The following is a 57,082-nucleotide window of genomic DNA, read 5'->3' as shown; positions in this document are numbered from 1 at the left end:
CGCGCCCGCCCACGCCGCCGCCCGCCCGCCGTCCGGTACGGCCGCCGCGCACCCCAGGGCCGCCGGCGCGGGCACCCGGGCCGTCCGGGGCCTGGTGCTGGTGGGCGAGCCCGAGGTGGGCAAGTACGCCGTGGCGGCGCGCCGTCGGCTGGAGCTGCTGGCCGAGGCCAGTACCCGGATCGGCACCACGCTGGACGTGGGCCGCACGGCCCGGGAGCTGGCCGAGACGGCGGTCCCGAGACTGGCGGACTTCGTCACCGTCGATCTGCCGGAGTCCGTGCTGCGCGGCGAGGAGTCCGGCGACCCGACCGGGGAACTGGTCCGCACCGTGGTCCACGGCATCCGCGACGACTGCCCCTTCTACCCGGCCGGCGAGCGGGTGGAGCTCCGCCCGACCACGCCGCACATGCGCGCCCTGGCCACCGGGCAGGCGGTGCTGGAGCCCGATCTGAAGGCCGCCTTCGGCTGGATCGCCCAGGACGCGGAGCACACGGCCCTGCTCCTCGCCCACAACGTCCACTCCCTGATCACCGTCCCCCTGCTCGCCCGCGGCGTCGTCCTCGGCGTCGCGAGCTTCTACCGCTCCCGCAACCCCGCCCCCTACGGCGACGACGACCGCTCCCTGGCCCGGGAGCTCGCCGCCCGCGCCGCCCTGTGCATCGACAACGCCCGCCGCTACACCCGTGAGCACACCCTCGCCCTGGCGCTCCAGCGGAGCCTGCTCCCCCACGGGCTGCCCGAACAGAGCGCCGTCGAGGTCGCCCACCGCTACCTGCCCGCCGACACCGGAGTGGGCGGCGACTGGTTCGACGTCATCCCCCTGTCCGGGACCCGCGTCGCCCTCCTCGTCGGCGACGTCGTCGGCCACGGCCTGCACGCCGCGGCGACCATGGGCCGGCTGCGCACCGCCGCCCGCAACTTCGCCGAGCTGGAACTGGCCCCCGACGAGCTGCTGACCCACCTGGACAACCTCATGGTGCGGCTGGACCGCGAGGAGGGCGGGGACGATCCCGCCCTGGGCCGTACCCCCATCGTCGGCGCCACCTGCCTGTACGCGGTCTACGACCCGACCACGCGGTTGTGCGCGATGGCCCGGGCCGGCCACCCGCCGCCCGCCCTGGTGCGGCCCGACGGCACCGTGACCTTCCCCGACCTGCCCGCCGGCCCTCCGCTGGGCGTGGGCGGTCTGCCGTTCGAGTCCGCCGAGATCCGCCTCCCCGAGGACAGCCGGCTGGTGCTCTACACGGACGGGCTCCTCGGGGACCGCCACCGCGACGTCGACGTGGCCCTCGGCGCGCTGCACCGCACCCTGGCCGGCCACCCCGGGCGCTCCCCCGAGGACACCTGCCGGGCCGTCCTCGACGCCCTGGCGCCGGAGCACCCCGCCGACGACATCGCGCTCCTGGTCGCCGGCACCCGCGCGACGCCCGCCGACCGGATCGCCGCCTGGGAGCTGCCCGCCGACCCGGCCCGTGTCTGCGACGTGCGCGCCGCCGCCATGGGCCAGCTGAGCCGGTGGGGCCTGGAGGAGGCCGCCTTCGCGGCCGAGCTCCTGCTCAGCGAGCTGGTCACCAACGGCATCCGGTACGGCGGCGGCGGGCCCGTCCGGGTACGCCTCATCCACGACCGCACCCTGATCTGCGAGGTGTACGACACGAGCGGCACCGCCCCGCGGATGCGCCGGGCGGCCGGCACCGACGAGGGCGGCCGGGGCCTGTTCCTCGTCGCGCAGCTCGCCCAGGCCTGGGGCACCCGCTACACGCCGGACGGAAAGGTCATATGGGCCGAATGCGCCCTGGACGCGGCGTGAGCCGATCCCGGCGGGTGATCCTCTAGAGTCGGGGAATGAGCCCACCTCCGCGCTTCGGTGGAGAACCTCTCGTCCGCGTGCGCGGTCTGCGCAAGCGCTTCGGCGGCACCCTCGCGCTGGACTCGGTCGACCTCGACCTGCACTCCGGCAGCGTCCTGGCCCTGCTCGGTCCCAACGGCGCCGGGAAGTCCACCCTGATCAAGGTGCTCGCCGGGGTCCACCGCGCCGACGCGGGCGAGGTGACCGTGGCCGGCCAGCCGCTCGGCTCCCACGGGTCCGCCCGGCGCATGTCCTTCATCCACCAGGACCCGGGCCTGGTCGAGTGGATGACGGTGGCCGAGAACGTCGCCCTGGGCACCGGCTATCCGCGCCGCGGCGGCCTCATCTCCTGGCGGCGGACCCGGGAGCGGTGCGAGCGGGCCCTGGGGACCGTCGCCGCGCACCTCGACCCCGACGCCCGGATCGCGGACCTCGCCCCGGCCGAGCGGTCGCTGGTCGCCCTGGCCCGCGCGCTGGCCGCGCGGGCCGAGGTCATCGTCCTGGACGAGCCGACCGCGACCCTGCCCGCCGCCGACTGCGCCCGGCTGTTCGGCGTACTGCGCGCCCTGCGCGACCGGGGCCACGGCATCCTCTACGTCACCCACCGGCTCGACGAGGTGTACCGGGTCGCCGACACCTTCGCCGTCCTGCGCGACGGCCGCCTGGTCGAGCACGGCCCGCTCGCCGGCTACGGCCCGGCCCGTCTGGTGCGTGCGGTCGTCGGCCACGAGCCGGCCGCCCGCCGCCCCGCCGTTCCCGCCCCCTCCGGCGGCGCTCCCCTCCTGCTCGTCGACGGCGTGCGGACCGCGCACGCCGGTCCGGTCGGCCTGGAACTGCGTGCCGGCGAGATCCTCGGCACGGTGGGCCTGACCGGTGCCGGGCACCGGGAGCTGGGCCGCGCGCTGGCCGGCCTCCGGCCGGCCCTCGGGGGGCGGATGCTCCTCGGCGGCCGCCCGTACCGGCCGCGCACGGTCGCCGACGCCCTCGGCGCCGGTGTCGGTTTCGTGGCGGGCGACCGTCAGGAAGAGGGCTGCGCCCCGGAACTGACGGTCCGCGAGAACTTCCTGGCGAATCCCCGTGCCGCCGGAGTGCCCGCGTGGCGCTGGACCGCGCCCCGCCGCGAGCGCGCCGAGGCGGCCGCGCTGATCGACCGGTTCTCCGTGGTCCCCCGCGACAGCGAGGTGCCGATCGCCACCCTGTCCGGCGGCAACCAGCAGAAGGTCATGGTCGGCCGGTGGCTGCGGGGCGGGCTGCGGCTGCTGGTCCTGGAGGAGCCGACCGCCGGTGTGGACGTTGGCGCGAAGGCCGTGATCCACCGGCTGCTCGGCGAGGCCGCGGCGGCCGGTCTGGGGGTGCTGGTCGTCTCCGGCGACTTCGAGGAGGTCGCGGACCTGTGCCACCGCGCGCTGGTCTTCGTCCGCGGAGCCGTGGGCGCCGAACTCCGCGGCGCGGACCTGACCGTGGCGGAGCTGACCCGGACCGCGTCGGCGATGCCGGCCGTCACCGGAAGCGCGGCGGGCCCGTGACCCGCTCCTCTCCGCCGCGGTCGCCGCTGGGACGTGCGGGCGGGCAGCACATCGGCGGTTACGGCCTGCCCGTCCTGGCGGCCCTGCTCTTCCTGGTGTTCTCCCTCCTCCTGCCGCAGACCTTCCCCACCCGGGACAACGTCTCCGCGATCCTGTCCAGCCAGGCGATCCCCGCCGTCCTCGCGCTGGGGGCGACGGTCCCGATCGTGACCGGCAGGTTCGACCTGTCCATCGGCTACGGCCTGGGCCTCGCGCACGTCATGGTGATGCGGCTCGTCGTCACCGAGGGGTGGCCCTGGCCGCCGGCCTGCCTGGTGGTGGTCGCCGGGGGCGCGGCGGCCGGTGCGCTGGCCGGTGTGATCGTCGAGTTCGGGCGGATCGACTCCTTCATCGCCACGCTCGGCACCGGCAGCATGATGTACGCGGTCACCGGCTGGATCACCGACGGCGCCCGGATCGTGCCCGGCCCGCAGGGCCTGCCCGCCTCCTTCACCGCCCTGTACGACTCCCGGTTCCTCGGGCTGCCGCTGCCCGCCTTCTACGTCCTGGCCGTGGCGGGCGCCCTGTGGGTGGTGCTGGAGCGGCTGCCGGCCGGTCGCTGCCTGTACGTCATCGGTTCCAACCCGCGTGCCGCCGCTGCCCTGGGCATCCCCACCCGGTCCTACTGCGTGGCGGCCTTCGCCGCCTCCGGCCTGGTCACCGGCTTCGCCGGGGTCCTGCTCGCCGCCCAGCAGCAGACCGGCAACCCGAGCGTGGGGCTGGACCACCTCCTGCCGGCCTTCGTCGGCGCCCTGCTCGGCTCCACCACGATCAGGCCCGGCCGCGCCAACGCCCTGGGCACGGTCGTGGCCGTCGCCGTCCTCGCCGTCGGGCTCGCCGGGATCGGCCAGCTCGGCGCCCAGTTCTGGGCCACTCCGCTGTTCAACGGCGCCACTCTGCTCGTCGCCGTCGGCCTGGCCGGATACGCGGCCCGCCGCCGGGTGCGCGCCGGGGCGGCCGCCTCGGGCCGGGCGGACGGACGGCGTCCGCCCGCGCCGGGCGGGCACGGCCCCTCGTAGTCCCCCGTACGCGCACCCACGCCAGGAGCACCGTGCACCCGAAGCGTCCGAAGCACCGGAATCCGAGAACGCCCGTCACCGCGGTCTTGTGCGCGGCCGTCGCCGTCCTCCTGGCCGGCTGCGGGAGCGGCCCCCCGTCCGGCGGCCGGCCGTCGGCGGCCGGCTGTCCCGAGGCGCTCGCGCGGGCCGGGGCGGCCGTCCGGCGGGCCGAGGCCCCCGCCGCCGCCTGGGCCGGCCCCACCACCGGTCCGGCGGCGGTTCCCGGAAAGAGCCTCGTCTACGTGGCGCAGACCATGACCAACCCGGGCGTCGCGGGAGTCGCGAAGGGCGTGCGGGAGGCGGCGGAGGCCATCGGCTGGCAGGTCCGGGTGATCGACGGGGACGGCACCCCGGCCGGCATCCGGGCGGCGCTCGGCCAGGCGGTCACCCTGAGGCCCTCGGGCATCGTCATCGGCGGCTTCGACCCCCGTCCGGAGGCGCGGCAGCTGGCGCGGGCGAGGGGCGCGGGCATCCCGGTCGTCGGCTGGCACGCGGTGGACTCCCCCGGGCCCGGCCGGGACCCGGCGCTGTTCACGAACGTCACCACACGGGTGGGGGACGTGGCGAGGATCAGCGCGGACTGGATCATCGCCCGGTCGGGGGGTGACGCCGGGGTCGTCCTGTTCACCGACGACTCGATCCCCTTCGCCCGGAACAAGGCGGCCCTGATCAGGCGGGAGCTGGCCACCTGTCCCGGGGTGCGGCTCCTGGCGTACGAGAACATCCCGATCCCGGACGCGGGCAGCCGCACTCCGCAGGCGGTCTCCTCCCTGCTGGCCCGCTTCGGGAAGGACTGGACCCACTCGGTGGCCGTCAACGACCTGTACTTCGCCGACGCCGCCCCGGCCCTGCGTGCGGCGGGACGGCCCGGCTCGGGTCCGCCCCTGAACATCGGCGCGGGTGACGGCGACCCCTCCGCCTTCCACCGGATCACCAGCGGGCAGTACCAGGCCGCCACCGTGCCCGAGCCGCTGTCCCAGCAGGGCTGGCAGATCGTCGACGAGTTCAACCGCGCCTTCGCCGGGCGGCCCGCCAGCGGGTACGTCGCCCCCATGCACATCGCCACGGGCGGCAACAGCCGGGGCGCCGCCTCCTGGGACCCGCCCGGCTACCGCGAGGCCTACCGCAGGATCTGGCAGGGCTGAGCACCGCCGTGAATGAATCTTCAATCACCTTGCTCCGCCGCCGAGTTGGCCGTCACCCGAGGTGACCCGCGCCGGACGCGCGTGGCATGATCAACCTTCACATTACCCGCCAGTAACGGCAATTCCCCTCGAAGGTCACACCCACGTGCGTACGCTCACCAGACGCCTCCTGCTGCCCGGACTGACCGCCCTCGCGCTCACCACCGCCGGCTGCTCCACCCCGGCCGGCACCGGCACGGCCGCGCCGGGCGGCCCCGCCGCGCTCCCCTCCGCCGACGGCACCCGGCAGCTGGACGTGGACTCCGCCCCCCAAGGCGCGGCCACCCCGCCGGCCCTCGCCCGCACCCGTGGCGGTCAGGGCCCCGAGAAGGCCCCGCTGAAGCTCGCCTCCTACGACGGGGCGAGCGGACGCGCCGTCATATCCCCTGCGGCCCACGCCGGATCGGGCGCCTCCCCGAACCGCTCGGCCGGGCCCTCCGCCGCCCCCGCCCAACCCGTCGCGGTCGGCGACGTCATCGCCAGCGCGCCGGCCCCCGGCGCCCCCGACGGCCTGCTCGCGAAGGTCACCGAGGTGGTCGGGAAGAGCGACCGGGGCACCGAGGTGAAGACCGCGCCGACGACGCTCGCCGCCGCCCTCGGCGACGACAGGGCCGAGGGCGAGGTGCCCGTCGATCCCGCCTCGGTGGTCGTCGAGCCCCTGCTGAAGGGCGTCACCCTCTCCTGGGCCAAGGGCGGCGGCGTCCGGTACGGACCCGAGGGCGCCGGGCTGCCGCTGGGCACCCTGCGGCTCGACGTGGACGCCGGCGTGGACACCGCCGCGGGCTCCCCCGCACCGGCGGGTGCCTCCGTGTCCGGCTTCGTACGGCTGGCCCCTCGGGTGGAGTTCGCGTACGACGGCAGCAAGGGCGACGGCCGGGGGCCGGACACGGCCTTCCTCGGCATCAGCGGCGACTGGTCCTCCCGGTGGGCGCTCAAGGGCCGCGCCGCCGCGAGCACCGGCGAGCCCCGGCGGATCCCGTTCGCCAGGCTCCGCAGCGCCCCCGTCGTCCAGGTGGGACCGGTCCCCGTCGTCGTCAACCTCGAACTGACCTGCTACGTCCAGGTGGAGGCCGACGGCCGGGTCACCCTCGACGTCCAGCAGGACGTCAAGGGCGGCTTCCGGGCCGGCGGCAGCTACGCGGCGGGCAAGGGCTGGTCCCCGGTCAGCACCGCGGACGTGCGCGGCACCCCGGTCAGGGCGGCCGTCACCACCGCCGGGCGGGTCAGGAGCACCCTCGGCGCCGAGGCCTCCGTGGGCCTGTACGGGGCCGTCGGCGTCACCGCCGACTTCGCCCCCTACCTGCGCGGCGAGGCCGACGCCGGCGTGAGCGCGTCCACGGACGGCGGGACCCCCGCGCACGGCTCCTGGGCGCTGTACGGCGGCTTCGGCCTGAGCGGTCAGCTCCAGCTCCAGCTGTCCGTGTTCGGTACGCCGGTCGTCGAGCGGCGCGTCCCACTGGGCGCCCTGCACCGCGAATGGCCCCTGGTGGGCGGCCGCGCCGGACGGTGACGCCCGCCGGGCCCGGGCCCGGGGTCAGGGCCGGGGTCAGGCGGCGGGACCCCCGGCGGGCGCCGGGGGCGGCGGCGGCAGCGCCGGCTCGTGCAGCCAGGCCCGGAACAGGCCGTCCAGCGGCGCGGCGGCGTATCCGGCCGCGTGCGCGGTGAACGTGCCGGTGGTCACCGCGCCGTGCCGGTGGCGGGCGGTCCAGTCGCGGAGCATCCGGAAGAACGCCCCGTCGCCGAGGGCGCCCCGGACGGCGTGCACGGCCAGGCCGCCCCGCTGGTAGAGGCGGTCGTCGAACATCAGCTTGCGGCCCGGGTCGGCCAGTACCAGGTCCTGGGGCCGCGCCGCCAGCAGCCGGTGCGCGGCGGCGGCGTGCTCGTGCGCCGGGCGGCCCCCGGAACGCTCCGACCAGAGCCATTCGGCGTACTTGGCGAAGCCCTCGTTGAGCCAGATGTGGCGCCAGTCGGCGAGGCCCACGCTGTTGCCGAACCACTGGTGGGCCAGCTCGTGGGCGACGAGGCGTTCCGAACCGCGGGCGCCGTCCACGTGGTTCGTGCCGAACAGGGACAGGCCCTGGGCCTCCACGGGTACGTCCAGTTCCTCGTCGGCGACGACAACCGTGTACTCGCCGAAGGGGTAGGGGCCGAAGAGCTCCTCGAAGAGCCGCATCATGGCGGGCTGCCGGGCGAAGTCGCGGGAGAAGCGCGGCAGGACGCCGGCCGGCACGTGGGCGCTCTGCGGAACGCCGCCGCCGTCCGGGCCGCCCAGCGGCACCGTCCGGTACATGCCGACGGACAGGCCGACCAGGTAGCTGGCGGTGGGTGCGACCTGCTCGTACACCCAGGTGGTGGTGCCGGCGCGGACGGTCCGGGTGAGCAGCCGGCCGACGGCGGCCACCGTGTAGGCGGACGGGGTGGTGAGGGAGATGTGGTAGGAGGCCTTGTCCGCGGGCCGGTCGTTGCACGGGTACCAGGAGGGCGCCCCGACGGGCTGGCTGGCCACCAGCGCCCCGTCGGTCAGTTCCTCCCAGCCGAGGCCGCCCCAGGGACTGCGCACGGGCCGGGGGTTGCCCGCCCAGTGCACCTCGACCGTGAAGGCGGCGCCCGGCGGCAGCGGTGCGGCCGGCCTGACGCGGAGCCGGCCGGCCCGGTGGGTGTGGCGCGGGACGCGCCCGTCCACCAGGACCCGCCCGATCCTGAACGCGGCGAGGTTCAGGTGGAACTCGGCCAGCGGGGCCGGTCCGGCGATGGCGCTGAGCCGGGCGGTGCCGGCCAGCCGGTTGGGGCCGGGCCGGTAGTCCAGGGCGAGTTCGTACCGGTGCACCCGGTACCGGGGGTCCCCGTTGTCCGGGAAGTACGGGTCAGCCGCCGCTGTCTGGCCACTCATCGCCGCTCGCGCTCCCTGCGCCGTGCCCGGGTCCGTTCAGGACCGCCACGCCTCGATCGGATTGCCCAGCCAGCGGGTGTCGGCCGGTACGGACTCCCCGGCCATCACGAGGGAGGCGGGACCCAGGGTGGTGCGTGCCCCGACCGTGCTCCCGGGCAGGACGATTCCGCCCGGGCCCAGGGTGGCGCCCTCGCGGAGGACCACAGTATCCGTCCGCATGATCCGGTCGTGGAAGAGGTGCGTCTGCAACACGCAGCCCCGGTTGACGCTGACCGCGTCGCCGAGGGTCACCAGGTCGGCCTCGGGCAGCCAGTGGCTCTCGCACCACACGCCGCGCCCGATCCGCGCCCCGAGCCCGCGCAGCCACAGGACCAGCAGCGGGGTGCCGGGGACGGCGCCGGCGAGCCAGGGCACCGCCAGGACCTCCACGAAGGTGTCGGCCAGTTCGCCCCGCCAGACGAAGCCGCTCCACAGCGGGTGTTCCCCCGCCCGGTGCCGGCCGACCAGCAGCCACTTGGCGGCCACGCTGACGGCGCACGCGGCGGCGCCCGCCACGAGCAGGACCGCTCCGGACAGCAGGGCGGCGCCCGGGACCCCCAGCGCGGCCGTCGTGCTCAGGGCGCACAGCGCCGCCAGGGTGAGGACGGCCAGCGCGGCCGAGCAGAGGACGGGCACGAACCGGGCCGCCTCCACCAGGCCGCGCGCCCACAGCAGCCGGGCGGGCGGATCGTAGGTGCGGCCGCGGTCGGCGGCCGCGGCGGACCTCGGCAGTCTGACCGGCGGCAGCCCCAGGTACGAACTGCCCTTCTTGGCCTTCTTCGGGGTGGCGGACAGGACGCCGACGAGTCCGCCGTCGGGCACGGTACGGCCGGGCGCGGTCATCCCGGAGTTGCCGAGGAAGGCCCGGCGGCCGATCTCGGAACGCCCGATCCGGATCCAGCCGCCGCCGCGTTCGCAGGGGGCGGTCAGGGTGTCGTCGGCGAGGAACGCGCCGTCGCCGACGGTGGTCAGGCTCGGCAGCGCGAGCACGGTGGACACCTCGGCGCCCCGTCCGACGCGCATGCCGAGCAGCCTCAGCCACACCGGGGTCACGAGGCCGGCGTACAGCGGGAACAGCGCCGCCCGGGCCAGGTCCATCAGCTGGAGGACCGCCCAGGCCTGCCAGCCGACGCGGCTGTGGACGGGGTGGCTGCCGGTGCGCAGCCCGAGGCTGAGCAGGCGTACGGCGGCCAGCAGGAGCAGCGCGTACGCCAGCGCGAAGACGAGCGCCCCGGGCACCGCCGCGAGCAGCGCTCCGCGCAGGGCCCGGCCGGGGCCGGCGCCGGCGGGCAGGAACCGGGCGGCCAGGAGCAGCGCGGGCAGGGCGGCGACGAGCGGCAGGGCCGTCAGGCAGAAGCCGGTCGCCCCGTACACGGCGCGCCAGTGGAACGGGCGCGGCGGGCGCTCCCCGGGCCAGTTGTGCTTCGCCCTGCCGAGCCTGACGGCGGGGGCCCCGCCCCAGCGCTGGCCGGCCGGGACCCGTCCGGCCACGGCGGAACCCGGTGCCACTTCGGCCCGCTTGCCGACGCGGGCTCCCGGGAAGAGGGTGCTGCGGGTGCCGACGACGGCGCCCGCGCCGATCCGCACGGGTCCGATCTCCAGCCGGTCCCCGTCCAGCCAGTGGCCGCACAGGTCCACCTCGGCCTCCACGGCGCAGCCGCGGCCGAGCCGGAGCATGCCGGTGACCGGGGGCAGGGAGTGCAGGTCCACCTCGGGGCCGACGCGGGCGCCGAGCGCCCGGGCGTAGCGCTGGAGCCAGGGGCCGGTGAGGGAGGTGGCGCCGGAGCACTCGGCGAGCCGCTCGGCCGTCCACAGCCGTAGGTGCACGCTGCCGCCGCGCGGGTGGCGGCCCGCCCGGACCCCGCGCAGCAGCAGGCGGGCGCCTCCGGCGGCGAGGGCGAGGCGGCCCGGCGGGCTGAGGAGCAGGACCGCTCCCGCGGTGACGTACCACCAGGAGGCGGTCGGCGCCCACGGGTACGGTCCGAGCCGGTGCAGCAGGTTGCCCAGGGCCAGCAGGGCCACCGTCCAGCGCAGGCCGACGAGGGTGAACAGAGGGAGCAGCAGGAGGCACTGGGCGGCCCTCGAGCGCAGCGGGACCGGGGCGACGGTGCGGGCGGCGGCGGCGTCGCGCACGGACCGTTCCAGCCGCCGGGCCAGTTTCCGCAGCGTCGGGTACTGGTAGACGTCGAGGACGGCCACCGCGGGGTAGCGGGTGCGCAGCCGGGTGGTGAGCCGCGCGGCGGCGAGGCTGTTGCCGCCGGAGGCGAAGAAGTCGTCGTCGGCGCCGGTCACGGGCACGCCCAGGATGTCGCCCCACTGGTCGGCGAGCCAGGCCTCGGTGCCGTGCAGCCGCTCGGCGGGGGCGGTGGTCCCCGCGTCCGGCAGGGGCCAGGGCAGGGCGTCCCGGTCGACCTTGCCGGAGGTGCGGGTGGGCAGCGCGTCGACCGGCGCGAGCAGCGGCACGAGGGCGGCGGGCAGTTCGGCGCGCAGCCGTTCGACCGCCTCGGCGCGGTCCCAGCCCTCCTGGACGACGAGGTAGCCCACGAGCAGCTGGTTGCCGCCGCGCGCGGTGCGTACGGCGGCGGCCGCGCCGGCGACCTCGGGGAGGGCCTGGAGCGCGGCGTCGACCTCTCCCAGTTCGATGCGGCGGCCGCCGAGTTTGACCTGCTCGTCGGCGCGGCCCAGGAAGACCAGGCCCTCCGGTTCGGCGCGTACGAGGTCGCCGCTGCGGTAGGCGCGGGGCCAGCCGAGGGAGGCGAGGGGGGCGTACTTCTCGGCGTCCTTGGCGGGGTCGAGGTAGCGGGCGAGACCGACGCCGCCGATGACGAGCTCGCCGCTGCCGCCCATGGGGACGGGCTCGCCGGACCCGTCGACCACGGCCAGTTCCCAGCCGGCGAGCGGGAGGCCGATCCGCACGGGCTCCTCGCCGGTCAGCGGGCAGGCGCAGGCGACGACGGTGGCCTCGGTGGGGCCGTAGGTGTTCCAGACCTCGCGGCCCTCGGTGACGAGGCGCGCGGCGAGTTCGGGCGGGCAGGCCTCGCCGCCGAAGATCAGGAGCCGGACCTCGTCGAGGGCCGAGGGCTCCCAGAGCGCGGCGAGGGTCGGCACGGTGGAGACCACGGTGATCTCCTGTTCCACCAGCCACGGCCCGAGGTCGGCGCCGCTGCGGACCCGGTGGCGGGGCACGGGGACGAGGCAGGCGCCGTGGCGCCAGGCGAGCCACATCTCCTCGCAGGAGGCGTCGAAGGCGACGGAGAGTCCGGCCATGACCCGGTCGCCGGGGCCGATCGGCTCGTCGGCGAGGAACAGGGCGGCCTCGGCGTCCACGAAGGCGGCGGCGCTGCGGTGGCTGACGGCCACGCCCTTGGGCCTGCCGGTGGAGCCGGAGGTGAAGATGATCCACGCGTCGTGCTCGGGTCCGGGCCGGGCGGCGGCCGCGGGGGTGGCGGAGGGGGACGGCGGCCGGCCGGTGAGGTCGATGCGCCGGCCGGCGCCCAGGACCGCCCGTACGCCGGCTTCGCCGAAGACCAGGCGGGCCCGCTCGTCGGGGTCCTCGGCGTCGACGGGTACGTAGGCGGCGCCTGCTGCGAGAACGGCGAGGACGGCCACGTACAGCTCGTTGGTCCCGGACGGGACGCGCACCCCGACCCGGTCGCCGAGCCCCACTCCGGCGGCCGCGAGGGCGCGCCGGCGGCGTTCGACCAGGGCGGCCAGGGCCCGGTAGGTCAGCCGGGAGGTGCCGTCGTCCAGGGCGGGTTCGTCGGGGTGGGCCCGTACGGAGGCCTCGAAGACGTCGAGGAGGGTACGGGGCGGGGCGGCGGGCCCGGCGGAGAACCGGGCGGCCTTCCCCGCTTCGCCGGACGGCCCCCCGTCGGGCGCGGGCCCGTCGGGCGCGGGCCCATCGGGTGCGGGCCCGTCCGGCGCGGGCCCGGCGGGCGCGGGCCCGTCCGGTGTCAGGGTGAGTTCGCCGCGTTCGGGTGTGGCTGCCATGGGCCCTCACGTCTCGCTGCCGGACGCGTCCGGGGCGCCGGCGGAGCCCGGGTCTGCCCGGGTTGTTCCGGTCCGGCGGAGAACGGCCCACCAGCCTAGTGCGCGGCCGGGCGTTTTCCCGGGGAAGCCCGGGGCGTGGCGGGAAGCGGTACCGTGCGTCACCCGCCGGGCCGGCCCTCAGGCGGGCCGGACCGTCCGGGGGCCCGCGCACTCGGCTCCGTACGCCCTCACCCGTTCGCGCAGCGCGCGGTCGGCGGTGACCACCACGCAGGGGCGGCCGGCGTGGGCGGCGGCGAGTTCCACGATGCGGTCGTCACCGCTGCCGGGCGCGGAGTCGACCCGGACGCCGGGCACGGACGCGATCCCGCGGGCCTCGCCCTCGACGACGAGGATGACCTCCTCGCCGGAGTCGCGCCGGGCGAGCCGGTCGCGCAGCCGTTCGGCGGCGCCCTTGCGGTCGCGCCACCATCCGTCGGGGACGGAGCCGACGACGTTCGCCGCGTCGACGATGAGGACGGAGGTGAGGGCTTCGGTCACGTTCCGTCATTCTGCCACGGTCGTCTCCTGGGCCGCGACGACGAAGACGTCGGACAGCGGGAAGGTGTCGGCGCTGGCGCTGATCAGCAGGTCGTAGGTGTCGGGGGGCAGTGCGCCGAGGTCGACGCGCCGGCGCTCGCGCGGGACGGTGACGGTGAGGTCGACGGCCGTGCGCCCGGTGGTCCGGCTGGTCACCGTGAGCCGGGCCGGGACGTCGGGGAGCTGGCTCTCGCCCTGGGCGCTGTGGGCGCCGATCTCGCAGACCACCGGTTCCCCGGCGAGGTAGAGGTCGTCCCCGAGGTGGCTGAACCAGGTGGTCGCGGTGGCGCGCAGGTCCTCGGTGCGGATGTCGTGCAGGGACCGGAGGATGACCTCGAGCTGGCCGAGCATGGCACCGTGGTTCTGCAGGCCGCCGTGCTTCTGCGGGACGAAGGTGCGGGCGTCCTCGGTGCCGGAGAGCGCGGCGGAGACGAAGGGCACGGTTCCGTCGCCGCCTTCGTCGCGGTCCTCGCGGGCCATCAGGGTCTCGACCCTGTCGCCGGTGATCCTGGCCGACTGCCGGGTGGGCTGGTCCGCGCCCACGACGGGGTGGTAGACGACCTGCCCGGCCTCCCAGGCCGGGTCCTGCCGGTTGGCGGCGGCCGCCGCCTCCATCTCCTCGTAGAACCCGGTGGCCCGGCTGCTCCACCGCGGCTGCCAGCCGGGCATCCCGGCCCTGGCGGGGGTGGTGGCGGCCCCGTCCCGCCCGTGGACGCACCGGTAGACGGGCACCAGTTGGTGCAGGCCGGTGAAGGAGCGCAGGAGGCGGGTGAGGTCGTGGTCGAAGGGGCCGATCCGTCGGGGGAAGCCGTTGCAGAGGAACTCGACCGCGTTGAGCGAGCCGTAGTAGGGGGTGCCGAAGGTCACGACGGCCCGCGTGTCCTTCCAGCCGCCGAGCGCTTCGACGTAGTAGCGGGAGACGAGACCGCCCGTGGAGTGCCCGATGAGGACGAGCTGTGCGGCGGAGTTGCCGCTGCTCTCGCGCCAGTCGCGCAGCCGGCCGGCGACGCGCCCGGCGAGCTGCCGGGCGGCGGCCCGGTGGTCGCGCCGCCAGTCGTACGGGAAGGGGAAGTAGTTCCGGCCCCGCTTCAGGTCGCAGCGGTCCAGCAGGAACTCCTCGAGGGCGGTGTAGCCGTCGATCTTCCACAGGCCCGGCAGCATGTGCAGGCCGGGTACCAGCCGGTCGGCGACGACGCCGTCGCCGAGGTCGTCCGCGCGCCAGTCGTCCTGGCCGTCGCGCAGTTCCAGCTCGTCCACCGAGCGGCCCAGGGCCGCCAGGGCGGCCGGCACCGCCGAGGACGAGGGCGCCCACAGGTCCTTCCCGCCGCACGTCAGTACGCTGCCGGCGATGCCGGGGAGCAGGACGACCACGTCGGGCATCGGGATCCTGGCCATGCGCCGGCCTCCTATCGGGCGGTGTCCCCGCCGTCCCCCTGCCCGTCCCAGGGGTCCCCGGGTGTGAGGAAGGGTTCGGACGCGTCCCCGTAGTGCTGGTAGGCGGCCCACGAACTCCACCGCTGCCGGTCGGCGCCCTGGTCCCGCTCCTCCCGGACGCGCTGCTCGTAGAGCTTCTTGCGCGCCGCCCGGACCGCCGCGCCCACCGTCTGCCCGGGTTCGCCGGGACCGCGGGCGAACAGGTGGGAGTAGAACTGTTCGGCGAAGGTGACCGCCTGGTCGTCGGGGATCCGCCAGGCCGCGCCGATGTAGTGGCCGACCCCGATGCGCAGGAACTCGTCGGCGAGGCTCGGTACGAGGGCCGCCTGCGGGTTCCCCCACGGGCTCCGGGCGGCCGTGTCGGGCGCTCCGGCGGGGGCGCCGGCCGGGCCGGCGGCCCCGAGGCGGGCCGTGTAGCAGGCGTTGGCCACGACGATCTGCGGGGGCCGTTCGAGCAGGGCCAGTTCCCGTTCGGTCAGCAGGCCGTCGGCGAAGACCCAGCCGGAGCGCCCTCCGGTGCCGGAGACGTCGAAAGCGCTGTGGCCGCAGTAGTGGACGATGTCGTTGCGCCCGCACAGCAGGACCCGCAGGACGTCGAGCCGCCGGGCGGGTTCCACGCCCGGCTGACGGGTGGAGTTCGCCGCGCCGACGAAGAGGCTGACCTGGACGCCCAGGGCCGAGAGCCGGGCGGCGACCGCGAGGGCCTCGCTGCGGGCGCCCGGCAGCTGCAGGCCCGTCTCCGGGTCGCCCGGGTCGCCGATCACCAGGGCGCGCAGGGGTCCGTCAGCCGTTCCTTCGGTGAGCACCCGCGAGTAGGTCGTGCGCAGTTGGCGGGAGAGCTGGGTGCGGATGGCCAGGGGGTCGCGGCGCTCGACGCCGGCCTGCTGGACTTCCGTCAGGAACTCCCAGGGGACGGAGGCCGTGTCGCGGTCCAGTTCCAGCAGTACGGTGGCGTCGTCGGTGAGCAGCCGCTGGAAGTCGGTGGGCACGACGAAGCGGGAGAGCAGGCCGGGCAGTCCGCGCGCGTCCTCGACGGTGGGTTCCGTCAGCCGGCCCACGAGTTCGCGCAGCAGGTCGGTGTCCACCGGGACGAGGCGTTCGGGTACGGTGGCGCGCCCGGTCAGGGCCGCCCAGCGCAGGCCTCCGGTGCCCGACTGGACGGACATCCGTACGGGTACGGAGGCGTCCTGGAGCGCGGAGGGGCCGCGGACCGTGAGCGAGAGGTCGGTGCGGGCCACGTCGGCGAGGCGGGCCAGCTGCTCGCGGACCTTGCCGCGGATGCCGGGTTCGAATCCGGCCAGTACGGCACTCAGGGCCTGTTCGGCGACGGGGGGATCCGGGCCGCCGGGCCCCGCGACGGCGGTGTCCGCCGGGCGGGCGAGCCCGGACAGCGCGGTCAGGGCGTACACGGCGGCGGAGGGGACGAACAGCCGGCCGCCCCTCTCCTCGCGGAGTTCCGGCCGGATCCGCAGCTGCGGCTGGTGCGCGGCGGCGCCGGTCAGTGCGAGCAGCAGTTGCTCGGCGCGCAGCCGGTCGACCTCCACGACGAGGACCTCGGTGAGCCGGGGCGGCGGTGCCGGCGGGCCCATGGAGGCCAGGGCGGCGGCGAAGCCCCGGACGAGGGCGCGGCCCGCCTGGCCGACGCTGAGGTTTCCCGTGCCCGCGCCGATGAGGACGGTCGCCATCGTCGTGACGTGGCCGATGCCGGCTGCCTCCCCCAGCAGCGAGGCGTAGAGCTGGACGGCGCGGGGTTCGGTGAGGGTCCCCATCGGGCCCATGCCGACGACCGCGGCCGACCGTACCGTGCCCGTCCCGCACGGGAAGTAGGTGACCTGCCCGAGCTGGGCGTCGATCCAGCCGAGCCGGGTGTGCTCGGTGATCAGCGGGCGGGGGCCGCCGGATATGGCCCGGTCCAGTGCGAGTTCCGCCGCGTCGGGAACCACGGAACGGTAGTGCCCGGTCACGTGCAGGTCGGCGGGGACCTCGACGAGGTCGCCCCACACCACGGTGACGGCGACGGCTGGACCGTCGGGGCGGGGCGGCGGGACCGGAGCCGGTTCGGGATAGCGGTCGGGCCGCGGGTTGGAGGGCGTCGGTGCGTCTTCCAGCAGGTCGGCGATGCGAGCGGCGGGGGTGCTCACCACGCTCCTCCTTCGGGTCGCCCGAGCTTGCGTAGCGGGTGCGCCGCACCAGTCCCCCCCATCGGATTATCCCACCGTTTTCCCGGCGGCCCCGCTCGGGCGGTGCCGCGGGACCCCTCGCTCGAACGTGCGGACGCGCGGTGCGGCGGGGCGCGCCACCCGCGGACGTCCGGCGCCTCGGGCGGTGCCCCCGAGGCGCCCGTTCCGCCGGTCACCACCAGCCGCGCCGCCGACGCCACCTCGGTCGCGCCGACCGTGACGCCGACCGTGACGCGCTCCGGGTCACCGTCGGTGACCGCGGACCCGGCCACCGACGCACTGCGGCGCGGCAGATCACGATCATCGCGGCCGGTGACGGGGCCGCTCCGGACTGCGCCGCCGACCCGGGCCGGATCCCGGGGGCCGGCGAGCGGCCCGCGGTGTGGATCGGCAACATCCGCGGCCGGACGCGGTGCCGACCCCGGACGAGGTGGCGCTGTGCCTGAGCGGGTTCGCGCCGGGCGAGCCCGTCGAGGTGACCGTCACGGCCGGCGGCAAGCAGTACGCGACCACGGCGCGGCCCACCTCGGCCGGGCTGGCCTCCGACGCGCTCGGACCGTCCGACTCGCTCTTCGCCCACCGCGAGCTGACGGTGCACGAGCTCGGCAACGGCGTGCCGCAGAGCGAGAAGTGGCGGTTCGTGCCGCCGGGCACCGCGCGCGAGGACCTCGCGAGGGCGGCCACCGCGTCCTCCTGTACGGCTTCCGGCCCGGCTCGGGGACGGCCGTGTTCACCGTCCCCGCCTCCGTGGTGGAGGAGACCCGGGGCGCTCCCCGGGGGGGCGTACTGCGTCACCGTGCCGATGGAGGAGCAGGACGACTGCCCGGCGCCCTGAGGGGTTCAGCGGTAGCGGGCGGAGGCGGCGGCGAAGGGCGTGGCGTGCGCCGGGACCGTGGCCAGGAGGGCGACCCAGGAACCGTCGGTGAACTCGATGTCCATGCGGCCGAACCGCGCGGCGCCCGCCGGGTTGGCGCGTACGGCGGCCACGGCCGAGCGGGGCGCTTCCCAGTACTGCTTCATCACGGGCGTCGTGTGCCACAGCGGCGACACGTCACCGAGGGCGAACCACCGCCGGTCGGTCAGGGCCAGTACGCAGGTGTGCGGCCCGCGTACGCCGGCCCGGCCGATGACGAAGTCTCCGGCGGCGCTCTGCCAGCCGCCCTCCATGCCCTTGGCCTCCGCCGCGTCGGGGGTCCGGCCGGCGGCGTCCGCCGCGCCGGCCGGCCTCGGCCGCCGGTGTTCCAGCGCCCGGGGCTTGGCCAGGTGGCGCAGCGGGCGGGACAGTCTCGCCTCGATCCGCTGCTGGAGGCCGGCCGGCTCCGGTGGGGGGAGCATCGACTCGGGAGGGGTGGGGACCCCCGGGCCGAGGTCGTGGGAGCAGACGGCTATGAGGTGCTCCCCCGGCTGGAGGAACTCCCGGGCGTGCTGGCGCATCTCCTCGTTCAACGGGTGCGCTCCTGTCCTTCTTCGGGTGGTCATGTCCGGTGATGGGCATTCTCTCCCATCATCCGGCTTTCATGATCACCGGGGCGGGTGTGCGGCCCGCCCTGCCGACCGGGCCCGCCGCCGTGGCGATCCAGGCGAGCGCCTGCACGGCGCCGGCGGCCGCGAACAGGGCCGCGGGTGCGAATCCGGCCGCCACCCAGCCGCCCAGCAGCGCCGCCGGCAGGATCGCCGCGAAGGAGACGGCGCGGTTCACGGCGACCACCCGGCCCATGAACGCGGCGTCGACGACCTTCTGCCGGTACGTGAACCAGCCGACCACGATCAGTGAGGTCGCCGCACCCGCCACGGCCCAGGCCGGGGCCAGGAGCCGGACGTCCGCGGTGACGGCGGGGGCCAGCAGGGCCACGGCGAGCGCCCCCATCCCGGCGGACAGCAGCCGGCCCTCGCTGAAGCGCTTGAGCAGCCGGGGCACGAAGGCGGCGCCCGCCACCGCGCCCGCGCCCTGGGCGGCGACGACCAGCCCGAGGACGAAGCTCGACTGCCCGGTGGCGTCCGTGACCACGTACACGAGGTTCGCCTCGACGGCGTGCACGGCGAAGTTGGTCAGGGTCAGCAGGATGGTGCCCTGCCGGAGCACGGGTTCGGCGAACAGGAGCCGGAATCCCGTGAGCAGGTCGGGGCCCATGCCGCGCACCGCCTCGCGCAGCGGGGTCCTCGCGGCGTGCGCCGGGGCGGCGGCGGTGAGGAAGACGAGGAGGGCCGACAGGGCGAACGAGACGGCGTTGACGCCGCTGGCCGCCGCCGGGCCGAGGAACGCGACGACGCTGATGCCCGCGATCGGCCCGAGCATGTTCAGCAGGCTCTCCGACCCCTGGACCCACGCGTTCATCACCGCGCGCCGCTCCTGCGGGACCCGTTCCATCAGGAAGCCCTGGAAGGCGGGGAAGTACAGCGGGCGCATGCAGGCCAGCACGAACGCGGCGACGTACACGGCGGACACGGGCGGGCTGTCCAGCAGGCACAGCAGGCCGATGACGCCGACCACCACCGCCGAGCACAGGTCGCAGCCGGTCATCAGGCGGCGCCGGTCCGCCCGGTCGGCGACCACCCCGCTGAACAGCCCGACCAGCACGTACGGGACGAACTCCAGCGCGTAGGTGAACGCGGCCAGGAAGGCCGAACCGGTCAGCTGGAGCACCAGCAGCGGCAGCGCGAAGCGGAACACCCAGTCCCCGCAGGTGGAGACGATGAACGCGGCGCGCAGCAGGCTCTCGTCCCGGCGGTCAGCCACGGCCGCCGTCCAGCGGCAGCAGCGGTTCGCCGACGACGGTCTCCAGCAGGGCGACCAGCCGGTCGAGCAGGCCGGTGACGAAGGCCCCGGGCAGCCGGTCGGCCTGGTAGTACGCGGCCAAGGTCAGCTCGTCGCCGCCCGCTTCCCCGACGAGCATCAGCTCGCTGCGCGGGCGGAAGCCCTCGTCCGACAGGGGGAAGGGGGTGGTGGTGGCGGGTGACAGGTCGAGGCCTCCGCCGTGGAGCTGGGAGTAGAGCATGTTGAGGACGACGCCGATGGGGGCGTCGGGGTCGGCGTACTCCCGCGGGTTGAAGGCCTTCACCAGTTCGGCGAAGGGGACGGCGGCGTTCTCCTGGGCGTCGAGGCTGTCCGAGCGCACGCGGCGGAGGGCGGCCCGGAAGGTGCCGGCGCCGGATAGGTCGCTGCGCACGACGAGGAGTTCGGCGAGCGGGGCCACCAGGTTCTCCCGGCCCTCCGTCTCCCGGTTGTAGACGTTGACCGCCACGGCCTGGTCGTCCTTGCCGGTGTGCTCGCGCAGGGCGACGTTGAGGGCGCACAGCACCAGCATGAAGAGGGTGACGCGCTCTCGGGCCGCGAAGCCCCGGACCGAGGCGACGAGTTCCGGGGACAGCCGGCGGACCTGGTAGCCGCCTTCCGGCGCGGCGCCGGGCTCCCGCTTGGGAACGTCCAGGCGGGGTATCGCGCCGGTGCCGGCCAGGCGCTCGCGCCAGAAGGACATCATGCGCTCGCCGTCGGGGCCCGCCAGCAGGCCGCTCTGTTCGCGTACGTGGTCCCGGTAGGCGTACGCGACCTCCGGCAGCCGCGCCTCGCGGCCGGCCGCCAGCTCCCCGTAGAGGGCGGAGAGTTCGTCGGTGAGCACGCCGCGTGCCCAGCCGTCGACGACGAGGTGGTCGAAGACGAGGACGACGAAGTGGTCCTCGTCCGCGACGCGCACCACGCTCACCCTCAGCCGCTCGTCGCGTCCGGCCGGGAGCGGACGGTCCGCCTCGGTCCGCACCAGGGCGACGGCCGCGGCCTCGTCGCCGTGGGCGTCGTGCACCTCGGCGCGCAGGGTGACGGCGGGCAGCACGGTCTGCCGCCGGGGGCCGTCGAACCGGGTGCGCAACGCCTCGTGGCGCTGGGCCAGCCGGGCCAGGGCCCGGTCGAGCAGCGGCAGCTCCAGCGGCCCGCGGACCCGGTAGGCCTGGGAGATCGTGCGGACCGAGGGGACGCCGAGGGCGCGGGCCCGCTCGTCCATCAGCAGCCGGCCCTCCTGGTAGCTCAGGGTCGGCAGGGACAGTGGTGCGGACATGTGCGTGTGCTCCTAGGCGGTGGGGAGGCCGGTGGCGGCGCGCTCGGCGACCAGGTCGGCGAACTCGCCGAACTCGGGGTACTCGAGGACCTCGCGCATGGTGACCCGGACGCCGAGGGCCGCCTCCAGCCGGGCCACCATCTGGGTGGCGAGCAGGGAATGGCCGCCGAGGAGGAAGAAGTCGGACTCCTCGTCGATGGCGGTGCCGAGGACCTCGGACCAGATCCGCTCCACGGTCTCCCGTACGGGGGTGTTCATCGGGACTCGCTCTCTCCGGCGCGCAGCCGGTTCCTGTCGATCTTTCCGTTGGCGGTCAACGGAAGCCTGTCGATGACGATGTAGCGGGCGGGCACCAGGTAGGCCGGCAGGGCGGCGCGCAGTCCCGCGCGGACGGCCTTGGCCAGTTTCCGGTCGTCGCCCTCGATGTACGCGGCGAGCCGCTTGCCGCCGAGGGGGTCGCTCTCCACGAGGACGCAGGCGCCGCGTACGCCGGGCTGGGCGAGGACGGCCTGTTCGACCTCGCCCGGTTCGATGCGGTGGCCGTTGATCTTGACTTGGCCGTCCTCGCGGCCGAGGAACTCCAGGGTTCCGTCCGGCCGGAAGCGGGCGAGGTCGCCGGTGCGGTAGCAGCGGATGCCGCGCAGCCGTCCGGAGGCGGGCACGGGGAAGCGCTCGGCGGTCTGCTCCGGCAGGTTCAGGTATCCGGCCGCCAGGCCGTCCCCGGCGGCCCACAGCTCGCCCGGCACACCCGGGGGGACGGGGTGGCCGGCGCGGTCGACCACGTACACCCGGGTACCGCGGACGGGGGTGCCGATGGGGACGGTGACCGCTCCCGGTGCGGGGGGTTCGCGCAGCGGGTGGCAGCAGGTGAAGGTGGTGTTCTCGGTGGGGCCGTAGCCGTTGACCACGGTCAGGGCCCGGTGGCGGGACAGTACGGTGGCGACGTGGTGCGGGGAGACGACGTCGCCGCCGGTGAACAGCCGCCGTACGCCCGCGAAGGCGTCGGGGCGGTGCTCGGCCAGCTGGTGGAACAGTCCGGCGGTCAGCCAGAGCGCGCTGACCTCCCGTGCGGTGATCAGGTCGGCCAGCTCGGCCAGGGACAGCGGGCCGGGCGGGGCGACCTCCAGGCGGGCGCCCCGGGCCAGGGTGCACCACACCTCCAGCAGCGCCGCGTCGAAGGTGGCGGGTGCCAGGTGCAGGACCGCGTCACCGGGGCCGAAGTCGATCCGTTCGTCACGGGTGAGGCGGGCGATGCCCCGGTGGGTGAGGCGGACGCCCTTGGGCCGCCCGGTCGACCCGGAGGTGTACATCACCGTGGCCACCTCGGGGACCGGTGCGTCCGGCGTCTCGGCGCGGGGGGCGATGCCCAGCACGCTGAGGGTGGCCCCCGGCGGGGCGGACGCTCCGGGCGCGGGGGGCCCGGCCGTCAGGGTGAGGGCCACCGCCGGGCCCTCCAGCATCAGGCGCAGCCGGGGCTCGGGGTAGTGCGGGTCGAGCGGCACGGCGACGGCCCCGGCCATCGCCACCGCGACGGTCGCCGCCACGGATTCCGCGCTCCGCTCGAACAGCAGCCCCACGGCGTCCCCGGGGCGGATGCCGCGGTCCCGCAGCGCGCGGGCGATGCCGTTGGCGTACTCCAGGAGTTCGCGGTAGGTCAGCAAGCCGCCGTCGCAGGACACCGCGACGGCGTCCGGCCGGCGGGCCGCCCAGGCGGCGAACATCCGGTGCGCCGGTTCTCCGACGGTCCCGCCGTCCTCGCCGGACCAGGCCGAGAGCTGCTTCCAGTGGGTCTCGTCCGTCAGGTCGAGCTCGCCGAGGGGGCGGCCGGGTTCGGCCAGCGCCGCGGCGACAAAGGGGCCCGCCGCGTCGGCGACCGCGGCGGCGATGTCGTCCGGCACCTCCGTGAGGGGGAACTCGGCGGTGCCGTCGGGCCGTCGCCGGGCGGACGGTCCGCCGGCCGCCGGGCCCGCGGCCGGCCCGGCGGCGAGGGTCGCGCTGTCGGTCCGGCACAGCCGTGCCACCAGCGCCGCGCACGCCGTGCCGAGGACGCGTTCGGCCGTGGTGCCCGCCGCCCGCGCGAGCGTTTCGGCCGCCGCGACGGCTTCCGCTTCCAGCCGGATCACCCGGGCGGTGTGCCCGGTCACGTTCGACGGCATGTCCAGCCCCTTCCCCTACGATCTTGAAAAGTGCGTACAGCCGACCGAGGGAGCAGGACATGACCACCCTGATCGTCTTCGACATCGACGGAACGCTGCTGCGCAGCGTCGCCCCCCACCAGGCCGCCTTCCACGCGGCGCTGGAGGACTGCGGGCTCACCGACATCGACCCGGCGTGGGGCGGCTACGCGCACCACACCGACTCGTGGATCTTCCGCGAGGTCTTCCGCCGCAACACCGGCCGCCTCCCCGGCGAGGCCGAGGTGCGGCGGTTCGCCGGCCTGCTCAACGAGCACTTCCTGGCCGTCACCGCCGGCGAGGGCGTCGAGGAGATACCGGGCGCCGCCGCCTTCCTGCGGGCGCTGGAGGCCGACGGCGCGTACGCGGTGGCCTTCGCCACGGGCGGCCTGCGGGAGGTGACCGCGGCCAAGCTGGCTCCGCTGGGCGGCGGGGCCGGCGGGCCGGTGTCCACCGCGAGCGAGCACACCTTCCGCGAGCACGTGGTGCGCGAGGCCGTCCACCAGGCCGTCGAGCGCAACGGCGGCGGCTTCGAGCGGGTGGTGTGCGTCGGCGACGGTCCCTGGGACGTACGGGCCGCCGTGGCGACGGGCAGCGAGTTCATCGGCATCGGCGCGGCCACGACGCCGTTCGGCGACTGGTTCCCGCGCACCCACCTGTTCGCCTCCTTCGACCAGGTCGACCCGGCCGGCGACTTCACCCTGGTTCCGCCGGCCGGACGGGTCGCCCCCGAGCCGCACCCGGACCGGGCGTTCACCGCCCGCCCGGTGGCCTGCCCCTGCTGGAACTGACCGCACGCTCACGTCCCGGCCTGCTCGGCGACCACCCGGACCAGCCGGTCGAAGCGGCCGGCGCCGGTGAGGGCGGTGGCGGGAAGCCGGATGCCGAACTCCGCCTCCACCGCGAGGACGATCTGCAGCTGGCCCAGCGAGTCCCAGCCCGGGGTGAGCCCGACCCCGCCGCCGCGTACGTCGGCGTCCGGGCCCAGGACCCCGCGTACGGCGGCCTCCACCCGGTCCGCGAGGTCCCCGGGGGCGGCCGCGGGTGCGGCGGTGGCCTCCGTGCGCGGGCCCGGGGCGCCGTCCCGTGACGGTGCGGCGGCGCCCTCGGGGGTGCCGTCGAGGGCGAAGCGGGTGATACCGCCCGTGGTGAGCCACACCCGCCGCGCGGGGGCGTCCGCATCGGCGGCTTCGGCGGCGACGACCTCGGCCACCTCCTCGGGCAGCAGGCCGAGCCCTTCGGGGCGTACGCCGGCCGAGTAGCGGCCCTGGACGTAGCCCGGCTCCACGACGACGGCGCGGATGCCGTGGGCGCCGTGGTGGCGGTCGATGCCGTGCAGCACGCTCTCGGCGGCGGCCTTGCCGGCGACGTAGTCCGACCAGCCGCGCGGGTGGTAGCGGACGGCCTCCGAGCCGATCAGGACCACGCTTCCGCGCTGGCGCAGCAGCATCCCGTCGAGGACCGCGTCGGCCAGGTCGCGCAGTGCCGCGTAGCCCACCTCCAGGTGCGCGGTGTGGCCGGCGGCCAGCGGTGCGGCGGCGGCGTGCACCAGTGCGGCCGGCCGCAGCGCGGCGATCTCCGCGGCGGCGGCCCCGCGGGCGGCGGGGTCGGCGAGGTCGGCCGTCACCGAGTGCACGGTGACCCCGGCCTCCTCGCACTGCCGTACGAGGTCCTCGGCGCCGCCGCGGTGCACGAGCGCCAGGTCCCAGCCCTGACGGGCCAGTTCGCGGGCGACGGCCGAGCCGATGTCCCCGGCGGCGCCGGTGACGACGGCGGTGCGGGCCGCGTCGGCCGGGAGCAGCAGTCCGCCGGTGGTCGCGTCGGGCCGCGGGCGGGGGGCGCGGGCGGTGCTGCGCACCTCGCCCTCGAGCACGACCTCGCGGTCCTGGTACGCCAGCACCCGGCAGGTCAGCACGCCGGCGCCGCTGACCGCGGTCACGCGCAGCGAGTAGTGGACGGGCCGGCCGAAGGAGACGGGGCGCACGGGGCGGAACTCCGTGCCGAGGATGACGGCCCCGGGTCCGGGCAGCACCATGCCGATCAGCGCGGACACCGGGCCGAGGGTCATCACGAGGGGGACGATCGGTGTGCCGAACTCGGTCTCGGCGGCGTGTCCGGGGTCGTGGTGCAGGGGGTTGTGGTCTCCGGTGACGGCGGCGAAGGCCGTGAACTCGGAGGCGGTGAAGGTGTGGCTGCTGTGGGCGATGTCGCCCGGCTTGACGTCATGCACGGTGGTTCTCCGCCTCGGTGTGGTCGACGATCCGCAGCCACGCGGGGGCGTGGTGCTCGCCGGTCAGGTCCAGCCGCCAGGTCCCCTCGGCCGCTCCGGGTCCGAAGCCGGCGTCCGCGAACACGGAGCGGCAGGGCGCGTTGCGCTCGGTGGGGATGACGAGCCCGTGCAGGCGGGTGCGTCCGCCGGCGGACAGGGACGCCGCCAGCCAGCGCAGCGCGCCCTCCTCGACGCCACGTCCCAGGACGCGGCAGGACAGCAGGTAGGTGTCCACGGTGCTCTCGGAACCCTGGTGGGTGAGCACCAGCAGGCCCAGGTCCTCGCGGGCGCTGAACCGGTCGGCCACGGCGAGGACGAACACGTCCGAGTCGGCGGCCGCGGCGAGGCGGCGCAGTTCGGCGCGGGTGTACCGGCGGGTCGTCGTGTTGAACTGGTTCGTCTTCGCGCACAGTTGTTCGGCGCGCGCCGTGTTGCCCTCGGTCAGGGGGCTGATGTGCAGTTCGGTGCCGAGCGAGGCGTAGAAGTCCTCGATCCGCTCGAAGCCGCGCCGTTGGCGTTCCACCTTCTCGCGGGCGCGGTACTGCTCGGTGCGGCGCCGGTCGGCGTCGGTCACGTTGAACACGGTGGTGTAGGGGCTGTCGAGCAGGGCGTCGGCGTATCCGGCGGGGTCCTCGGGCAGTTCCGGCACGATCACCTGGGGCAGGAACTCCCGGACACGGGCGCGCTCCACGGGGTTGTCGTCGAGGAACAGCACGTGCCCGAGGCCCACGTTGAGGCGTTCGGCGATGTCGGCGATGGCCTCGGCCTTGGGCCGCCAGCTGATCTCCGTCGCGACGAAGTCGTCCTCGCGCAGCACCATCCCGGAGTGCTCCCGGATCGCGCGCAGGGCGAGGTCCTCGTCGTTCTTGCTGCTGATGGCGAGCGCGACTCCCTGCTCGCGCAGGGACTTGAGGGCGCGCTGGAGCCTGCTGTGCGCGTTGCCCGGGTGGTCGGTGCCGATCTGGATGCCGTCGACGCCGTCCTCGCCGACGACGCCGTGCCACAGGGTGTTGTCCAGGTCGGTGACGATGACCCGCGCGGTGCGGCCGGTCACCGACAGGGTGAGTCCCCAGAACCTGCGGGCCAGCGCGCGGCTCAGGGCGGCGCCGTAGGGGACCCGGCCCACCAGCCACAGCCGCTGGTCGACGAGGGGGCCGCCGCCGGCGCGGGCGATGATCTCGGGCAGTTCGACGACGTGGACGTGTTCGTAGCCGTCGAGGGCGTCCCGCAGCAGCCGGTCCGCCTCGCGCAGCAGGGGGCCGGTGGACAGCGGGGAGGGCTGGAGCGGGGCGAAGGACAGGACGAAGACGGGCCGGTCGGTGGTCTCGGCGTAGGCGCGGACCAGTCCGGTGTAGTGCTCCATCGCCTCGGCGAGGCGTTCACCGTCGGCGGGGCCGAGGGCGTCGGAGGCGAGGACGTCCTCGAGCCGGTCGGTGAAGAAGCTCACGTGCGGGTCGAATCCGCGCAGGCCGGAGGCGGGGTCGTGGATCTCGCGGGCGAGCGTGCCGTACGCGGGTGTGTGGACGGTGTGCGGCGCGGAACCGAGGACCCGCCGTCCCTCGGCGCTGACCTCGGCGGCCAGGATCTCCAGGTTGCGGGTGCCCAGCAGGGCCAGCCGTACGGGCGCGGCGGCCAGCTGGCGGGCCCGGTGCTCGATCACGCGGGGTTCGCGGACCAGCACGTACGGGTCCGCGGTGATCAGTTCGTGGCACGTGCGGGCCAGTTCCCGGGTGGACACCGCCTCCACGGCGGCCCCCCACAGGCCGGTGCGGGCGAGCGCGCCGTCCTCGCGCAGCCGGTCGAAGACGGGGGTGAAGTCCAGGGTGGAGTTCAGGGCGGTGTCGCGGACGATCATCTCGAGGTCCACGGAGACGGGCCCGGCGCCGAAGTCGGCGGTGCCGCTCACGGTCATGGGGTGGCGGTACGGGACCTTTCCCAGCTCCTCGTAGCGGTGGACCTGGGTGCAGGAGTTCCATGCGGCGCCGAGGGTGACGATGCGCGCGTCATGGCGTTCGAACAGCTCGAAGACGGTGCCCGCGCCGAAGGCGGTGTCGGGCGGGCAGGAGGCCAGTTCGTCGGCGAGGGGGCCGGCCACGGCGAAGGAGTACACGGGGTGGGGGGTGCGGCGGACCTCGGGCAGGCCGAGGAACCATTCGACGAGGACGCCGGTGCTGGGGGCGGAGGTGCGGTGGTGGTACTCCTTCGTCCGGCAGAACTCGAAGGTGACGGCGGGCAGGGCGACCGTGACGCCCTCGGCGACCAGTGCGCGCAGCGCGGCGAGCAGGTCGCCGCGCAGCCCCTCGGCTGGGGTGCGGAAGGCGAACAGGCTGGAGTGCAGCACCATCAGGCGGTCGTGGGGGCGCAGGACGGACTTCAGCGCGGCGTGGATCTCGTCCCGGCGGGACGCGGCGGGCATCAGGAGGCTCCCGTGGCCAGGGGGGTGGGCCGTTCGGCCATGACGGCGGCGAGCGCGTCGGCCAGCCGGGCGTTCTCCTGGGGGGCGCGGCAGGCCACCCTGAGGTAGCGGTCGCCGTCCGGCATGGACTTGCCGCCGCAGTCCTTGATGAGGATGCCGTGGCCGGAGAAGGTGCGCCGGACGACGTCGAGCGCGGAGGTGCCCTCCGGCAGGCGCAGCATCACGTAGTTCGCGTCCGGGGGGTAGACCGTGACGCCGGGCAGGGCCGCGAGCAGGCCGGCGAGTTCGTCGCGGTCGCGCCGGACCTGGGCGCAGCTGGCGGCGAAGGCGTCCCGGTAGCGGGGCAGCAGCCGCAGGAAGGATTCGGCGAAGCCGTTGACGTTCCAGATGGGCAGGGCGGCGCGGACGTCGGCGACGAAGGCGAGGTCGGCCGAGAGCAGGTAGCCCAGGCGCAGTCCGCCGATGCCGTAGACCTTGCTCATGCTCTTGACGACGGTCAGGCCGGGCAGTTCGGCGAGGTCGGGCTCCAGGCTGTGGCCCGGTGCGCAGAAGTCCACGAAGGACTCGTCCACGACCAGCCGGATCCCGGCGGCGGCCAGCAGGCGGGCCAGGGAGACGAGGTCGGCGCGCGGGACGGCCATCGAGGTGGGGTTGTTGGGCGAGGTGATGATCACGGCGGCCACGCCGGCCCGCCGGGCCTCCTCGGCGACCCGTGCGGGGTCCATGGTGAAGGCCGGGGCGGGCAGCTGGATGCGGTGGATGTCCGCCTCGTCGAAGACGGCCTCGTACTCGTTGAAGCCCGGGACGACGAGCCCGACGCGGCCCAGCAGACCGCCGAGGATCTTGATGAGTTCGGAGGCGCCGTTGGCGACGACCAGCCGGTCGGCCGGCTGGCGGATCGCGGCTCCGAGGAGCTGCTGGAGCGGCAGGTGGCCGACGGGGTAGTGGACGAGGGCGTCGCGGAAGTCGTGGGCGAGCTCGTCCACCAGGGACGCCGGCGGGAAGTACAGGTTGTACAGGAGGCGGTGGTCGACGAGGTCGTAGCGCCAGTAGCCGCCGTGCAGGTTCTCCAGGATGGCCAGCCGGTCGTCGGCGTCGGCGAAGAGGTACTCGGCGGCGGCGTGGTCGGTCAGGTCGTCCACCTCGTACCAGCGCAGGTGTCCGCAGTCGACGCCGTGGACGGGGAAGCGGCCGCCGGTGACGGTGTCGGCGATGACCAGCTCGTAGTAGGCGCCGTGGCCGCCGTCGGCGATCAGGGCGGTGAGCGCGGGTACGAACTCCTCGCGCAGGTAGCGCTCGCGCAGCAGGTGGACGTTGGCGGTCTTGAAGGTCTCGCCGAGGTCGACCTCGGGACCCTGCTGGGCGGGCAGCAGCATCTCCGAGACGGTGCCGTCGGCGCCGAGGGTGACGACGGTTCCATTCATCGGAGGGCGGTGCGGAGCCACGGCGGTGATCACCTCGCCGTCCGCGGCGGCGAGGGCGAGGGGCAGTTCGGGGTCGAAGACCACGTCGCCCTCGACGAGGTAGACGTCCTGGTCCAGCTGTTCGCGGGCCAGCCACAGGGAGTAGGCGTTGTTGGTGGTGCGGTAGGCGTCGGAGTGGACGTACGTGACGCTCATGCCGGCGTGGGTCTCCCCGACCGCGGCGCGCACGTCGTCGGCGAGGTGGCCGACGACGAGGACGGCCTCGCGGACGCCCGCGGCGGCGAGGCTGTCGAGGGTGCGGAGCAGGATGGGCGTGCCGGCCACCGGGAGCAGCGGCTTGGCATGGTCGAGCCCGAGACGGCGGCCCAGTCCCGCGGCGAGGACGACTGCCCTGGTCGGCCTTTTCATATGTGGTTCTCCCCCGTGGTGGTGGTGTGCAGCAGGTCGTCGAGGACGATCTCGCCGATGTCGTGCTGGTAGAGCCAGACCCCGTCGGCTCTGCGGGTGTAGCTCGGTTCGCCGCCGATGTCGGCGGAGGGGGCCAGTCCGGCTCCCAGCCCGTACGCGACGAGGCGGGGGTGGGCCGTGCCGTGGACGTCCACGAGGTGGCCCCGGTCCGTGACGACGGTGCCGGTGGGGCCGGTGGCAGGGGTGAGCGCGGTGCCGTCGGCGTGGTGGAGGGGCGGCAGGTCGGCCTCGAAGCCGTTGGCCATGACGATGACGTCGGCCTCGGCGAGCGCCTTGTGGGCCGCTTCGGCGTCCCGCGGGTCGCCGGCGCGGAGCAGGCCCACGGGGGCGGGGGGCGCGCCGGGCAGCCCGAGCGCGGCCCTGGCCAGCTCGTGGGCACGGCCGCGCAGGCCCCCGTAGCGGTTGACGCGGCCGTTGACCGGACAGACGTCCAGCTCGGGGTCGAAGGCGTACCCGTCGGCGCGGGCCTCGTCCGCGCTGTCGTACCACAGCCGCAGCGCGGTGCGGTGGATCACCGTGATCCCGTCGGTCTCCCCCGCCAGCAGCAGGTCGACGGCCGACCAGGCGCTGTGCGAACCGCCCACGACGACGGCCCTGCCGCGTGCGGGGGGCGGGGTGTGGCGGGCGTCGATGAGCGACGAGGAGTGCACGACCTTGTCGCGGTGGGGGGCCAGTTCCAGGCCGGGGGCCACCTCGGCGTCGGCGTACCCGGTGAGCGGACGGCCGCCGGTGGCGAGCACGGCGCGCCCGGCGGTGATCCGGCGGCCGGAGCCGGTGGTGACGGCGACGCCGTCGGCGGTGAGCCGGACGGCCTCGGCGCGGTCCCGCAGGACTTCGCAGCGCGGGTGCGCCTCCAGCAGGCCGGCCACGACGGCGCCGAGGCGGCTCAGGAAGGGGGCGACCACCGACAGCGGCGGGTGGCCGTCGGCGTGGGCCCTCAGCAGCCGGGTCTCGGGCAGCGCGTGGAGGGCGGCGAACGGTCCGGTGTCGCCGAGGCCGTCGAGGCACTCCAGGAAGGGGCCGCCGAGGGAGTTGGCGCCGATGCGGTAGTGGGCGAGGCCGCCGGGTCCGACGGGCCCGGGTTCGACGAGGGCGATGCCCCGGCCGAGCAGCTCGTCGAGGCGGCCGGAGCGGGCGGCGGTGATGACCGGGCCGAGTGCTGCGGGTCCTCCACCGCAGAACACAAAGCCGAAGGAGTGGTCGGCAGACGGCAAGAGAGTTTCCCCCAAGAGCATGGTTCTCCGTCCCGGCATAACCGCCTGCGTGGTGTGCGCGAGTTGGGCCGGGAATGGCTGAACTGATCGCCGAATAAACCAAACACGGGGTGAACGATAAGTCAACACGACTTGATCACGGAGGCCGCCAATGGCCATGTCCGTTCACTGCGCCGTCCGTTGACGGACTGTGCTTCAATGTGCCCACTCGACGAAAGGGAGCGCGCGATGACCAAGGTCAGCATCTGTATCCCGGTGTACAACCGGCCTGCGGAGGTAGAGCGCGCCGTACGCAGCGCCCTCGAACAGACTTATAGCGATATTGAAGTCGTCGTCGTTGACAATGCGAGTACGGACGAGACCTGGGACGTCATCAGGAAAATCGCCGAATCCGATGCGCGGGTGCGGGCGTACCGCAATGATTCATTGCTCCCACGGGTCCTGAACTGGCGTCGCGCACTCGAATTGAGCGAGGGGGAATACGTCAAGCTCCTCTTCTCCGACGACTGGATATCCCCGGACGCGGTGCAGCGCTCGGTGGAGGTGCTCGACCGGTCCCCGCGCGCGGGATTCGTGTTCACGGCGATGACGTGGCACTACGAGCGGCCGCAGACCTGCTACCTGCACCGCGAGGGGCGGATGTCCTCGCTGGAGTTCCTGGTGCGGTCGGCCACGGTCGAGGACCAGGTGCCCGTCAGCGCCTCCTGCACCCTGATGCGCAGGGCCGATCTGCTCGACGTCTTCCAGGACGAGCTGCCCAGCAACCTGCCGTTCGAGTTCAGCCACGGGCTCGGGCTGGACGGCACCCTGCTGTGGCGGGTGGCCGACCGGTATCCGTACGTCCACCACATCGCCGCCGGCCTCGCCCACTCGGCGGACCCGCACTCGGGCGAGCCGAACACCCGGATGCAGATCGGCGCGGAGCGCCACGAGATGATGTGGTGGGCCTACCGCAACGCCTTCGCCCAGTCCCTGCTGGCCTCGCGGCGCCCCGCGCACCACCTGCGCGCCCTGCGGACGGCGCTGCTGGTGTCGTGCGTGCCGCTGCGGCCGACGGCGGTGGCCCTGCGCAACCTCCGGCTCTTCCGGCTGATGTTCCCGGGCCGCTGGTGGGACCTGGCCCCGCTGGCCGCACCGGTACGGGCCCTGGTGGCGCGGCGGCTGCGGGAGCCGCTGGACCCCACCATCCCGCTGTGACCGGCGGGTTCGGCGCCGGGGCCGGCGAGGCCGGGGCCCGGCCAGAGCCCGGTCAGGCGTAGTCGAGCCGGATGGCCGTGCCGATGGCTCCGAGGACGGTCCGGAGCCGGTCGTGGTCGGCGGCGGTGCCGTGCACGGTGCCCAGGTGGCCCTCCGTACCGGCGCGCCAGTGCAGGGCGCGGCCCGCCGCGGCGTCGGCCTTGACCTGCCAGACCTCCTCCATGCCGGCCACCTCGTCGAGCCCCCGGATCCCGGCCAGGGTGGCACCGGCGTCGGCGGGCGGTGTCACGAAGTAGACGAACTCCACTGCACGGAAAGCCAGTTCCGGAATCTCGGGCGGCAGACCGAGGGCGGCGCGGAGCGCGGCGCGCAGCAGGTCGAAGCCCGTCGAGCGCCGCAGCAGGGCCCCCACGTAGCCGCCCATCCGGCCGTTGACCTCGATCAGCCGGGGTCCGTCCGGGGTCAGCTTGATCTCCACGTGGGTCACGCCGTCGGTGATCCCGAGGGCGCGCAGGGCGGCGCCCGTCAGCTCGAGCACCTCGCCGGCCAGCGGCTCGGGCAGGGCGGCGGGCTGGAACATGCCCGTTTCCCGGAAGGGCTCGGCGAGCGGGAGCTTGCCCGTCACGCAGACGTGGCGGACGGTCCCCGCCCAGCTGACCGACTCCACCGACACGTAGTCACCGAATCCGGGCCCGGCGGCGTCCGGATCCCCCGCCAGCAGCTCCTCCACGACGAACTCCGCGTCCCCGCCGGCCAGGAAGTCGGCGGCGACCGCCAGCGCCTGCTCGACACCGTCGACCCGGCAGGTGTCCACGCTGCCCGCCCCGCTGCGCGGCTTGAGGACCGCCGGCAGGCCGACCGCGTCGAGGGCGGCCGCCACCTCCGCCACCGTCCGTACGCCCACGCAACGGGTCGACTGGACGCCGGCCTCGCGCAGCCTCGCCCGCTGCGACTCCTTGTCCACCAGGCCGGCCACCACCTCGGGGGTGTGGAAGGGCAGCCCGCACGCCCGCGCCAGCTCCGCCGTGGCCATGAGGCGGTATTCGCTGAAGGTGGTGATGCCGTCGGGGCGCAGTTCCCGGAGGGCGGCGCGTCGCCGGTCCGGCGTGAGCCCGGTGACGTCGAGCACCCGGGCGACCTCGCCGAGCCGCCGCACGACACCGGCCGAGCCGGGCAGGTCCTCGTCACAGACGAACACGACGGAACACAGCTTGCGGGCTGAGGCGAGGACCTCCATGTATCCGGCGGACCCGCGGTCGAACACCACTGCGAGGAGGGGGAGTGTGCGCATGCGCCCACGCTAGGCGGGCCGCCCGGCACCCGGCTCGAACGCCCGTCGAGCCCTCCTCGACGCCCGCCGCCACCGCACCGGCCCGGCTCCGGCCGGACACCGTCCCCGCTCCGGCCGGACACCGTCCCCGCTCCGGCCGGACGCGGGGGCGGCTCACGCCGGGCGCGGGCCCCGGGTCCGCAGGGCCTCCTCCAGGCGGTGGAGGTCCTCCGCGTCCTTCGCCCGGCGGGGCCGGCCCGGGATCCAGACCGGCGTCATCCGCTTGATCTCCACCTGGACGCGGGGGCTGACGATCGCGCACCGCAGCGCGCCGATGCGGCCGGGGGGAGCGTCCAGCATGCCGTCCGGCCACCGCTGCCCGGCCCACGGCCCGCCCGCGACGACGGGCCGCCCGGAGGGATCGCGGGCCAGCAGGGCGAAGCTGCTCTCCTCGCCCTGTTTGACGAAGTCGAGCTGCTGGCCGGCGGGCGGACCGGCCACCGGCTGGTACCCGCGGCGCAGCAGTGCGCCGGTGAGGGCGGGGGCGTCCTCGCTCCACGCGAACCAGTCGATGTCCTCGTGGTCCCTCGTGGGCTCGCCCAGGAAAAAGTCCATCGCCCATCCCCCTCGGAGCCGAAGCTCCAGCCCCAGGGTCCCGGCGATCTCGAGCGTCTCGGCGATCAGGCGCAGCTGGCGGTCGGTGCGTTCCACGTTGGTGATCAGGGAGGTCATGACCGGCCAGGCCAAGCGGTGTTCCGGCCGGGCGCCGGGCGCGGGTCAGGTCTCCTCCGGGACGTTGACGTCGAGGACGCAGATGTCGTCGCGGTTTCCCGGCCGCAGCGCCGCAAGCGAGCGGGCCAGGGTGTCGCCCCGGCCCTCCCGGAGGAGGCGCAGGGCGGTCCCGGCCAGGCGGGCGAGGCCCTCTTCGATGTCCTCGCCGGGGTTCTCCACCAGGCCGTCCGTGTAGAGCAGCAGGTGGTCGCCCGGCAGCAGGTCGATCGTGTCCTGGCCGTACGTGGCGTCGAACGCGGCCCCCAGCAGGCTGCCCTCGGGCTGCGGCAGGTACCGCGCCTCACCGCCCCGGATCAGCAGCGGCGGCAGGTGGCCGGCGCGCACCCAGGTCAGCCGGTGGTCCCAGGGCTGGTAGCGGCCCATCACCATCGTGGCCGTGGCGCTGTGCGGATCTCCCGCCGTGTGCATGAGCAGGGTGTTCAGCAGCCGCAGGACGTCCGGGAGGGGGGAGCCGGTGATGGTCATGCCCTTGGTGGTGAACCGCAGCTGCGCCATGGTGCCGACCGCGCCGAGGCCGTGTCCCGCGACGTCACCGACGACGAACAGGGCGCTCCTGTCGGGGAGTTCGATCGCCGAATACCAGTCGCCTCCGACGTTGACCCCGCTGTCGGCGGGCACGTAGGCGACGTCCACGCGCAGCCCGGCCAGCTCCAGCGACTGCTGGGGGATCGGCAGGAGGGTGTCCTGGAGGCGGGCCGCGAGGGCGCGTTCGGCCTTCAGCATGCCGCGCTGGACCAGGTTGGCGCGTTCGCTCTCCAGCAGGGCCTGTTCCGTGTCCCGCTGCGCGGTCATGTCCTGGAAGAAGCCGTGCACCTCGATGGGGCTGCCGTCCGCGTCCGTCTGTGCCTCCGCCACGATCCTCAGGTGCCGTACTCCGTGACGGGTGGTGATGCGGAACGGCTGGTCGATCGCCCTGCCGTCGCCCAGCAGCCGCCGCACCGCCGAGGACAGCCCGGGCAGGTCCTCGGGGAGCAGGTGGCGGGGCAGTTCCTCCAGCCTCATCGGGCCGAGCCCCGGATCCCGGTCGAAGATCGCGTAGACCTGGTCGGACCAGGTGATGGTGTCCGTCACCAGGTTCCACGCGGCCCAGCCGAGGTTGCCCAGCCGCTGCATGTCGGCCAGTCTGCGGGTCTCCCGCTCGCTCGTGTCGTGGCGGATCCACGAGACCACCAGCCGGTCCCCCAGCCGGGCGGCGCGCACGGAGTACACGGACTGCTGAGGTACTCCGGCGGTGACCTCCTCGTAGACGAAGGGATCGCCCTCGTACACGGTGCCCGTGGCCAGCGTCTCCAGGTAACCCTCCCACAGGGGGGTGCCCGCCACCGTCGGGTAGGTTTCCAGGACCCGCCGCCCGACCAGTTCCTTGCCGCGCCGGCCCGCCACGTCGACCGATTCCGACGACGCCGCCTCGATCCGGTAGTCCTCGACCTCGCCCGTGGCGGAGCGCAGCGGCGTGAGCAGGACCGCGGGCCCGGCCAAGGAGTCGAAGACGGTCTGCACGGACTCCACGTCCGCGTCCAGCGGGTCGGGGTCACGGAGCCGGTGGTCTTCGCGCAGGAGCCCGCCGCAGAGCCGGACGGCCCGCCTGAGCAGGGTGCGGCTGCGGGCGTCGAAGGGGCCGTGCCGGGTGCGGAGGAAGCCGACGACGGCCGTCACCGGCCCGTCGCCGGGGACCGGGAGCCAGGCCCGGGAGGGCCACCGTTCGGGAGGATCGCCGATCAGCATGTACCGGTCGGCGTCCTGGTCCGGGTCCTCCAGCCAGACCGCCTCACCGGTGCCGGCGGCTTCCAGCGCGGCGACTCCGCTGAGCGGCGGGATGTGGCTCCACTGCTCGGCCGTCTCGTCGCCGGCACCGGCCTGGCCCGCCAGCTCCAGGCTGCCGGCCGGGGACACGGTGTAGATCATCACCGCGTCCACGTCCTCCGGTTCACCGAGAGCCGAGCGCAGCAGCTCCGCCACCCCTTCCGCGGTGCGGACGCCGGCCAGTTCCCGGGCCAGCCGGGCGAGGATGCGCCGGTTCCCGGCGGGGCGTCCCGCGCCGATGACGAACCGGCCCGTGCGGAAGACCGAGCCGGAGTCCCGCTCCGGCGCTCCGGTGGCCGGCGCGGCATCGGCCGGGGCGGGGCCGGCCGCCGGCGGCGGCGCTTCGGCGGGGCCCCTGCCGGTGCGGCCCAGGGTGATCCAGCATTCCTCCAGGAGGCTGCGCCCGTGCTCGGCGGCACGCTCGAGCAGCAGTTGGTGGGCCGCGTCCGCCGGGACGTCGGCCTGCGCCATCACCACGCCCTTGGCCCGCTCGAGGACGGCCGTCACCGACGCCACGCCCTCCAGGTCCACCACCTCGGCACGCAGCTTGGCCACCACCTTGGCCAGCGCGAGCACCTCCGGGGCCGCGGCGTCACCGGCAGCACGAAGCACGGACTCGCCCTCCATACGTCGAGGATGCCACGCACGGCTCCGGCGGGCGTGCGGAACGGCGGGGCCGCCCCGTGCCGGGTTTGTCGGGGGGCAGGGCGGGCAGCCGCGCCTTACGGGTTACAAGGCCCCGGGACGGAGGCCCAGGATGTCCACAAGCACACTCATAGCGGTCATCGTCGTCGCGGTGGTCGTGGTGATCGCCCTCGCCGCGATCATGTGGCTGCTGGCGCGGCGGCGCCATCTGCGCGACCGCTTCGGACCGGAATACGAGCGCACGGTCGAGGAGAAGGGCGGCGCCATGGCCGCCGATCGCGAACTGCGCGCCCGCGAGGCGCGGCACGACAAGCTCGACATCAAGGAACTCCCCCCGGACCGCAGGCGCCACTACGCCGAGCAGTGGACCGGCGTCCAGGAGCACTTCGTGGACCGGCCGACGGGTGCCGTCGAGGAGGCCGACGAGCTCGTCTCCCGGCTGATGCGGGAGCGCGGTTACCCCACGGAGGGGTACCAGGGGGCGGTCCGCGACCTGTCGGTCGAACACGGCCGCACGCTGGAGCACTACCGGGCGGCGCACGACGTCCGGGCGCGGAGCGTGGACGGGCGTGCGACGACGGAGGAGCTGCGCGGTGCGATGGTGCACTACCGCGCCCTGTTCGAGGAACTGCTGACGGACCAGAGGAGCCGGTGAGATGCGCAACCATGACGAGAACGAGCCGGCCGGGGGCGCCCCCCTGAGCACGGAAGACCTCGCGGCCCACGGCTCCGAGGGCCGCGACGTGCCGGTCTACCCGGGCGAGGCGGCCGGGGACACCCTCTCCGGCGGCGCGGACGGCACCGTCTCCGGCCGGGATGACCGGGCGGTGCCGGGCCGGGACGACGAAGGGCCGGCCGGTGACGATGAAGGCCTGGTCGGCCGGGACGAACGTTTGGTCGGCCGGGACCAAGGCCTGGTCGGCCGGGACGACGACGTCACGGCCGTCCCGGGCGGCGGGGGCGCGGGCAACCGTGGCACGGCCGGGGAGCCGGTGGAGCCGGACGCGGGGGACGATCAGCCGCTGCTGTCGGCGGAGGAGGCCGAGCGCTACCGCTCCGCGTGGGGTGAGATCCAGGGCCGCTTCGTCGACGACCCGAAGGACGCGGTGACCTCCGCGGACGGTCTGGTGGCCGAGCTGATGCAGAACCTCGCCGGGACGTTCGCCGCGCACAAGCAGGACCTGGAGGGCCAGTGGCAGCGAGGTGACCAGGTGGCCACGGAGGACCTGCGGATGGCGCTCCAGCAGTACCGGTCGTTCTTCAACCGGCTGCTGAAGACCTGAGGAACCTGACGGAGGAGGAGCCCGCAGCGCGGGGAGCGGGGGCGCCACGGCACCGGCCGTGGCGCCCCCGCTCCCGTACGGGGTCGCTGCGCGGCCTCGGTCACTGCGAGGCGCAGCCGATGCACTCGACGTCGATCTGATCGGCGAGCTCGGTCAGTACGTCGGCCAGTTCGGACACCGTCTCCTCGTCGGCCGGCAGCTCGCCCGTCTCGGTGGCGTGCAGCCAGTCCGCGGCGAGCCGGCGCAGCAGGCCGGTGACGTGGTCGGCGGGGATCAGCAGACCACCGTCTTCGGCGGGGAACAGCGGTATCGAGACCTGGATCATGGGACTTCCTCCCGGACGGCTCCTTAACGGCGGCTACCCGCGCTCCGGGAGGACAACCGTCGCCCGGGGCTCAGGTGCCGTCCGGTCCGCCGGCCGCCGCCAGCGCGGTGAGGACCCGGTCGGGGGTGAGGGGCAGTTCGCGGATCCGGCGGCCGGTCGCCCGGGCGAAGGCGTTGGCGATGGCGGCTGCCGCGCCCACCGTGCCGATCTCGCCGATCCCCTTGCTCCCCATCGGGTTGAGGTGCTTGTCGTGCTCCTCGACCCAGTACGCCTCGATGTCGGGCACGTCGGCGTGCACCGGAACGTGGTACGAGGCCAGGTCCCGCGCGGTGAAGTCGCCGTACACCGGGTCCAGCGGGGCGTGCTCGGTGAGCGCCATCCCCAGGCCCATCACCATGCCCCCGACGAACTGCGAGCGGGCCGTCAGCGGGTTGAGGACGCGGCCCGCGGCGAAGACGCCCAGCATGCGCAGCACCCGTACCTCGCCGGACACGGTGTCGACGGAGACCTCGGCGAACTGGGCGCCGAAGGCGTGCCGGGCGTACGGCGAGCGCTGTTTGGCGGCTGCCGTGGTGTCCGCCGAGGCGCACAGCCCGCCCTCGGGCACCTTTCCGTCGCGCCGTGCGAGTTTCAGCGCGAGCGCGCGGCACGCCTCGTGCACCGCCCAGCCCCAGGACGCGGTGCCGGACGAGCCGCCCGCCAGGGACGCCGGGGGCAGCCCGGTGTGCCCCACCTCGCACCGCACCCGCCCGGCGGGCACGCCGAGCGCGTCGGCGGCCACCAGGGCCAGGACGGTCCGCGCCCCGGTGCCGATGTCGGTGGCGGCCAGCTCCACCCGGTAGGTGCCGTCCGGCAGGGCGTGCGCCAGGGCCTGGGAGGGGGCCGCCAGGGCCGGGTACGTGGACGCGGCCACGCCCGCGCCGGTCAGCAGGGCGCCCCGGGGCAGCGGCCCGCGGGTCTGCGGCCAGCCGAAGCGCCGCGCGCCCTCGCGCAGGCAGGCGACCAGGTTGCGGCTGCTGTACGGGCGGCCGCCGTCCGGCTCGGCGGAGGGCTCGTTGCGCACGCGCAGCTCGACGGGATCCATTCCCAGGGCGTCGGCCAGTTCGTCCATCGCGGACTCCAGCGCGTACATGCCGGGGGTCTCCCCCGGGGCCCGCATCCACGAGGGGGTGGGCACGTCGAGCGGGACGACGCGGTGCGCGGTGAGCAGGTCGGGGGCCGCGTACATGACCCGGGCGGGGACGGCCGCCTGCTCGACGAACTCGCGGATGCGCGAGGTGTGGGTGGTGACCTCGTGCGCCAGGGCCGTGAGGGTGCCGTCGGGCCGGGCGCCCAGGCGCACCCGGTGCAGGGTGGGGGCGCGGTGCCCCACCACTTCGTGCAGGCCGCCGCGGGGCAGAGCGAGCTTGACGGGCGCCCCGGTGTGGCGGGCCGCCATCACGGCGAGCACCACGTGCGGGCGGGTCGTGCCCTTGCACCCGAAGCCGCCGCCCACGTGCTCCGAGTACACGGTGATCCGGTCCTCGGGCAGCCCGAAGAGGGAGGACAGGTCGGCGCGCACGGTGCAGGCGCCCTGGCTGGAGTCGTACACCGTCAGCCGGCCCCCGTCCGCCTCCCAGACGGCGGTGGCGGCGTGCGGCTCCATCGGGTGGTTGTGCAGCGGGGGCACCGCGTACCGGCAGTCCACGCGGACCGGGGCGGCGGCGTGCGCGGCGGCCGCGTCGCCCCGCTCCCGGCGCGCGGGATAGCCGCCGTTGGCCGTCTCGGGCGCGTAGGCGTCGGGGTGCTCCTCGTACAGGCGGACGTCGGGGGCGGGGCCCTCGGTGTCGTACGTGACGGACACGGCCCGGGCGGCCTCCCGGGCCCGTTCCAGGGTGTCGGCGACGGCCAGTGCCACGTACCAGCCGTGGTGCGGCACCCGGTCGTCCTGGAGGAGCCGCAGCTCCGGGTCCTCGGCCGGTCCCAGCCGGGGCGCGTCGGAGGCGGTGAGCACGGCCGCCACGCCGGGCAGCGCCACGGCCGCGGCCGTGTCGACGCGGGCCACCCGCCCGACGGCGACGGTGGCGGGCACCGGCCAGGCGTACAGGCAGCCGGGCGGGGTGTGGTCGGCGGCGTAGCGGGCGGCGCCGGTGACCTTCTGCGCGCCCTCCCGCCGGGTCGCGGGCGCACCGAGCGCGGGGAAGCCTTCCATGGTCTGTCTCCCTCTTTCCTTACTCCGCCCTGGCGGGCGGGGCGGGTGCCCGCCGGGGTCAGTCCTGCCCGGGTGCGGCGAGCCGGCCCAGCACCGCGCAGGCGAGGTTGCGGGCGAGGAGCACCTTGAAGGCGTTGTCGCGCAGCGGGCGGGCCGCCTCCAGCTCGGCTTCGACGGCCGTGCGGACGGCCTCCGGCGTCGGGCGCTCGCCGAGCAGGCGCTGCTGTGCGATCCGGGCCCGCCAGGGCCGGTGGGCGAGTCCGCCGAAGGCGAGCGCGATCCGTGCCACCCGGCCGTCCCGGACCTCCAGGACCGCCGCGACCGAGGCGAGCGCGAAGGCGTACGAGGCCCGGTCCCTGGCCTTGCGGTAGGCGGACGGCACGCCGAAGGCCCCGGGCGGCAGCACCACGGCGGTGACGAGTTCCCCGTGCCGGAGCGTGGTGTCCCGCTCCGGCTGCTCCCCGGGCAGCCTCAGGAAGCCGTCGAGCGGCACGGTGCGGACGCCGTCGGCGCCGGTGACCTCCACCTCGGCGTCCAGCGCGCTCAGCGCCACCGCGAGGTCGGAGGGGTGCGTGGCCACGCACAGCGGGGAGTGGCCGAGCACCGCGTGGTCGCGGTTGACGCCGTCCATGGCCGCGCAGCCGCTGCCGGGGTCCCGCTTGTTGCAGGGCTTGGACACGTCCTGGAAGTAGCCGCAGCGGGTGCGCTGGAGCAGGTTGCCCCCGGTCGTCGCGGCGTTGCGCAGTTGTGCCGAGGCTCCCGACAGCAGGGCCTGGGAGAGCACCGGGCAGCGGGCCCCGGCCAGTGGGTGCGCGGCGAGGTCGGTGCCGCGGACCCCGGCGCCGACGCGTACCGCGCCGCCGGCGGTGGTCTCGACCCCGCCGGGCAGGAGGCGGGCGACGTCGACGACGGTGTCGGGCCGTTCGACGCCGAGCTTCATCAGGTCGACGAGGTTGGTGCCGCCCGCGAGGTAGGCGGACCCGGGCCGGGCGCCGTGGGCCGCGGCGGCCTCGGCGAGGCTCGCGGGGCGGACGTAGCGGAAGGGCTTCACGCGATCACGTCCCGCACGGCGTCGACGATCCGGGGGTAAGCGCCGCACCGGCAGAGATTGCCGCTCAGCCGCTCGGCGATGTCGTCGCGGGTCAGTCCGGCGTCCTCCGCGGCCGCCTCGGCGAGCAGGCCGACGGCCGAGCAGAGCTGGCCGGGCGTGCAGAAGCCGCACTGGAAGGCGTCCCGGGCGACGAAGGCCTCCTGGAGGGGGTGCGGCCGTCCGTCGTCGCCGGCGAGACCCTCGACGGTGGTGATCCGCGCGTCTTCCTGGGCTACGGCGAGGAGCAGGCAGCTGTTGAGGCGCCGCCCGTCGACGAGCACGGTGCACGCCCCGCACTGGCCGTGGTCGCAGCCCTTTTTCGCCCCGGTGAGGTCCAGCCGCTCGCGCAGCGCGTCGAGCAGGGTGGTGCGGTGGTCCAGGTCGAGGACGTGCCGTTCTCCGTTGACGTGGAGCGTGACCTGCGCGTGCGTGGCCCCGTGGCCGTCCATGACGAAACGCCTTCCTCTGCGCCGGCCCCCCGCCCGGTGAGGTCTAACCGGGCGGCGGCCCCGCGCCCCGCCGCGCCGCCCGGTTCCACCCGATCGGATTCGGACGGCGGAAGCTGGGCAGGCGCCGTGCGGGGGCCCTCGAAAGGCGTGCGGGGCCCCGCGAAAGGAGTTCACCATGGCGGAGAAGGCCAAGGGCAAGATGGAGCAGGCCAAGGGCAAGGCGAAGGAAGCCATCGGCAAGGTGTCCGGCAACGACCGGATGAAGACCGAGGGCAAGGTCGACCAGGCCAAGGGCAAGGCCGAGGAGACCATCGGCAAGGCCGACCAGCGCGCACGCGGAGTCGGCGACTCCCTGCGCGGCCGTCGCCGCGACACCTGACCCGCATCCCGTACCGCGTGCCCCCTGCCGGTCCGGCAGGGGGCACGCAGATCTCAGGAGGTGGCGGCCATGCGCACGGATACGGCGGCCCCCGCCCTCGGCGGTGCGCCGTGATCGCCCGGGCGTCGAACGTGGGGCAGCGTCAGGAGACCTGCGACGAGCGCGCCGACCGGCTCTGGCTGGAGCTGATGCACGAGGTGCGCGTGGTGCTCACCGCCGTGCAGCTGCTGCTGGCCTTCCTCCTCGCGGTGGCGTTCACTCCCGCCTTCGGGCACCTGGGCGGGACGGACCGGCTGCTCTACCTCGTCTGCGTCCTGTGCGGGGTCGGCGCCATGGCGGCACTGACCGGGCCGGTCGCGCTGCACCGCCTGGTGACGGGGCTGCGGCTGAAGCCGGAGACCGTCGTCTGGGCGTCACGGCTGGTGGCGGCGGGCATGGCCCTGCTGCTGGCGATGACGTCCCTGGGCATCCTGGTGCTGCTGCGCCAGGTCACCGCCCCGGGCACCGCGCTGCTCCTCGACACCGGCCTGGCCCTGTGGTGCGGCGTCTGCTGGCTGGTCCCGGCCGTCCTGCTGCGCCGCCGCCGGACCCGCCCGGGCACCGCCGCGGCGGCCGTGACCGCCCGCGACGGCCACGCCCCGGTGCGCTCCGGGGCGGGCCGGGCGCTCTGACGGCGGACCGGCTCAGCCCTCCAGGAAGTGGAAGCCGGGCCGCGGGTGCATCAGGAAGTCGTGGTGCGAGATGTTCCAGGCGTAGGCGCCCGCGAGGCCGAAGGCCACCCGGTCCCCCGCCCGCAGGCCCGGTGCCTCCACACCGCGGGCGAGCAGGTCCTTCGGGGTGCACAGCTGGCCCGTGAGGGTGACCCGCTCCGCGCCGGCCGCCGGCCTGGGCCAGGGGTGGGGCCACTCGGCCACGGGCAGGACCGTGCAGGGCTGGTCGTGGCCCTTGGTGGCGGGGGTGCGCAGGTGGTGGGTGCCGCCGCGGACCACGGCGAACTCCTCGCCGTGGCTGTGCTTCACGTCCAGGACGTCGGTGGCGTACCAGCCGCAGTAGGCGGTCAGGGCGCGGCCGGGCTCGATGCGCAGGGTCAGACCGGGATGCGCCTCCGTGAGGCGGGCGAGGCCCGCGCCGTAGGCCGCCCAGTCGAAGCGGGATTCCGGGTCCGCGTAGTCGACGCTCATGCCGCCGCCGACGTTGACCTCGGCGAACTCGACGCCGTGGCGGGCGGCGAGGCCGGTGGCCCAGGTGAGGACGGATTCGGCGACGGCGAGCTGCTCGGGGGCGTCGAGGCCGCTGGCCAGGTGGGCGTGGACGCCCAGCAGGCGCAGCCGCGGGCAGGTGCCGTCGGTGAGCAGGCGGACCGCCGTGTCGGCATCGGCCGGGTCCAGGCCGAAGGGGGTGGGGCGGCCGCCCATGGCCAGGGAGCTGCCTTCGAGGGAGGCGGCGGCCAGGGGCAGGTTGAAGCGCAGCAGCACGCCCGGCGCGGTCCCGCCGGGGGCGGTGCGCGCGACGAGGTCGGCCAGCACGCGCAGCTCGTACAGGCTCTCCACGTGGAAGCGTTCGACGCCCAGCTCGAGGGCGGTGACGATCTCGGCGGGGGTCTTCCCCGGGCCGCCGAACGCCAGCGGGCGCCCGGGTACGGCCTTGCCGACGTGGGCGAGTTCCCCGCCGGAGGAGACCTCGTACCCGTCGACGTACGGTTCGAGGGCGGCGAGGATCTCCGCCTCGGGGTTGGCCTTGGCCGCGTAGTACAGCTCGACGCGCTCGGGCAGTGCGGCCCGGACGGCGGCGGCGTGCGCGCGCAGCGCCGTCAGGTCGTAGAGGTAGGCGGGCAGTTCCGTCGCCGGGAGGTCGAGGGCGCGCTCGCGCACGGCGGGGGTGGGGGCGGTCAACGGATGCTCCGGGTGGCGTCGGCGTGGTCGTCTTCGGTGGGGTTGCGCAGGGCCTGGGACAGCACGTCCTCGGTGAGCGGGGAGGCCAGGCGGACGTAGCCGGCGTCGCGGTCGGCCTTGCGCTCCCAGCGGGTGAGCAGGTTCGCCTTGGCGGGCAGCGGCACGCCGGCGAGGAGGGCGGCCAGCCGCGGCGGGCAGCCGTACCGGTCGGCGTGCTCCTGGACGGTGGTACGGACCTGCGCCCACAGGGCGGCCTCGGTGTGCGGGTGCAGGTCGGCGAGGGCCGCGAGCATCTCGGCGACGTGGTTGACCAGGAGGCAGTACACGACCCGGTCCCAGCCCCGCTGGGCGTCGTACGTCATGGGGCCCGCGACCTCGGCCGGCAGCGCGGCGAGGAGGTCGGCGTGGTGCTCGGGAACGAGCTTGGTGCCCTCCAGGTCGCGGAAGAGCACCTGGGCGGGCATGCCCTCGTCGTCGACGCAGACCACCACGTTCTGCAGGTGCGGCTCCAGCACCAGTCCGTGGTCGAAGTACGCGGACAGGACGGGCGGGACGAGCAGCTTGACGTACGCGGCCCACCAGTCGAGGGCGGCCTGCGGGTCGGTGGTGTCGACGAGGCGGGAGATGTGGCCGGGGCCGGTGGGGTACTCGTCGGCGACGGCCGCGGCCAGCAGCGGGGTGGTTCCGGGCATGAGCCGGCTGAGCAGGCCCTCGCGGACGATCACGCCGAAGCCCTCGAGGAGGGTCCGGTCGGGGGTGCCGTCGGGGCCCGGCAGGGCGAGGCTGCGGTAGGCGGGCTCGCGGAGCATGGCGGTGCCGGGGAAACGGGTCTCCAGCTCCGCGAGGACCGGGGCCAGCAGGCGGGTCAGGGCGACGGCGCCGGAGAGTTCGTAGCTGGCGTTCTTGCGCAGGCAGTTGGTGATGCGGACGTTGAGGCTGAACTTGAGGAAGGTGTCCCCGTCGTACAGCGTGCGGACCGAGGCGGTGGCGGCGAAGGGCTCGCCGCCGTCGCCGAGGTCCAGGACGTCGCCGCGGTCGAGGGCCTCGCGCAGCCCGGGGTGGCCGCTGAGCATCTCGTACTGCCACGGGTGCGCGGGCAGCAGCCGGTACCCCTCGGGGACCTCGGCGCGGAGCCGGTCGAGCGGCCGCGTCGCGCCGTCCTCGGCGGTCTCCTCGATGAGGAGGTGCTCGCGGACCGCGAGGTGGCGCAGCCGGAAGGAGGCACCGGTCTCGGGCGCGTACGAGAGCCAGGAGGCGGTGTCGCCGCTGCGGGCCTTGGGGGTGGGGTGGAAGCGGTGGCCGAGCACGAGGGACTGCTCGGACTCCAGGTAGGCGGCGAGTCCGTCGCCCTCGCCGACCGTGGTGGCGGTCGCGGGGCGGCCGGCGCGTACGGCGAGCGCCGCGGACACGGCCTCGTGGCTGGAGGCGATCTGCTCCAGGAACTCCTCGTTGCGCACGTCGGTCCGCAGCGCCAGTTCGTCGTGGACGTACTCGGCGAGGCGGCGCCAGCCGACCTGGGCCCAGCCGTCCTCCTGCCGCTCCCGGACCGGTCCGGTGAACCGGTGGGCGCCGATCAGCGAGGTGCGGCGCAGGGCGGCGCGCAGCAGCACGCCGCGGCGGGGCAGCCACAGCATCAGGTGGCCGTCGGCGACGGCGGTCTGGTGTTCCGGTCCGGACAGCTCGCGCAGCAGGCAGTTCAGGAGGGTGTGGGCGACCGCCTCGTCGGCGGTGGGCAGCCCGGCCGGGGAGACGGAGGCACGCGCGGCGACGGGGTGGGCACCGATTGCATCGGTCAGGGACATCAACGGCTCCAGCGGGTGCGGAGAGAGCGGAGGGAACGGAGGTTCAGGGCCGGGAGGGCGGTCGCGCCGACGGTCACCAGGGCCACGGCGGTGCCGGTCAGCACGGGCGCGGAGGGCCCGTACAGGCCGTTCCCGACGGCGGCGGCGAGACCCGCGACGACGGCCCCGGCCTTCGAGAAGAACTCGATCGAGCCGAACAGCCCGCCGGGGGCCCGGCCCTTGGCGCAGTCCGAGGCCATGACGGAGAGGCAGACGAGGCCGAGGGTGAGGCCCGCGCCCAGCAGCAGGCGGACGGCGACGAGGCCGGCGAGGGAGTGGGCGAGCCCGTGCCCGGCCAGCCCGAGGGCTATGCAGGCGAAGCCGAGCGCCACACCGAGGCGGGGGCGCCGGTGGAAGACGGAGTGCACCCACATCGCGGCGGCGAGGTAGCACAGGTGGGGCAGGGCGAAGAGGACGCCGGAGACCAGCGGTGAGGTGCCGGGTATTCGCTCTTCGATGAGGGAGATCAGGTACGGGAAGGAGATGACCGTGGAGAAGACGAAGGCGAACTCCAGGGCGTACAGCCCGCGCAGCGAGGTGACGCGCTCGCGGCCCGTCTCCTCGGCCTCGGTCCCGCCTTCCGCTCCCGCGGGCGCGGGCGTACGGGGCTCCGTGCTCACCCCGCGGGATTCCGGCAGTGCGGCGATGAGCACCGCGGCGGTGAGCGGGAGGACGGCGAGCAGCGCGTACTGGCGGTGCGGTGACATCCAGGGCGAGAGGCTGCCGACCACGATGGGGGCGAAGACCAGCGCGGCGCGCGCGGCGCCCTGCATCAGGGTGAGTGCCTTGGACAGCTGCGGGCCCTCCAGCGAGGCCCCGAGATAGCCGTTGGAGGCGGCGAAGGTGCCGCCGAGGATCCCCTGGAGCACCAGGGCGACGGTGAAGGTGGCGATCGAGTCGGCCCAGCCGGCCAGCAGGAAGGACGCGGCGAGGCCCAGCTGGGCCCTCAGCAGCAGCCGCTTGCGGCCGAACCGGTCGGCGAGCCGCCCCCACAGGGGGGCGCCGACGGCGGCGAAGATGGTGGGGACGATGTAGAGGACGCCGGCCCAGCGGGCGTCGCGGTCGCCGAGTTCCGGGAGGATCTCGGTGAGGAAGGGCGGCAGGCCCAGCGCGGCGAAGGAGGCCACGAAGTAGCAGCCGGCCACCGCGTGCACCTGCCTGCGGCCGAGGACGGGACGGGGTTCCGGTCCGGCGGCGGGGGCCGCCTGGAGCTGGTCCGTGGGCGCTGCGGCGCTCATCGCCGGCCCCCCGCCCGGAGCAGGTAGTTGGGGCCGGTCGTGTAGTGCTTGTTGATGTCGGCGGCGCCCGAGCGCTCCTTGCTGAGCAGGGTGCCGGCGGTGACCATGGCCTTGACCGGCAGCCGCGGGGCGTCCAGGACGTGGGCGCGGAGCACGGCTCCGGGCTCGCCCGGTGCGGTGCCGAGGCGTTCGGCGGCCTCGGCGAGCCGGTCCCGTACGAGGTCCAGCAGCACGCGGGCCTCGGCGCGGCCGTGCCGGGCCAGTCCGAAGGCGTACGAACCGGCGCACAGGTGCAGGGTGATGGTGGTGAGCAGGTCGGTGAGCGGGCGGTCGTCGTCGCAGAAGGCGCGGGGGTCGTCGAAGCCGAGGGGGGCGTCGGCGCCGAGCGTGGCGCGTACCCGGGCGGGGTGGACGCGCGGGCCGTCGTCGTCCTTGAAAAGGAGCCGGACGCGGGTTTCGCCGGCCGGAGCGTGGTCGAGGACGAGGGAGACGTTCTGCTGGTGGGACTCCAGCGCTATGCCGTAGCCGAACAGGGTCGTCTGCCAGTCGATGAGCAGGCGCAGGTAGGCGTCGAGCAGGGCGATCGGGTCCCCGCCGTAGAACCGGTCGGCGAGGTGGTCGATCAGCAGCCGGCCTCCGGGCGCTTCGGCGAGGAGCGCGGCGAGCGGGGTGACGACGGCGTCCTCGAGGCCGGCCGGGTAGCGGCGGCAGAGGGCGGCGAGGAGTTCGTGGCCGGCGTGGGCGTAGACGGTCTCGTCGGCGTGCAGGATGACGCCCTGGAAGCGGGGTTCGCGCGCGACGACGGTCTCGATCAGCCGCTGTCCCGCGACCCCGTCGGCGAGGAAGCCGGGACGGATGATCCGGCGGTTGCGCAGTCCCAGGGTGGCGGTGGCCATCGGGACCTTGATGTGCAGGGTGGGGTCGGCGGTGACGCCGACCGTGCGCATGGACAGCGTGGGGACGACGTCGAGGTACGGGCGCTCGGCGAGGACGGCACGGCCGGCCAGGCCCGCCGCGTCCAGGGCCTCGCGAAGCGGCGCGCCGACGGTGAGCGGGTGGACGGGGAGGGCGAGGTGGCTGTGGTCGAGCTCGGGCAGGCCGAGCGCGGCCGGGGTGGGCCAGACGTCGGGCAGCGCGGCGGGGCCGCCGTTGACCGTGAGGTCCGGCCGCGGTACGGCGATCCAGCGCAGCGCGAAGCGCGGGTGGAACTCGGGCGCGTAGGCGCGCAGCTGGTCCTCGTCCAGGCCGGAGCGGCCGCGTGCGGTGGGGTACACCGGGTGGTCGAGGCGCGCGGCGAGGGCGTCGTGGGCGAGTCCGCCCGTGAGGCCGGTCCAGTGCGCGGGGTCGGTGCCGTGCGCGGCGGCGAGGCCGTCGGCGGCCTCGGCCGCGGTGTCGGCGTGCAGCCGCATGGTGGCGAGGGTCTGGCGGCATTCCTCGGCGAAGGCGTCGAAGCCGCCGCGGTCGACGGGGTCGGCGAGCGCGGCGAGGGCTTCGAGGACCTCGTCGTGGGTGGTGAGCTCGCGGCCGTCCGACTCCCGGGCGAGCAGCGGCAGCCGGGCGGCGTACACGCTCTGGTAGCCGTCCTCGGTGACCGGGAGGAGCAGGGCGTCGCCGTCGTCCGCGGGCAGCCGCAGCCAGCGGCCGTCCGCGCGGTCGACGGCGGTGGTACGGGTGCGCAGGCCTACGACGTCCTCGCGCAGGAGCGCCCCGAGGACGCGGAGCAGCAGCTCCGCCTCGGTGGTGCCGGAGCGGGTGGTGGTGTTCACGGGGTGATCTCCCAGCGCTGGGCCGCGAGGAAGTCGGCGACGACGCGGTCGAGGGTCTCCTGGTCCGTGTTCCGGCCCAGCGCGCGGAGGGCCCCGATGAAGTCGCGGTTGGTGTGGTACAGCTCGTGCCGCTCCCCCACCGCGCGCAGGGGCCGGTAGGTGAGTTCGATGCCGTCCACGACGAGGTCGGCGGCCTCGGGCGCGGCGGTGAGCGTGCCGGCGCTCTGGGCGCAGGGGTTGTCGACCAGGGCCACGCCGTCCGTGCGCATGCCCAGGTCGGCGGGCAGGGGCTCTCCGAGGTGGGTGCGCAGGACGTGCTCGAAGAGCGGGATGTCCAGCAGCTGGGCGAGCATCAGGTCGGCCTGGTCGCCGATGGCCCGGTAGTTGACCTCGATGATGCGGGCCCGGCCGTCCTTGACGACGAACTCGGTGTGGCAGATGCCGAAGCCGACGCCGAGGGCGTCGAGCTGGGCGAGGATCTGCTCGACGACGGCTTCGGGGTGGGCGCTGACGAAGGTGCAGCGCTGCTCGATGAAGTACGGGGGCGGCGAGAGCCGCGTGCGGAAGCCGCCCAGTACGTGGCGCACCCGGCCGTCGCCGAGGGTCTCCAGGCTGCACAGTTCGCCGGCCAGGTACTCCTCGACCACCAGGGCCGCCTCCGGCCGGCGGGTCTGGATCTCCTTGCAGCGCTGGACCAGTTCCCCGGGTCCGTCGGCCAGCACCACGTCCTCGCTGGCGACGCCCTCGCGGGGCTTGACCACGCACGGGTACGGCACGTCGAGGGCGGTGAGCACGGCCGGGTCCTGGCCGGCGGGCAGCTCGGTGGACCAGACCGCGTCGAGCCCGGAGGCGGCCAGGTGGCGGCGCATCTCGGCCTTGTCCTTGACGCGCAGCGTCGCCCGCCAGTCCTTGGCGGGGAGGCCGAAGTAGTCGGCGGCCAGGGCCGCCTGGGTCTGGAGGTGGTCGCTGTTGGTGAAGACCGCGGCGGGCGCGCGGTGGGTGGATATGCGGGTGATGACCGCGCGGAAGTCGCGGACGTCGCACTCCAGGACCTCGGCGTCCGGCGCCGAGCGGCGGTGGCCCTCGGGCTGGTCGGTGAGGATCGTGACCTCGAGGCCGAGCCGGGCAGCGGCGGGGAGGAACCCCTCGGTGACCGAGTCGGTCGGGTTGAGCGCGAGCAGGTACAACCGCATGGGCTGGAGCCCCTTCCGAGTGCTGAGCAGTGGCGGTGCCCGTGGTGGCTGTTTTCCGGCACGCCGTGGCACCGACGTCCTTCACTGACGCCGGCGAGGGTCAGCTTAGGTTAGCCAACCCTTAGCCTCAACTTTCTCTCGCGACACGGGACCTGACACGGCACCCGTGAGCGTAAACCATTGGGTTAAGGTAAGGCTTACCTATCGGCTAGCACCGGAGCTTCGTGCCGCACATGATCGAGAACCGATGACCGCACTCCCGCGCACCGCGCCCGGCAACGTGGCCGCCGCCGTGCTCGCGCGGACCTACGGGCGCCTCGCGGACCTCTGCCCGGCGCTCGACGTCCGGGTGGCCACCGCGGCGGCACGGCCCGAAGGCCTCGTCGGCGGCGACGGACTGGCGGAGGGCCAGGAGGCCCTGGAGGCCTTCATCGCCGCCGAGGCCGCGCGCATCCGGTCCGGCCACGGTCACGAACCGCGCCCGGACGTCGCCGCCTCGCGCGCGCTGCACGACTACCTCTGGTCCGTCAGCCTGCTGATGAGCGGCGCCTGGTACCTGGAACGGCGCGTACCGCGCGTGCGCCCGCGCGAGGTGCGGATCGACCTGTCGGCCGGCACGTTCGAGGTCGTGCCCGGGACCGCGTTCGCCTGTCTGCCCGGCGACCCGGCGGCACACCTCCCCGGTGCGCGGCCCGTGGCCGGGGAGGAGGCGCTGCGCGCCGAGTTGCGCGCCGCCGTCGCCGATCACGTACGGCCGCTGCTGGCGGCCTTCGGGCCGCGGGTGCGGCGCCGCGACCGGGCCCTGTGGGGCATGGCCGTCGACGACCTCGTCTCCGGGATCTGGTACCTCGGCCGCGTCCTCGGCCAGGAGGACCGGGCCGTCCGGGAGGCGACGGAGCTGCTCCCCACCGCCATCGCACCCTTCCCCGGCGGCGCCGACTTCAGACGGCTCGAGACGCGCGACGGGCGGCTTCATCCGACGCGCACCCGGCTCGGCTGCTGCATGTACTACACGCTGGATTCGGCCCGGGCGTGCGCGACCTGCCCCCGGACCTGCGACGACGAGCGGGTCCGCCGCATCGAGGAGACGGACTGAACGACGGGCCCGTCCGAACGCCGAAGGCCCCGGCCGCGTACGGGAGTACGCGGCCGGGGCCTTTCCGTCGAGGCGGGGAAAGCCGAGGCGGGGCATGGAGCCCGACGGGCGGGCCCGCCTTCCCGGCGGACCCGCCCCGGCGTCCGCCTACTTGGCGGGGTCCACCTGGAAGGCCTTCGCCAGGTCGTCGAGGACCATGTCCGCACCCTGGAGGGAGACCGAGGTCATCCAGGTCGAGTCGTCGACCTCGTGGACCTGGTTCTTCTGGACCGCGTTCAGGCGCTGCCACAGCGGGTTGGCGGTGAACTTCTTCTTGCGCTCCTCGCCGCCCGAGAAGGAGGTCATGAAGATGTGGTCGGCGTCCGCCTGCTGGATCTGCTCTTCGCTGATCTCGATGTTGAACTTGGCCTCGTCCCGCTGGTTCTCGGGCCGCGTCAGCCCCATGTCGTTCAGGATGATGCCGCTGAACGTCTTGGGCAGGTAGATGCGCGTCGGACCGTCGACGAAGCGGAGGACCGAGAAGGTGGGCTTGCCGTTGGCGCCGCCGCCCTTGGCGTTGATCGCGTCGCCGATCTTCTTGGCACGGGTCTGGTAGGCCGTGAGCTTCGCCTGGGCCTTCTCCTCCTGACCCAGCGCCTGGCCGAGGAAGGTGATGTTCTCCTTCCAGATCGGACCGGTCGTCTTCACGAAGACGGTCGGCGCGATCTGGCTCAGCCGGTCGTAGAAGTCGGCGTGCCGGACGGTCGCCGAGACGATGAGGTCGGGCTTGAGGGCCGCGATCGCCTCGAGGTTCGGGTTGTCGAGCGGGCCGACGTCCTTGGTGTCCTTCACCGCGTCACCCAGGTACGCCGGGAAGCCCTTCTGGTCACGGTAGGACCCGATGCCGCCGACCAGCGGCGCGTCGAGCGCCACGACCGCCTCGACCAGGCTGTTGTCCAGCGCCACCACACGCTTGGGCTTGGCCTTCAGCTCGGTCTTGCCCTTGTCGTGGGTGATGGTGCGCGGGAAGCCGGCGGACTCGGCGGCGGCCGGCTTCGGCGACGACTCGGCGGCCGACTTGCCGTCATCCCCGCTGCCGCAGGCGGCGAGCGAGAGGGCCATGGCCGCCGTGAGGACGGCAGCGGCGATCCGGCCCGGCCGGCGACGGTGGGTGAAGCTGTTCATCGGTTCTCAGTTCTCCAGAGGGAACGCGTGCTCCAAGGGCGAGGCGCCCTTAGGTAAGGCTTGCCTGAGTAAATGCGTGGTGAACAGTAGCCGCTCTTCGTGGCCAAATCCAGACGGGGGCCGAAGAGCCGATACGGTTAGGCATCCCTTACCTTGTCTGAGTGTCTCTGAAGCCCGTCACCGCCGATGCCGCCGCGGTCCCCGTCCCGGCAGTTCCGCCACCCCGACGAACCCTGTCCCGAACCCTCGTACTCACTTTTCTGCTCGTCCTCGTGGCGGCCATGGTGTGCGCCTCCCTGGCGATCGGCACGAAATCCGTGCCGCTCTCCGACGTCCTCGCGGCGATCGGCGGCAGCGAGGAGGGCGACGCGATCGTCATCCGCGAACTGCGCATGCCCAGAACCTTCCTGGGGCTGCTGGTCGGCCTCGCCCTGGGCGCCGCGGGAGCGGTGGCCCAGGACATCACCCGCAATCCCCTGGGCGACCCCGGCCTGATCGGCATCAGCGCCGGAGGCTCGTTCGCGGTCGCCGCGAGCATCGGCGTCCTGGGGCTGACCAGTTCGTACCAGTACATCTGGTTCGCCTTCCTCGGCGGGGCACTGGCCGGACTCATCGCCTACGCCGTCGGCGGCACCGGGTACGGCGGCGCGACTCCCGCCAAGCTCGCCCTGGCCGGCGCGGCGGTGACCGTACTGCTCGACGCCGGCACCAACACCCTCGTGCTGATGGACGTGCGCACCCTGGACCAGTACCGGTTCTGGGCGGTCGGTTCGCTGGCCGGCCGGGAGGCCCAACTGGGCATGGAACTCCTCCCGTTCCTCATCGTCGGCCTCGCGCTCGCCCTCGGCCTGAGCGGCCGGCTCAACGCCCTGGCCCTCGGGGACGACCTGGCCAGCTCGCTCGGCACCCCGGTCAGGTCCACCCGCGCCCTGGGCGCGCTGGCGGTGGTCCTGCTGACCGGAGCCGCCGTGGCCGCCGCCGGCCCCGTGACCTTCGTCGGCCTCGTCGTGCCGCACGTCGTACGCGCCTTCACCGGGCCCGACGCCCGCTGGCTGGTCCCGTGTTCCGCGCTGGGCGGGGCGTCGCTGATGCTCGCCGCCGACGTGGTCGGCCGGATGGTCGCCCGGCCCGGCGAGCTGGAGGCGGGCGTGGTGACCGCGCTCCTGGGCGCGCCGTTCCTCGCGCTGCTGGTCAAGCGCGGCAAGCTCAAGGAGCACACCCGATGAGCGTGACGCGCACGACCGGCACGCCGGTCCCGGCGGTCCCGGCGGTCCGCCGCAAGGCCGTTCCGCGGCTGAGGTTCGAGGCCGGGCCCTTCGGCGTGGCCGTGCGGCCCCGGGTGGCGCTGGTGGTGCTCGCCCTCGTGGCGGCCGGCTTCGCGGGACTGATCGCCTCCGTGTCGCTGGGCACCTTCGCCATTCCGGTGGGCGACGTACTGACCGCCGTCCTGGGCACGGGCTCCGGCGCGGCCGACCTCATCGTCCACCAGCTGCGTCTCCCGCGGGCCCTGACGGCCCTGCTGGTGGGGGCCGCGTTCGGGCTGGCCGGGGCCGTGTTCCAGGCCGTCACCCGCAACCCGCTGGCCAGCCCGGACCTGATCGGCATCGCGGGCGGTGCCGGAGCCGGAGCGGTGGGCGCCATCCTCATCGGCGGGGTCACCGCGGCCGGGGCGGGCACCTTCGCGGCGGTCCCGTTCGGGGCCCTCGCCGGCGCCCTGCTGACCGCGGTGGTCATCTACCTGCTGGCGTTCCGGGACGGCACCATCACCGGCTACCGCTTCGTCCTCGTCGGCCTCGCCGCGAACGGCGCCCTGGTCGCCCTGACCCGCTGGATGCTGGCCCGCGCCGACATCGACCAGGCGTCCCGCGCCATGGTGTGGCTGACCGGCAGCCTCAACGGCCGCGGCTACGAGCACGTCCAGTGGGCCTGGCTGGCACTGGCCGTGCTGCTGCCGCTGACGCTGGCGCTGGCCCGCCCGTACCAGCTGCTCCAGTACGACGACGACACCGCGCGCAGCCTCGGCATGCCGCTGCGGCACTCGCGGATCGCGCTGCTGGTCCTCGCCACGTGCCTCACCGCCCTCGGCGCGGCCGCGGCCGGGCCGATCGCCTTCGTCGCCCTCGGCGCCCCGCAGATCGCCCGGCGGCTCGCCGGCACCGCCGGGATCCCGCTGATCACCAGCGCCCTCACCGGAGCGGTCCTGCTGATCCTGGCCGACCTCGGGGCGCGCACCGTCCTGGCCCCGACCGAGCTTCCCGTCGGCGTGCTCACCGGCGCCGTCGGCGCCCCTTACCTGCTGCTGCTACTCGCCCGTACCAACCGGGCCGGAAAGGGAGGCTGACATGACCGCCCCGCTGACCGAGACCCCGCCGACCGGCACCGCCCCCTCCGCGCTCCGCGCGGAAGGGCTGCGGCTGGGGTACGGCGACCGGATCGTCTCCGAGGACCTCGACCTGGACATCCCGGCCGGGAAGGTCACCGCTCTGGTCGGCCCGAACGCCTGCGGGAAGTCCACCGCCCTGCGGGCGCTGGCCCGGCTGCTCAAGCCCGCCGGCGGCGCCGTCCACCTGGACGGCGAGGACATCGCGGGCCTGTCCGCACGGGAGTTCGCCCTGCGGCTCGCGCTGCTGCCGCAGACGCCCAGCGCTCCCGACGGGATCTCCGTGCGCGACCTCGTGGCCCGGGGCCGTACCCCGCACCAGCGGTGGTGGCGCCAGTGGTCCTCCTCCGACGAGGCCGCGGTGGACGCGGCACTCGCGGCGACGGGCTCGCAGGAGCTGGCGGCGCGCTCCATCGACGAGCTGTCGGGCGGTCAGCGCCAGCGCGTGTGGATCGCGATGGCACTGGCCCAGCACACGCCGGTGCTGCTGCTGGACGAGCCGACGACCTATCTCGACCTCGCCCACCAGGTGGACGTCCTCGAACTCGTCGCGGAACTCAACCGCTCCGAGGGCCGCACCGTGGTGATGGTCCTGCACGAACTCAACCTCGCCTGCCGCTACGCCGGGCACCTGGTCGCCATGCGCGCAGGACGGGTCATTGCCGCCGGCCCGCCGTCCGAGATCGTCACGCCGGACCTCGTCCACGAGGTCTTCGGCCTGCGCGCGGCCGTGATCCGCTGCCCGGTCGCCGGTACGCCGCTGGTCATCCCGGAGGGCGGGCGCCGCAGCGAGGTCGTCTGACCCCGCGGCGCCGGCGCGGGAGCGCGCCGGCCGCTCGGGGGATGACCCGCCCGCGGCCGGTCACCCCCCGAGCGGAGCGCGGGGGACGTGGACGTGGATGGTCTTGCCCGCCTCCGCGCCGTCGTGGTGGTGGACCTCGACGTCGGTCCCCAGCAGATTGACCAGGTGCCAGCCCCACCCGCCCTCCCCCCGCTGGTCCGGTCGCCGGGCCCGCGGCTCCGCGCTGCTGCCGTCCGTCACGTCGACGTCGACGCCGTCCGGCACCAGGTGCAGGTCGAGCGCGCAGTCACCGCTGGCGTGACGGACGGCGTTGGTGACCAGTTCGCTGATCACCAGCAGGGCGGCGTCCAGGGCGCGGGCCGGAAAGTACGGCGGCTCCCCGCTCCGGAAGGGCTCGAGGAAGTCACGCGCCGCCTGGCGCGCCTCGGCGGCCGCGCCCCGCCCGTGCAGGGCCAGGTGGAGCGTCGGTGTGGGGTGGACGGGGTGCAGGGGCATGGAGACCGACTCCGGGAGCCTCGGTGCTTCGGTCGGGAGGACATGGCCGGACGGGCACGGCCGGCGCCCGCCCGGGCCCGCTGGGCGAGGGGTGCGAGGGGTCAGCGGCCGAGCGCACGCTTCAGTTCGGACTTGTCCATCTTCGAACGGCCCTCGATGTTCTTCTGCTTCGCCTCGTTGTAGAGCTGCTCCTTGGTGGGGCCCTGCGAGCCGCTGTGAGAGCGCTGCCCGCCCCGCTTGGAGGAGGAGGTGTCCTGGGTGGAGGAGCGGCTCGCGGTCTTCGACTCGCCCGAGCGGGCGCGTTCCTTGTTGACCGTGCGCGCGGCGATCTCCTTCGCCCGTCCGGTGCTCTCGCCGCGCTGCTCGGCGCTCTCCTTGATGTGCTCGTACTGACGTTCGCGCTTGGGGCTGGAACCGCGAGGCATGGTGACTCCTTCGCTCTTGTGCGTGTGTACGGCTCCGGCGGGCCGGGTCCGTACCGTGCGCCTGCCCGGGAGGGGGCGGCTCATTCAGTCGGCTCGGGTCCTGGGCGGCCCAGTGCGGCGGCGGCCACGGAGAGGTCCGCGACCAGCCCCGCGAAGGCGGCCTCCCGGTCCTCGGAGCGCAGCACGGCCGACGGGTGGACGGTCGCCAGCAGCTGCCCGGCCACCGGGCCGGTCTCCCCGCCGAGCGGCACGGGCATGGGCAGGAGCACTCCGCGCCGCTCCCCCACCCGGAACGACGACCCGAGCAGCGCCTTGCCCGCGGTACCGCCGAGCACCACCAGCACCTCCGGCCCGACCAGCCGCAGTTCCTCCAGGAGCCACGGCCGGCAGGCGGTCATCTCGCGCAGGCTGGGGGCCTTGTGGATGCGGCGCTTGCCGCGGGGGGCGGGGGTGAACTTGAAGTGCTTGACCACGTTGGTCAGGTACGCGCCCTCGTCCCCGAGCCCGGCCTCGTCGAGCGCCTTGCGCAGCAGCCGGCCGGCCGGGCCCACGAAGGGCTCGCCCCGCAGGTCCTCCTGGTCGCCGGG

General features: G+C 74.9%; 46 protein-coding genes (2 of these 46 cut by a window edge). 16 read left to right on the top strand and 30 right to left on the bottom strand.

Annotated features, from left to right (window positions below; genetic code table 11):
* The 5 genes from ACZ514_RS15615 to ACZ514_RS15595 all read left to right on the top strand — a co-directional run.
* Positions 1–1,810: the 3' portion of an ATP-binding SpoIIE family protein phosphatase gene (locus ACZ514_RS15615; protein ID WP_469124939.1), read on the top strand. 965 nt of this gene lie to the left of the window's left edge; only the last 1,810 of its 2,775 coding nucleotides appear in the window; its start codon lies beyond the left edge, outside the window; it ends in the stop codon at positions 1,808–1,810.
* A 35-nt stretch (positions 1,811–1,845) separates the two neighbouring features.
* The gene (locus tag ACZ514_RS15610; protein WP_469124938.1) at positions 1,846–3,375 is read left to right on the top strand and encodes a sugar ABC transporter ATP-binding protein; all 1,530 of its coding nucleotides are present in this window, start codon (positions 1,846–1,848) and stop codon (positions 3,373–3,375) included.
* A complete protein-coding gene (locus tag ACZ514_RS15605) occupies positions 3,372–4,433 on the top strand; it encodes an ABC transporter permease (RefSeq protein ID WP_468168494.1) in 1,062 nt (353 codons plus the stop codon). The genes ACZ514_RS15610 and ACZ514_RS15605 overlap by 4 nt, the downstream gene beginning before the upstream one ends.
* 32 nt (positions 4,434–4,465) lie before the next feature.
* Positions 4,466–5,617, top strand: a complete 1,152-nt coding sequence (locus ACZ514_RS15600) for a substrate-binding domain-containing protein (protein WP_469124937.1) — start codon at positions 4,466–4,468, stop codon at positions 5,615–5,617.
* A 145-nt stretch (positions 5,618–5,762) separates the two neighbouring features.
* Positions 5,763–7,166, top strand: coding sequence for a hypothetical protein (locus ACZ514_RS15595; RefSeq protein ID WP_469124936.1), 1,404 nt, complete (start codon positions 5,763–5,765; stop codon positions 7,164–7,166).
* Positions 7,167–7,202: 36 nt separating this feature from the next.
* Here the strand turns inward: ACZ514_RS15595 and ACZ514_RS15590 are convergent, their stop codons facing one another.
* The 5 genes from ACZ514_RS15590 to ACZ514_RS15570 form a co-directional block, all read right to left on the bottom strand.
* Entirely contained in the window at positions 7,203–8,546 is a 1,344-nt protein-coding gene (locus tag ACZ514_RS15590) for a M1 family metallopeptidase (RefSeq protein ID WP_469124935.1), read from the bottom strand.
* Positions 8,547–8,582: 36 nt separating this feature from the next.
* Positions 8,583–12,575, bottom strand: a complete 3,993-nt coding sequence (locus ACZ514_RS15585; protein WP_469124934.1) for a Pls/PosA family non-ribosomal peptide synthetase — start codon at positions 12,573–12,575, stop codon at positions 8,583–8,585.
* A gap of 177 nt (positions 12,576–12,752) precedes the next feature.
* A complete protein-coding gene (locus ACZ514_RS15580; RefSeq protein ID WP_468168479.1) occupies positions 12,753–13,112 on the bottom strand; it encodes an NTP pyrophosphohydrolase in 360 nt (119 codons plus the stop codon).
* 6 nt (positions 13,113–13,118) lie between these two features.
* Complete coding sequence (locus tag ACZ514_RS15575) at positions 13,119–14,546, bottom strand: esterase/lipase family protein (protein ID WP_469124933.1); 1,428 nt, start codon at positions 14,544–14,546, stop codon at positions 13,119–13,121.
* An 11-nt stretch (positions 14,547–14,557) separates the two neighbouring features.
* Positions 14,558–16,726 (bottom strand): CHAT domain-containing protein, encoded by a 2,169-nt coding sequence (locus ACZ514_RS15570; protein WP_469124932.1) that lies wholly within the window; start codon positions 16,724–16,726, stop codon positions 14,558–14,560.
* Positions 16,727–17,177: 451 nt separating this feature from the next.
* Here ACZ514_RS15570 and ACZ514_RS15565 point away from each other — a divergent pair, with 451 nt between their 5' ends.
* A complete protein-coding gene (locus tag ACZ514_RS15565; protein WP_469124931.1) occupies positions 17,178–17,600 on the top strand; it encodes a hypothetical protein in 423 nt (140 codons plus the stop codon).
* 5 nt (positions 17,601–17,605) lie between these two features.
* Here ACZ514_RS15565 and ACZ514_RS15560 read toward each other — a convergent pair whose 3' ends face one another.
* The 5 genes from ACZ514_RS15560 to ACZ514_RS15540 are packed head-to-tail and all read right to left on the bottom strand — an operon-like array spanning position 17,606 to position 22,970.
* Positions 17,606–18,211, bottom strand: a complete 606-nt coding sequence (locus tag ACZ514_RS15560) for a hypothetical protein (protein ID WP_469124930.1) — start codon at positions 18,209–18,211, stop codon at positions 17,606–17,608.
* A gap of 58 nt (positions 18,212–18,269) precedes the next feature.
* Positions 18,270–19,502 (bottom strand): MFS transporter, encoded by a 1,233-nt coding sequence (locus ACZ514_RS15555; RefSeq protein WP_468168461.1) that lies wholly within the window; start codon positions 19,500–19,502, stop codon positions 18,270–18,272.
* Positions 19,495–20,814 carry a condensation domain-containing protein gene (locus ACZ514_RS15550; protein ID WP_469124929.1) on the bottom strand — a complete coding sequence of 440 codons (1,320 nt, stop codon included), beginning with the start codon at positions 20,812–20,814 and terminating at the stop codon, positions 19,495–19,497. Before ACZ514_RS15550 ends, ACZ514_RS15555 begins: the two co-directional genes overlap by 8 nt.
* 12 nt (positions 20,815–20,826) lie before the next feature.
* Positions 20,827–21,072: a phosphopantetheine-binding protein gene (locus ACZ514_RS15545; protein ID WP_388937813.1), complete on the bottom strand. Its 246-nt coding sequence runs from the start codon at positions 21,070–21,072 to the stop codon at positions 20,827–20,829.
* Entirely contained in the window at positions 21,069–22,970 is a 1,902-nt protein-coding gene (locus ACZ514_RS15540) for an amino acid adenylation domain-containing protein (protein WP_469124928.1), read from the bottom strand. Before ACZ514_RS15540 ends, ACZ514_RS15545 begins: the two co-directional genes overlap by 4 nt.
* A gap of 59 nt (positions 22,971–23,029) precedes the next feature.
* On the opposite strand from ACZ514_RS15540, the gene ACZ514_RS15535 reads away from it, so the two are divergent.
* Positions 23,030–23,779, top strand: a complete 750-nt coding sequence (locus ACZ514_RS15535) for an HAD family hydrolase (RefSeq protein WP_468168452.1) — start codon at positions 23,030–23,032, stop codon at positions 23,777–23,779.
* Between the two features lie 8 nt (positions 23,780–23,787).
* On the opposite strand, the gene ACZ514_RS15530 is transcribed toward ACZ514_RS15535, so the two are convergent.
* From ACZ514_RS15530 to ACZ514_RS15515, 4 genes are read right to left on the bottom strand one after another with little or no spacing between them, the layout of a single operon-like run.
* Entirely contained in the window at positions 23,788–25,218 is a 1,431-nt protein-coding gene (locus tag ACZ514_RS15530; protein ID WP_468168449.1) for an SDR family NAD(P)-dependent oxidoreductase, read from the bottom strand.
* The gene (locus ACZ514_RS15525; protein ID WP_468699105.1) at positions 25,211–27,673 is read right to left on the bottom strand and encodes an HAD-IIIC family phosphatase; all 2,463 of its coding nucleotides are present in this window, start codon (positions 27,671–27,673) and stop codon (positions 25,211–25,213) included. Before ACZ514_RS15525 ends, ACZ514_RS15530 begins: the two co-directional genes overlap by 8 nt.
* Entirely contained in the window at positions 27,673–29,505 is a 1,833-nt protein-coding gene (locus tag ACZ514_RS15520; protein ID WP_468168443.1) for an aminotransferase class I/II-fold pyridoxal phosphate-dependent enzyme, read from the bottom strand. The genes ACZ514_RS15525 and ACZ514_RS15520 overlap by 1 nt, the downstream gene beginning before the upstream one ends.
* Complete coding sequence (locus tag ACZ514_RS15515; protein WP_469124927.1) at positions 29,502–30,779, bottom strand: FAD/NAD(P)-binding protein; 1,278 nt, start codon at positions 30,777–30,779, stop codon at positions 29,502–29,504. The genes ACZ514_RS15520 and ACZ514_RS15515 overlap by 4 nt, the downstream gene beginning before the upstream one ends.
* A 228-nt stretch (positions 30,780–31,007) precedes the next feature.
* Here ACZ514_RS15515 and ACZ514_RS15510 point away from each other — a divergent pair, with 228 nt between their 5' ends.
* On the top strand, positions 31,008–31,976 hold the full coding sequence (locus ACZ514_RS15510) for a glycosyltransferase family 2 protein (protein ID WP_468168437.1): 969 nt from the start codon (positions 31,008–31,010) through the stop codon (positions 31,974–31,976).
* 52 nt (positions 31,977–32,028) lie between these two features.
* On the opposite strand, the gene ACZ514_RS15505 is transcribed toward ACZ514_RS15510, so the two are convergent.
* From ACZ514_RS15505 to ACZ514_RS15495, 3 genes are all read right to left on the bottom strand, one after another.
* On the bottom strand, positions 32,029–33,267 hold the full coding sequence (locus tag ACZ514_RS15505; RefSeq protein ID WP_468699097.1) for an ATP-grasp domain-containing protein: 1,239 nt from the start codon (positions 33,265–33,267) through the stop codon (positions 32,029–32,031).
* A gap of 153 nt (positions 33,268–33,420) precedes the next feature.
* The gene (locus ACZ514_RS15500; protein WP_469124926.1) at positions 33,421–33,978 is read right to left on the bottom strand and encodes a nucleotidyltransferase domain-containing protein; all 558 of its coding nucleotides are present in this window, start codon (positions 33,976–33,978) and stop codon (positions 33,421–33,423) included.
* A 45-nt stretch (positions 33,979–34,023) separates the two neighbouring features.
* Positions 34,024–36,468, bottom strand: a complete 2,445-nt coding sequence (locus tag ACZ514_RS15495; RefSeq protein ID WP_469124925.1) for a SpoIIE family protein phosphatase — start codon at positions 36,466–36,468, stop codon at positions 34,024–34,026.
* A 130-nt stretch (positions 36,469–36,598) separates the two neighbouring features.
* On the opposite strand from ACZ514_RS15495, the gene ACZ514_RS15490 reads away from it, so the two are divergent.
* Both ACZ514_RS15490 and ACZ514_RS15485 read left to right on the top strand, forming a co-directional pair.
* Positions 36,599–37,141: a hypothetical protein gene (locus tag ACZ514_RS15490; RefSeq protein ID WP_468168425.1), complete on the top strand. Its 543-nt coding sequence runs from the start codon at positions 36,599–36,601 to the stop codon at positions 37,139–37,141.
* A 1-nt stretch (position 37,142) separates the two neighbouring features.
* The gene (locus ACZ514_RS15485; protein ID WP_469124924.1) at positions 37,143–37,769 is read left to right on the top strand and encodes a hypothetical protein; all 627 of its coding nucleotides are present in this window, start codon (positions 37,143–37,145) and stop codon (positions 37,767–37,769) included.
* 100 nt (positions 37,770–37,869) lie between these two features.
* Here the strand turns inward: ACZ514_RS15485 and ACZ514_RS15480 are convergent, their stop codons facing one another.
* The 4 genes from ACZ514_RS15480 to ACZ514_RS15465 form a co-directional block, all read right to left on the bottom strand.
* Entirely contained in the window at positions 37,870–38,094 is a 225-nt protein-coding gene (locus ACZ514_RS15480; protein WP_468168419.1) for a DUF6213 family protein, read from the bottom strand.
* A 70-nt stretch (positions 38,095–38,164) separates the two neighbouring features.
* The gene (locus ACZ514_RS15475) at positions 38,165–40,285 is read right to left on the bottom strand and encodes a xanthine dehydrogenase family protein molybdopterin-binding subunit (protein WP_469124923.1); all 2,121 of its coding nucleotides are present in this window, start codon (positions 40,283–40,285) and stop codon (positions 38,165–38,167) included.
* Between the two features lie 58 nt (positions 40,286–40,343).
* Entirely contained in the window at positions 40,344–41,336 is a 993-nt protein-coding gene (locus tag ACZ514_RS15470) for an FAD binding domain-containing protein (RefSeq protein ID WP_469124922.1), read from the bottom strand.
* Entirely contained in the window at positions 41,333–41,824 is a 492-nt protein-coding gene (locus tag ACZ514_RS15465) for a (2Fe-2S)-binding protein (protein ID WP_469124921.1), read from the bottom strand. The genes ACZ514_RS15470 and ACZ514_RS15465 overlap by 4 nt, the downstream gene beginning before the upstream one ends.
* A gap of 175 nt (positions 41,825–41,999) precedes the next feature.
* Between ACZ514_RS15465 and ACZ514_RS15460 the strand changes: the two genes are divergently transcribed.
* On the top strand, positions 42,000–42,203 hold the full coding sequence (locus ACZ514_RS15460; RefSeq protein ID WP_468168407.1) for a CsbD family protein: 204 nt from the start codon (positions 42,000–42,002) through the stop codon (positions 42,201–42,203).
* A 131-nt stretch (positions 42,204–42,334) separates the two neighbouring features.
* Positions 42,335–42,874, top strand: coding sequence for a DUF6328 family protein (locus ACZ514_RS15455; RefSeq protein WP_469124920.1), 540 nt, complete (start codon positions 42,335–42,337; stop codon positions 42,872–42,874).
* Positions 42,875–42,886: 12 nt separating this feature from the next.
* Here the strand turns inward: ACZ514_RS15455 and ACZ514_RS15450 are convergent, their stop codons facing one another.
* Genes ACZ514_RS15450 through ACZ514_RS15430 form a run of 5 tightly spaced genes read right to left on the bottom strand, consistent with a single transcriptional unit; the run spans position 42,887 to position 50,133 of the window.
* Complete coding sequence (locus ACZ514_RS15450; protein ID WP_469124919.1) at positions 42,887–44,095, bottom strand: type III PLP-dependent enzyme; 1,209 nt, start codon at positions 44,093–44,095, stop codon at positions 42,887–42,889.
* Positions 44,092–45,897, bottom strand: coding sequence for an IucA/IucC family protein (locus tag ACZ514_RS15445; RefSeq protein WP_469124918.1), 1,806 nt, complete (start codon positions 45,895–45,897; stop codon positions 44,092–44,094). The genes ACZ514_RS15450 and ACZ514_RS15445 overlap by 4 nt, the downstream gene beginning before the upstream one ends.
* A complete protein-coding gene (locus ACZ514_RS15440; RefSeq protein WP_468696860.1) occupies positions 45,897–47,174 on the bottom strand; it encodes an MFS transporter in 1,278 nt (425 codons plus the stop codon). The genes ACZ514_RS15445 and ACZ514_RS15440 overlap by 1 nt, the downstream gene beginning before the upstream one ends.
* On the bottom strand, positions 47,171–48,940 hold the full coding sequence (locus ACZ514_RS15435) for an IucA/IucC family protein (protein WP_469124917.1): 1,770 nt from the start codon (positions 48,938–48,940) through the stop codon (positions 47,171–47,173). The genes ACZ514_RS15440 and ACZ514_RS15435 overlap by 4 nt, the downstream gene beginning before the upstream one ends.
* The gene (locus ACZ514_RS15430; RefSeq protein WP_468168390.1) at positions 48,937–50,133 is read right to left on the bottom strand and encodes an ATP-grasp domain-containing protein; all 1,197 of its coding nucleotides are present in this window, start codon (positions 50,131–50,133) and stop codon (positions 48,937–48,939) included. Before ACZ514_RS15430 ends, ACZ514_RS15435 begins: the two co-directional genes overlap by 4 nt.
* A gap of 247 nt (positions 50,134–50,380) precedes the next feature.
* Here ACZ514_RS15430 and ACZ514_RS15425 point away from each other — a divergent pair, with 247 nt between their 5' ends.
* Positions 50,381–51,229 (top strand): (2Fe-2S)-binding protein, encoded by an 849-nt coding sequence (locus tag ACZ514_RS15425; protein ID WP_468168387.1) that lies wholly within the window; start codon positions 50,381–50,383, stop codon positions 51,227–51,229.
* A gap of 147 nt (positions 51,230–51,376) precedes the next feature.
* Here ACZ514_RS15425 and ACZ514_RS15420 read toward each other — a convergent pair whose 3' ends face one another.
* Positions 51,377–52,393, bottom strand: coding sequence for an ABC transporter substrate-binding protein (locus ACZ514_RS15420; protein ID WP_468168384.1), 1,017 nt, complete (start codon positions 52,391–52,393; stop codon positions 51,377–51,379).
* A 281-nt stretch (positions 52,394–52,674) separates the two neighbouring features.
* Here ACZ514_RS15420 and ACZ514_RS15415 point away from each other — a divergent pair, with 281 nt between their 5' ends.
* The 3 genes from ACZ514_RS15415 to ACZ514_RS15405 are packed head-to-tail and all read left to right on the top strand — an operon-like array spanning position 52,675 to position 55,575.
* Positions 52,675–53,619, top strand: a complete 945-nt coding sequence (locus ACZ514_RS15415; RefSeq protein ID WP_469125020.1) for a FecCD family ABC transporter permease — start codon at positions 52,675–52,677, stop codon at positions 53,617–53,619.
* On the top strand, positions 53,616–54,734 hold the full coding sequence (locus ACZ514_RS15410) for a FecCD family ABC transporter permease (protein ID WP_469124916.1): 1,119 nt from the start codon (positions 53,616–53,618) through the stop codon (positions 54,732–54,734). The genes ACZ514_RS15415 and ACZ514_RS15410 overlap by 4 nt, the downstream gene beginning before the upstream one ends.
* A gap of 1 nt (position 54,735) precedes the next feature.
* A complete protein-coding gene (locus ACZ514_RS15405) occupies positions 54,736–55,575 on the top strand; it encodes an ABC transporter ATP-binding protein (protein ID WP_468168378.1) in 840 nt (279 codons plus the stop codon).
* 60 nt (positions 55,576–55,635) lie between these two features.
* Here ACZ514_RS15405 and ACZ514_RS15400 read toward each other — a convergent pair whose 3' ends face one another.
* The 3 genes from ACZ514_RS15400 to ACZ514_RS15390 form a co-directional block, all read right to left on the bottom strand.
* Complete coding sequence (locus ACZ514_RS15400) at positions 55,636–56,070, bottom strand: ATP-binding protein (RefSeq protein ID WP_468168375.1); 435 nt, start codon at positions 56,068–56,070, stop codon at positions 55,636–55,638.
* A 101-nt stretch (positions 56,071–56,171) separates the two neighbouring features.
* Positions 56,172–56,495, bottom strand: a complete 324-nt coding sequence (locus tag ACZ514_RS15395; RefSeq protein WP_388937767.1) for a plasmid stabilization protein — start codon at positions 56,493–56,495, stop codon at positions 56,172–56,174.
* Positions 56,496–56,575: 80 nt separating this feature from the next.
* Positions 56,576–57,082: the 3' portion of a UdgX family uracil-DNA binding protein gene (locus tag ACZ514_RS15390; protein ID WP_469124915.1), read on the bottom strand. Its footprint extends 216 nt past the window's final position; only the last 507 of its 723 coding nucleotides appear in the window; its start codon lies off the right edge, out of view — the gene reads right to left on this strand; it ends in the stop codon at positions 56,576–56,578.

This window comes from Streptomyces sp. NPDC034086 (assembly GCF_055575515.1).
This window is presented reverse-complemented; position numbering and strand designations above follow the sequence as displayed.

Bases quoted from the DNA above. Each gene is read 5' to 3' on its own strand.
- ACZ514_RS15550 (WP_469124929.1), bottom strand. From the start codon at position 20,814: ATGTCCGCACCACTGTCCCTGCCGACCCTGAGCTACCAGGAGGGCCGG.
- ACZ514_RS15400 (WP_468168375.1), bottom strand. From the start codon at position 56,070: ATGCCCCTGCACCCCGTCCACCCCACACCGACGCTCCACCTGGCCCTG.
- ACZ514_RS15525 (WP_468699105.1), bottom strand. From the start codon at position 27,673: ATGCCCGCCGCGTCCCGCCGGGACGAGATCCACGCCGCGCTGAAGTCC.
- ACZ514_RS15490 (WP_468168425.1), top strand. From the start codon at position 36,599: ATGTCCACAAGCACACTCATAGCGGTCATCGTCGTCGCGGTGGTCGTG.
- ACZ514_RS15480 (WP_468168419.1), bottom strand. From the start codon at position 38,094: ATGATCCAGGTCTCGATACCGCTGTTCCCCGCCGAAGACGGTGGTCTG.
- ACZ514_RS15425 (WP_468168387.1), top strand. From the start codon at position 50,381: ATGACCGCACTCCCGCGCACCGCGCCCGGCAACGTGGCCGCCGCCGTG.
- ACZ514_RS15420 (WP_468168384.1), bottom strand. From the start codon at position 52,393: ATGAACAGCTTCACCCACCGTCGCCGGCCGGGCCGGATCGCCGCTGCC.
- ACZ514_RS15475 (WP_469124923.1), bottom strand. From the start codon at position 40,285: ATGGAAGGCTTCCCCGCGCTCGGTGCGCCCGCGACCCGGCGGGAGGGC.
- ACZ514_RS15585 (WP_469124934.1), bottom strand. From the start codon at position 12,575: ATGGCAGCCACACCCGAACGCGGCGAACTCACCCTGACACCGGACGGG.
- ACZ514_RS15500 (WP_469124926.1), bottom strand. From the start codon at position 33,978: ATGACCTCCCTGATCACCAACGTGGAACGCACCGACCGCCAGCTGCGC.
- ACZ514_RS15445 (WP_469124918.1), bottom strand. From the start codon at position 45,897: ATGTCCCTGACCGATGCAATCGGTGCCCACCCCGTCGCCGCGCGTGCC.
- ACZ514_RS15415 (WP_469125020.1), top strand. From the start codon at position 52,675: ATGGTGTGCGCCTCCCTGGCGATCGGCACGAAATCCGTGCCGCTCTCC.
- ACZ514_RS15460 (WP_468168407.1), top strand. From the start codon at position 42,000: ATGGCGGAGAAGGCCAAGGGCAAGATGGAGCAGGCCAAGGGCAAGGCG.
- ACZ514_RS15510 (WP_468168437.1), top strand. From the start codon at position 31,008: ATGACCAAGGTCAGCATCTGTATCCCGGTGTACAACCGGCCTGCGGAG.
- ACZ514_RS15410 (WP_469124916.1), top strand. From the start codon at position 53,616: ATGAGCGTGACGCGCACGACCGGCACGCCGGTCCCGGCGGTCCCGGCG.
- ACZ514_RS15505 (WP_468699097.1), bottom strand. From the start codon at position 33,267: ATGCGCACACTCCCCCTCCTCGCAGTGGTGTTCGACCGCGGGTCCGCC.
- ACZ514_RS15545 (WP_388937813.1), bottom strand. From the start codon at position 21,072: ATGAACACCCCCGTACGGGAGACCGTGGAGCGGATCTGGTCCGAGGTC.
- ACZ514_RS15495 (WP_469124925.1), bottom strand. From the start codon at position 36,468: ATGGAGGGCGAGTCCGTGCTTCGTGCTGCCGGTGACGCCGCGGCCCCG.
- ACZ514_RS15540 (WP_469124928.1), bottom strand. From the start codon at position 22,970: ATGCCGTCGAACGTGACCGGGCACACCGCCCGGGTGATCCGGCTGGAA.
- ACZ514_RS15465 (WP_469124921.1), bottom strand. From the start codon at position 41,824: ATGGACGGCCACGGGGCCACGCACGCGCAGGTCACGCTCCACGTCAAC.
- ACZ514_RS15535 (WP_468168452.1), top strand. From the start codon at position 23,030: ATGACCACCCTGATCGTCTTCGACATCGACGGAACGCTGCTGCGCAGC.
- ACZ514_RS15440 (WP_468696860.1), bottom strand. From the start codon at position 47,174: ATGAGCGCCGCAGCGCCCACGGACCAGCTCCAGGCGGCCCCCGCCGCC.
- ACZ514_RS15610 (WP_469124938.1), top strand. From the start codon at position 1,846: ATGAGCCCACCTCCGCGCTTCGGTGGAGAACCTCTCGTCCGCGTGCGC.
- ACZ514_RS15485 (WP_469124924.1), top strand. From the start codon at position 37,143: ATGCGCAACCATGACGAGAACGAGCCGGCCGGGGGCGCCCCCCTGAGC.
- ACZ514_RS15520 (WP_468168443.1), bottom strand. From the start codon at position 29,505: ATGAAAAGGCCGACCAGGGCAGTCGTCCTCGCCGCGGGACTGGGCCGC.
- ACZ514_RS15430 (WP_468168390.1), bottom strand. From the start codon at position 50,133: ATGCGGTTGTACCTGCTCGCGCTCAACCCGACCGACTCGGTCACCGAG.
- ACZ514_RS15395 (WP_388937767.1), bottom strand. From the start codon at position 56,495: ATGCCTCGCGGTTCCAGCCCCAAGCGCGAACGTCAGTACGAGCACATC.
- ACZ514_RS15590 (WP_469124935.1), bottom strand. From the start codon at position 8,546: ATGAGTGGCCAGACAGCGGCGGCTGACCCGTACTTCCCGGACAACGGG.
- ACZ514_RS15575 (WP_469124933.1), bottom strand. From the start codon at position 14,546: ATGGCCAGGATCCCGATGCCCGACGTGGTCGTCCTGCTCCCCGGCATC.
- ACZ514_RS15405 (WP_468168378.1), top strand. From the start codon at position 54,736: ATGACCGCCCCGCTGACCGAGACCCCGCCGACCGGCACCGCCCCCTCC.